General features: G+C 29.3%; 47 protein-coding genes, 2 tRNA genes and 3 riboswitches (1 of these 52 running past the window's edge). Of the genes, 33 read left to right on the forward strand and 16 right to left on the reverse strand.

Features of this window, described 5'->3' with window-relative positions:
• Window positions 1-161: 161 nt before the first annotated feature.
• From Q0V24_RS01460 to Q0V24_RS01475, 4 genes are all read left to right on the forward strand, one after another.
• A tRNA-Tyr gene (locus Q0V24_RS01460) sits at window positions 162-246 on the forward strand.
• Between the two features lie 90 nt (window positions 247-336).
• Window positions 337-445: riboswitch (SAM riboswitch) on the forward strand.
• Between the two features lie 138 nt (window positions 446-583).
• Window positions 584-1759 (forward strand): methionine adenosyltransferase, encoded by a 1176-nt coding sequence (gene metK / locus Q0V24_RS01465; RefSeq protein WP_297518193.1) that lies wholly within the window; start codon window positions 584-586, stop codon window positions 1757-1759.
• A 148-nt stretch (window positions 1760-1907) separates the two neighbouring features.
• Window positions 1908-2336, forward strand: a complete 429-nt coding sequence (locus Q0V24_RS01470) for a MarR family transcriptional regulator (protein ID WP_297517908.1) — start codon at window positions 1908-1910, stop codon at window positions 2334-2336.
• Window positions 2337-2358: 22 nt separating this feature from the next.
• A complete protein-coding gene (locus Q0V24_RS01475) occupies window positions 2359-3759 on the forward strand; it encodes an MATE family efflux transporter (protein ID WP_297517911.1) in 1401 nt (466 codons plus the stop codon).
• 41 nt (window positions 3760-3800) lie between these two features.
• Here the strand turns inward: Q0V24_RS01475 and nagA are convergent, their stop codons facing one another.
• Window positions 3801-4937 (reverse strand): N-acetylglucosamine-6-phosphate deacetylase, encoded by a 1137-nt coding sequence (gene nagA / locus Q0V24_RS01480; protein WP_297517914.1) that lies wholly within the window; start codon window positions 4935-4937, stop codon window positions 3801-3803.
• A gap of 141 nt (window positions 4938-5078) precedes the next feature.
• Between nagA and Q0V24_RS01485 the strand changes: the two genes are divergently transcribed.
• The 6 genes from Q0V24_RS01485 (at window position 5079) to secA (ending at window position 13487) form a co-directional block, all read left to right on the forward strand.
• The gene (locus tag Q0V24_RS01485; RefSeq protein WP_297517917.1) at window positions 5079-7340 is read left to right on the forward strand and encodes an ATP-dependent RecD-like DNA helicase; all 2262 of its coding nucleotides are present in this window, start codon (window positions 5079-5081) and stop codon (window positions 7338-7340) included.
• Window positions 7341-7355: 15 nt separating this feature from the next.
• The gene (locus tag Q0V24_RS01490; RefSeq protein WP_297517919.1) at window positions 7356-8267 is read left to right on the forward strand and encodes a hypothetical protein; all 912 of its coding nucleotides are present in this window, start codon (window positions 7356-7358) and stop codon (window positions 8265-8267) included.
• Window positions 8255-8920 (forward strand): hypothetical protein, encoded by a 666-nt coding sequence (locus tag Q0V24_RS01495; protein ID WP_297517922.1) that lies wholly within the window; start codon window positions 8255-8257, stop codon window positions 8918-8920. Before Q0V24_RS01490 ends, Q0V24_RS01495 begins: the two co-directional genes overlap by 13 nt.
• A 488-nt stretch (window positions 8921-9408) precedes the next feature.
• Window positions 9409-9942, forward strand: coding sequence for a ribosome-associated translation inhibitor RaiA (gene raiA / locus Q0V24_RS01500; protein ID WP_297517925.1), 534 nt, complete (start codon window positions 9409-9411; stop codon window positions 9940-9942).
• Window positions 9943-10059: 117 nt separating this feature from the next.
• Window positions 10060-10159, forward strand: a riboswitch (purine riboswitch).
• Between the two features lie 46 nt (window positions 10160-10205).
• Complete coding sequence (locus Q0V24_RS01505) at window positions 10206-10778, forward strand: xanthine phosphoribosyltransferase (RefSeq protein ID WP_297517929.1); 573 nt, start codon at window positions 10206-10208, stop codon at window positions 10776-10778.
• Between the two features lie 189 nt (window positions 10779-10967).
• The gene (secA, locus tag Q0V24_RS01510; RefSeq protein ID WP_297517932.1) at window positions 10968-13487 is read left to right on the forward strand and encodes a preprotein translocase subunit SecA; all 2520 of its coding nucleotides are present in this window, start codon (window positions 10968-10970) and stop codon (window positions 13485-13487) included.
• A gap of 47 nt (window positions 13488-13534) precedes the next feature.
• Here secA and Q0V24_RS01515 read toward each other — a convergent pair whose 3' ends face one another.
• Complete coding sequence (locus tag Q0V24_RS01515) at window positions 13535-14119, reverse strand: CDP-alcohol phosphatidyltransferase family protein (RefSeq protein WP_297517935.1); 585 nt, start codon at window positions 14117-14119, stop codon at window positions 13535-13537.
• Window positions 14120-14121: 2 nt separating this feature from the next.
• Entirely contained in the window at window positions 14122-14622 is a 501-nt protein-coding gene (locus Q0V24_RS01520; RefSeq protein WP_297517938.1) for a TVP38/TMEM64 family protein, read from the reverse strand.
• Window positions 14623-14883: 261 nt separating this feature from the next.
• Between Q0V24_RS01520 and Q0V24_RS01525 the strand changes: the two genes are divergently transcribed.
• Window positions 14884-16305, forward strand: coding sequence for an FAD-dependent oxidoreductase (locus Q0V24_RS01525; protein ID WP_297517941.1), 1422 nt, complete (start codon window positions 14884-14886; stop codon window positions 16303-16305).
• Here Q0V24_RS01525 and Q0V24_RS01530 read toward each other — a convergent pair.
• The gene (locus Q0V24_RS01530; protein WP_297517943.1) at window positions 16302-17576 is read right to left on the reverse strand and encodes a PTS transporter subunit IIC; all 1275 of its coding nucleotides are present in this window, start codon (window positions 17574-17576) and stop codon (window positions 16302-16304) included. The two genes, Q0V24_RS01525 and Q0V24_RS01530, sit on opposite strands and share 4 nt — an antisense overlap.
• Entirely contained in the window at window positions 17573-17866 is a 294-nt protein-coding gene (locus tag Q0V24_RS01535; RefSeq protein ID WP_297517945.1) for a PTS sugar transporter subunit IIB, read from the reverse strand. The genes Q0V24_RS01530 and Q0V24_RS01535 overlap by 4 nt, the downstream gene beginning before the upstream one ends.
• A 150-nt stretch (window positions 17867-18016) precedes the next feature.
• Between Q0V24_RS01535 and Q0V24_RS01540 the strand changes: the two genes are divergently transcribed.
• Window positions 18017-18517, forward strand: coding sequence for a GNAT family N-acetyltransferase (locus Q0V24_RS01540; protein ID WP_297517948.1), 501 nt, complete (start codon window positions 18017-18019; stop codon window positions 18515-18517).
• Between the two features lie 17 nt (window positions 18518-18534).
• On the opposite strand, the gene Q0V24_RS01545 is transcribed toward Q0V24_RS01540, so the two are convergent.
• A complete protein-coding gene (locus Q0V24_RS01545) occupies window positions 18535-18864 on the reverse strand; it encodes a helix-turn-helix domain-containing protein (RefSeq protein WP_297517951.1) in 330 nt (109 codons plus the stop codon).
• Window positions 18865-19059: 195 nt separating this feature from the next.
• On the opposite strand from Q0V24_RS01545, the gene Q0V24_RS01550 reads away from it, so the two are divergent.
• A complete protein-coding gene (locus Q0V24_RS01550) occupies window positions 19060-19713 on the forward strand; it encodes a type 1 glutamine amidotransferase domain-containing protein (RefSeq protein WP_297517954.1) in 654 nt (217 codons plus the stop codon).
• Window positions 19714-19775: 62 nt separating this feature from the next.
• Here Q0V24_RS01550 and aspD read toward each other — a convergent pair whose 3' ends face one another.
• Window positions 19776-21407, reverse strand: a complete 1632-nt coding sequence (aspD, locus tag Q0V24_RS01555; RefSeq protein ID WP_297517957.1) for an aspartate 4-decarboxylase — start codon at window positions 21405-21407, stop codon at window positions 19776-19778.
• A gap of 469 nt (window positions 21408-21876) precedes the next feature.
• On the opposite strand from aspD, the gene Q0V24_RS01560 reads away from it, so the two are divergent.
• Window positions 21877-23376, forward strand: a complete 1500-nt coding sequence (locus tag Q0V24_RS01560; RefSeq protein WP_297517961.1) for a carboxypeptidase M32 — start codon at window positions 21877-21879, stop codon at window positions 23374-23376.
• 43 nt (window positions 23377-23419) lie between these two features.
• On the opposite strand, the gene Q0V24_RS01565 is transcribed toward Q0V24_RS01560, so the two are convergent.
• A complete protein-coding gene (locus Q0V24_RS01565) occupies window positions 23420-24850 on the reverse strand; it encodes a cation:proton antiporter (protein ID WP_297517964.1) in 1431 nt (476 codons plus the stop codon).
• 504 nt (window positions 24851-25354) lie between these two features.
• Here Q0V24_RS01565 and Q0V24_RS01570 point away from each other — a divergent pair.
• Entirely contained in the window at window positions 25355-25924 is a 570-nt protein-coding gene (locus Q0V24_RS01570) for a hypothetical protein (RefSeq protein ID WP_297517967.1), read from the forward strand.
• Between the two features lie 62 nt (window positions 25925-25986).
• Complete coding sequence (locus Q0V24_RS01575) at window positions 25987-26124, forward strand: hypothetical protein (protein WP_297517969.1); 138 nt, start codon at window positions 25987-25989, stop codon at window positions 26122-26124.
• A gap of 69 nt (window positions 26125-26193) precedes the next feature.
• Here the strand turns inward: Q0V24_RS01575 and Q0V24_RS01580 are convergent, their stop codons facing one another.
• On the reverse strand, window positions 26194-27051 hold the full coding sequence (locus Q0V24_RS01580) for a hypothetical protein (RefSeq protein WP_297517972.1): 858 nt from the start codon (window positions 27049-27051) through the stop codon (window positions 26194-26196).
• A gap of 476 nt (window positions 27052-27527) precedes the next feature.
• Here Q0V24_RS01580 and Q0V24_RS01585 point away from each other — a divergent pair, with 476 nt between their 5' ends.
• The 5 genes from Q0V24_RS01585 to Q0V24_RS01605 all read left to right on the forward strand — a co-directional run bounded on the left by Q0V24_RS01585 (window position 27528) and on the right by Q0V24_RS01605 (window position 35476).
• Complete coding sequence (locus Q0V24_RS01585; RefSeq protein ID WP_297517974.1) at window positions 27528-28814, forward strand: conjugated bile salt MFS transporter; 1287 nt, start codon at window positions 27528-27530, stop codon at window positions 28812-28814.
• 126 nt (window positions 28815-28940) lie between these two features.
• Window positions 28941-30233, forward strand: coding sequence for an AAA family ATPase (locus Q0V24_RS01590; RefSeq protein WP_297517977.1), 1293 nt, complete (start codon window positions 28941-28943; stop codon window positions 30231-30233).
• A gap of 161 nt (window positions 30234-30394) precedes the next feature.
• A protein-coding gene (gene prfB, locus Q0V24_RS01595) for a peptide chain release factor 2 (protein WP_297517980.1) occupies window positions 30395-31493 on the forward strand; the annotation gives its coding sequence in 2 pieces (ribosomal slippage) (window positions 30395-30472 and window positions 30474-31493; 1098 coding nt in all).
• Window positions 31494-31543: 50 nt separating this feature from the next.
• The gene (locus Q0V24_RS01600; protein WP_297517983.1) at window positions 31544-33697 is read left to right on the forward strand and encodes a Tex family protein; all 2154 of its coding nucleotides are present in this window, start codon (window positions 31544-31546) and stop codon (window positions 33695-33697) included.
• Window positions 33698-34066: 369 nt separating this feature from the next.
• Window positions 34067-35476: a C69 family dipeptidase gene (locus tag Q0V24_RS01605; protein WP_297517986.1), complete on the forward strand. Its 1410-nt coding sequence runs from the start codon at window positions 34067-34069 to the stop codon at window positions 35474-35476.
• A 94-nt stretch (window positions 35477-35570) separates the two neighbouring features.
• Here Q0V24_RS01605 and Q0V24_RS01610 read toward each other — a convergent pair whose 3' ends face one another.
• Complete coding sequence (locus tag Q0V24_RS01610; RefSeq protein WP_297517989.1) at window positions 35571-36485, reverse strand: CPBP family intramembrane glutamic endopeptidase; 915 nt, start codon at window positions 36483-36485, stop codon at window positions 35571-35573.
• A gap of 218 nt (window positions 36486-36703) precedes the next feature.
• Window positions 36704-36821: riboswitch (FMN riboswitch) on the forward strand.
• 160 nt (window positions 36822-36981) lie between these two features.
• On the opposite strand from Q0V24_RS01610, the gene Q0V24_RS01615 reads away from it, so the two are divergent.
• The gene (locus Q0V24_RS01615) at window positions 36982-37596 is read left to right on the forward strand and encodes an ECF transporter S component (protein ID WP_297517992.1); all 615 of its coding nucleotides are present in this window, start codon (window positions 36982-36984) and stop codon (window positions 37594-37596) included.
• A 61-nt stretch (window positions 37597-37657) separates the two neighbouring features.
• Here Q0V24_RS01615 and Q0V24_RS01620 read toward each other — a convergent pair whose 3' ends face one another.
• Window positions 37658-39079 (reverse strand): FAD-dependent oxidoreductase, encoded by a 1422-nt coding sequence (locus Q0V24_RS01620; RefSeq protein ID WP_297518196.1) that lies wholly within the window; start codon window positions 39077-39079, stop codon window positions 37658-37660.
• A gap of 312 nt (window positions 39080-39391) precedes the next feature.
• Between Q0V24_RS01620 and Q0V24_RS01625 the strand changes: the two genes are divergently transcribed.
• The 4 genes from Q0V24_RS01625 to Q0V24_RS01640 all read left to right on the forward strand — a co-directional run bounded on the left by Q0V24_RS01625 (window position 39392) and on the right by Q0V24_RS01640 (window position 43820).
• Entirely contained in the window at window positions 39392-40042 is a 651-nt protein-coding gene (locus tag Q0V24_RS01625) for a TVP38/TMEM64 family protein (RefSeq protein WP_297517995.1), read from the forward strand.
• Window positions 40043-40053: 11 nt separating this feature from the next.
• Window positions 40054-40638, forward strand: a complete 585-nt coding sequence (locus Q0V24_RS01630) for a CDP-alcohol phosphatidyltransferase family protein (RefSeq protein WP_297517997.1) — start codon at window positions 40054-40056, stop codon at window positions 40636-40638.
• A gap of 204 nt (window positions 40639-40842) precedes the next feature.
• On the forward strand, window positions 40843-42918 hold the full coding sequence (locus tag Q0V24_RS01635; protein ID WP_297518000.1) for a hypothetical protein: 2076 nt from the start codon (window positions 40843-40845) through the stop codon (window positions 42916-42918).
• Window positions 42919-42950: 32 nt separating this feature from the next.
• Window positions 42951-43820, forward strand: coding sequence for a hypothetical protein (locus tag Q0V24_RS01640; RefSeq protein ID WP_297518002.1), 870 nt, complete (start codon window positions 42951-42953; stop codon window positions 43818-43820).
• A 105-nt stretch (window positions 43821-43925) separates the two neighbouring features.
• Here the strand turns inward: Q0V24_RS01640 and Q0V24_RS01645 are convergent, their stop codons facing one another.
• Window positions 43926-44627 (reverse strand): DUF3592 domain-containing protein, encoded by a 702-nt coding sequence (locus Q0V24_RS01645; protein ID WP_297518005.1) that lies wholly within the window; start codon window positions 44625-44627, stop codon window positions 43926-43928.
• A 369-nt stretch (window positions 44628-44996) separates the two neighbouring features.
• Between Q0V24_RS01645 and Q0V24_RS01650 the strand changes: the two genes are divergently transcribed.
• Window positions 44997-47231, forward strand: a complete 2235-nt coding sequence (locus Q0V24_RS01650) for a hypothetical protein (protein ID WP_297518006.1) — start codon at window positions 44997-44999, stop codon at window positions 47229-47231.
• Window positions 47232-47272: 41 nt separating this feature from the next.
• Here Q0V24_RS01650 and Q0V24_RS01655 read toward each other — a convergent pair whose 3' ends face one another.
• The 4 genes from Q0V24_RS01655 to tsaE all read right to left on the reverse strand — a co-directional run bounded on the left by Q0V24_RS01655 (window position 47273) and on the right by tsaE (window position 49864).
• Window positions 47273-48004 carry a DUF3592 domain-containing protein gene (locus Q0V24_RS01655; RefSeq protein ID WP_297518009.1) on the reverse strand — a complete coding sequence of 244 codons (732 nt, stop codon included), beginning with the start codon at window positions 48002-48004 and terminating at the stop codon, window positions 47273-47275.
• Window positions 48005-48245: 241 nt separating this feature from the next.
• The gene (rimI, locus tag Q0V24_RS01660) at window positions 48246-48704 is read right to left on the reverse strand and encodes a ribosomal protein S18-alanine N-acetyltransferase (protein ID WP_297518013.1); all 459 of its coding nucleotides are present in this window, start codon (window positions 48702-48704) and stop codon (window positions 48246-48248) included.
• Entirely contained in the window at window positions 48705-49406 is a 702-nt protein-coding gene (tsaB, locus tag Q0V24_RS01665) for a tRNA (adenosine(37)-N6)-threonylcarbamoyltransferase complex dimerization subunit type 1 TsaB (protein WP_297518016.1), read from the reverse strand.
• Complete coding sequence (gene tsaE / locus Q0V24_RS01670) at window positions 49400-49864, reverse strand: tRNA (adenosine(37)-N6)-threonylcarbamoyltransferase complex ATPase subunit type 1 TsaE (protein ID WP_297518019.1); 465 nt, start codon at window positions 49862-49864, stop codon at window positions 49400-49402. Before tsaE ends, tsaB begins: the two co-directional genes overlap by 7 nt.
• Window positions 49865-50083: 219 nt before the next feature.
• Between tsaE and Q0V24_RS01675 the strand changes: the two genes are divergently transcribed.
• The 6 genes from Q0V24_RS01675 to Q0V24_RS01700 form a co-directional block, all read left to right on the forward strand.
• A tRNA-Trp gene (locus tag Q0V24_RS01675) sits at window positions 50084-50159 on the forward strand.
• Between the two features lie 279 nt (window positions 50160-50438).
• Window positions 50439-51014, forward strand: a complete 576-nt coding sequence (locus Q0V24_RS01680; protein ID WP_297518021.1) for an STM3941 family protein — start codon at window positions 50439-50441, stop codon at window positions 51012-51014.
• A gap of 839 nt (window positions 51015-51853) precedes the next feature.
• Window positions 51854-52810, forward strand: coding sequence for a metal ABC transporter substrate-binding protein (locus Q0V24_RS01685; RefSeq protein ID WP_297518024.1), 957 nt, complete (start codon window positions 51854-51856; stop codon window positions 52808-52810).
• Between the two features lie 228 nt (window positions 52811-53038).
• Window positions 53039-54844: a DNA mismatch repair protein MutS gene (locus Q0V24_RS01690; protein ID WP_297518026.1), complete on the forward strand. Its 1806-nt coding sequence runs from the start codon at window positions 53039-53041 to the stop codon at window positions 54842-54844.
• Between the two features lie 150 nt (window positions 54845-54994).
• Window positions 54995-56737, forward strand: coding sequence for a DUF262 domain-containing HNH endonuclease family protein (locus Q0V24_RS01695; RefSeq protein WP_297518029.1), 1743 nt, complete (start codon window positions 54995-54997; stop codon window positions 56735-56737).
• Window positions 56738-56912: 175 nt separating this feature from the next.
• Window positions 56913-57671, forward strand: partial view of a 3'-5' exonuclease gene (locus Q0V24_RS01700; RefSeq protein WP_297518032.1) — the 5' portion only. 144 nt of this gene lie beyond the right edge of the window; 759 of the gene's 903 nt are visible here — the first part of the coding sequence; its start codon is at window positions 56913-56915; the stop codon falls past the right edge of the window.

Raw genomic sequence — 57671 nt, forward strand, 5'->3', positions numbered from 1 at the left:
AAATCTGTCGTCGTAGACTTCGAAGGTTCGAATCCTTCTCCCACTACCATTTTTTAAAAAATAAAGAATAGGTCCAAAATTAAACAATATGTTGATAGGCAGAACAGCTAATTTGCAATCAGCAGGTTATTGGTTCAAGTCCGATTATTAGCTCCATATAGGGTGGGGTTCCCGAGTGGCCAAAGGGAACAGACTGTAAATCTGTCGTCGTAGACTTCGAAGGTTCGAATCCTTCTCCCACTACCATGTGTAGATACTAAATTTTAGTATCTACACTTTTTTAAAGAAATATATTTAAACAAATTATGAACATAAATTAGAATTAAATAAATAAAACTCTTATCAAGAGAGGTGGAGGGATAGGGCCCGATGAAACCCGGCAACCAGTTAGTAATAACATGGTGCCAATTCCTGCAAAATATCTATATATTTTGCGAGATAAGAGGAGATTATTTTTGTGATACAGAAAGTCTCTTCTTGATTGAAGAGGCTTTATTTTTTTAATATAAATCAAACAAAATAAATAAAATGTAACAAAAGAGAGGAGGCAGTTATCTACAAAAGAGTGGATAACGCAAATATTATGAGAAGATTATTTACATCAGAATCAGTAACAGAAGGACACCCAGATAAAATGTGTGACCAAATTTCAGATGCAGTATTAGACGCAATTATGGCTCAAGATCCAGAGGCTAGAGTTGCTTGTGAAACTGCAGTAACAACAGGTCTTGTAGTAGTTATGGGAGAAATCACAACAAACTGTTATGTTGATATTCCTAAAGTTGTTAGAGCTAAAGTCAAAGAAATTGGATATGATAGAGCTAAATTTGGATTTGACTGCGAAACTTGTTCAGTAATGACAACTATCGATGAGCAATCAAGAGATATAGCTATGGGAGTTGACGAAGCTTTAGAATCAAGAGAAGGACAAAAAGATGATGTTGAAGCTGTAGGAGCTGGAGATCAAGGAATGATGTTCGGATTCGCTACAAACGAAACTGAAGAGTTCATGCCTGCACCAATAGCTATGGCTCACAGATTAGCAAGAAAATTATCAGAAGTTAGAAAAAATGGTACACTTGCATACTTAAGACCAGATGGTAAAACTCAGGTTACAGTTGAGTATGAAGATAACAAGCCAGTTAGAATAGATACAATAGTAATTTCAACACAACACGGAGAAGAAGTTACTTTAGAGCAAATACAAGCAGATATTAAAAAATATGTAATAGAAGCTGAAATGCCAGCTGAATTATTAGATGAAAACACAAGATACTTCATAAACCCAACAGGTAGATTTGTTATTGGAGGACCTCAAGGAGATTCAGGTCTTACAGGAAGAAAAATTATTGTTGACACATACGGCGGATACGGAAGACACGGTGGTGGAGCTTTCTCAGGAAAAGACTGCACTAAAGTTGATAGATCAGCTGCATATGCTGCTAGATGGGTAGCTAAAAACTTAGTTGCTGCTGGTGTTGCAGATAAACTTGAAATTCAAGTAGCTTACGCTATCGGTGTTGCTAAACCAGTTTCAATAGTAGTAGATACTTTTGGAACAGGAAAAATAGCAGATGCTAAAATAGTTGAAATAATCAACTCAGTATTCGATTTAAGACCTGGTGCTATCATCAGAGACTTAGACCTAAGAAGACCTATATATGCACAAACAGCTGCTTATGGTCACTTCGGTAGAACTGATATTGAACTTCCATGGGAAAACTTAAATAAAGTTGAAGAAATCAAAAAATTCCTTTAATTTTAATTGTATAAAAAGAGCAAACTAGAAATTCTAGTTTGCTCTTTTTTTATAAATAATAAAGCAATATTTGTAATTTGAGTTATTTATTTATATAATATAGTTAATAAATATTAATTAATTTTTATTAACTATATTGGAGGATGAAATGAGTATTAAGGAAAATTTAGAAAATATATTTTTAAATACTGCTCTTGTAGAGTATAAAGAGAGTAGAAATAGAAAATCGAAGATGGCAGATATAAATAATATTTCATATATATATTTATGTGTTATTTATAAAGAACTTCAGACTACAGTTTCAAAAATAGCAAGTGAATTACAAGTATCAAAACCATATGTAACTAATCAAATTAACATTTTAGTTAAAAAGGGTTTAGTACATAAGATTCAGTCTAAGCTAGATAAAAGAGTGTATTTTTTAGAAGTTGATACCGAAGTTAAAGATTATTTTGATGAGGGAGAAGTTGAATTAAATGATTTAATTCAAGGAATAGAAAAAGAATTTTCAAAAGAAAAAATAGAAGCCTTTGATGAAATATTAGAGTTTATAAATAACAATATTTCATTGAAATAAGGTGAATTTTTAAGGGGGGAAAATGAGTAAAATTGATTTAGGCAAAGATAAAATTAGTAAATTATTTTTAAATTATGCAATTCCGGGTGCGATAGGTATGATAGTCATGTCAATATATATGATTATTGATGGGATTTTTGTAGGGAACTTTGTAGGACCAGAAGCATTAGCGGCTATAAATTTAGCGTTTCCTATATTTATGATATTTATAGGTGTACTTGATATGATAGGAATTGGAGGCTCTATATTTACATCAATCAAACTTGGGGAAGGAAATTTAAAGAAGGCGAAAGAAACATTTAGTTTTACTCTTTTTATAAATTTAGCTATAGGGTGTATAATATTTTTCCTTATTTTTATATTAGCAGAACCAATGTTAAATTTGGTAGGTGCTAAAGGAGATTTGTTAACTTTAGCTGTTCAGTATATAAGAGTTTTTTGTTTATTTGGGCCACTTATGATGCTTTTTTATATGTTAGATAGTTTTGTTAGAATTGATGGAAGTCCGAGGTTAAGTATGATACTTGGAATTATTTCATCTATTTTAAATATTATTTTAGATTATATATTTATAGTAGTTTTAGGCTATGGATTAATAGGAGCAGCAGTTGCAACGGGTATAAGTGCATCACTTGCGGGAATTTTAGCTTTAGGATATTTCTTTACTAAGAAATCTAAATTAAAAGTAGTAAAACCGGTGGGGGATTTTAAGTTATTTAAAGAAATGGCTTACAATGGGTCATCTGAGTTTTTAGGACAAATATCAAATTCAATTGCAAATATTGCAATTAACTTTGTTATTCTAAGACAACTTGGAACTCTTGGAATTACAGCTATTAGTATTATTATGTATATAAATTCAATTGTAACGGGATTAACTTTTGGACTTGCAGATTCTATTTCTGGAATTGTAAGTTTCAATCTTGGAGCAAGACAAATTAAACGAGTGAAGGAAGTACTTAAATTTGCATATATAACAGCATTTGTTCTTGGAGTAAGTGCGTATATTTTAGTTGTATTAAATCAAGATTTTTTAATTTCTATATTTATAGATAATGCATCTATAGAGTTATATAATTTAACAGCTTCGGCTAGTAAGATAATGTTTATATCTTATTTTTTTCTATGGTTTAATATGGTTTCCACATCATATTTTACAGCAATAAAGAATGCAAAAGTTTCAATAATAATTGCAGTTAGTAGAAGTCTTATTTTTATTTTGATAGGACTTATAGTATTTCCATATATCATGCCTAATAGGGGCATATGGCTAGTAATTCCTTTTGCAGAATTTTGCACTTTATTTGTTTCATTATATCATTTGAAAAAATCTGATTTAGAAAAGATTAGTGAGAGGCTAGATAAAGAAAATGAATTAGAACACAAGTGTAAACAAGATATAATTGATGAAGGTATTATATAGAAAAAGGAGTATGAGATATGTCTCATACTCCTTTTTTAGTATTAGTTTTGGTGTACTAAGTTACCATTTACAAATACTTTTTTGATATTTATATTTTTATCAAATAGTAATAAATCAGCATCAAAGCCTTCTTTGATTTGACCTTTTCTATCTTCAACTTTACAAAGTTTAGCTGGGTTATATGCAGCCATTCTTACAACTTCGTTTAATGGATATTCTGTATTTTCAAATACATTTCTTACAGCATTATCAAGTGTTAATACTGAACCAGCAAGTGCACCATTTAAAAGTCTAGCAGCACCATCGGCAACTATAACATCTTGTCCACCAAGGCTATATTTTCCATCAGGCATACAACAAGCCATCATTGCATCTGTTACAAGTAACATTTTATCTGTACCTTTATTTTTATAAGCCACTCTAAGACTTGGATAAGCTATATGAATCCCATCTGAAATAGTTTCAGTAGTGATGTTTGAGTCAAATATAGCTCCTACAGCTCCTGGTGCTCTGTGTGTGAATCCTGACATAGCATTGAATAAGTGTGTAGCATGTGAGCATCCACATTTAATTCCTTCCATAGTTTGCTCATAAGTAGCTTTTGTATGACCTATTGATGCAACTATTCCTTTACTTGCAAGATATTTGATAAGCTCTGAAGCTCCCTCAATTTCTGGTGCTATAGTTAATGACACAACTGCATCTTCATAATCTCCAACAATTTTGTGGAAGTTTTCCACTGATGGTGTGATTAAGAAGTTTGGATTTTGAGCGCCTATAGCTGATAAGCTTAAGAAAGGTCCTTCAAGATGTGCTCCAAGAACATTAGCTCCATCAGTTCCATTTTCTTTAGCTTGTTTGATGACACTCATTGATTGAACAATAGAGTCAGCACCCATAGTCATTGTTGTAGGTGTGAATGAAGTAGTTCCTCTAGTAACGATAACTTTAGCAATTTCATTAATTGCCTCAAAAGTACCATCCATAGTATCATGACCACCAGCACCATGTATGTGAACATCTATAAATCCAGGTGAAAGGTATAAACCCTCTGCATCTATAATATTTTCTTCTGTTGAGTTAACAGGATTTATTTGTGCTATTTTTCCATCCTTAACAAGAACAGACCCTTTTTCTACTTTATCTAAATAAATAATATTACAATTTTTAATTAACATATCTAAAACGCCTCCTTACTATATAAATATATATTAAGGCATTTTGATAATAGAAGTCAATTATCAATGTTCATAGAAATGATTTAAAAAAATAAAATATGATATAATTATAGTAATAAAATTTATTTTTAGGAGTTAAAAATGGAAGAATTAAAAGGAATCGTTGAAAGTATAGTATTTAAGAGTGAAGATACAGGATATACAGTTTTAAAGTTTAGAGAAGGAACACAAGTACATACAGCAGTTGGCTCAGTACCACATATAAAAGAAGGGCAAAATTTGAACTTACAAGGAAACTGGGCTGCTCATGCTCAGTTTGGTAGACAATTTAAAATAGAAGAGTGTATGGAAATTCTGCCAACATCAAAAGAGGGAATAGAAAGATATTTAGCATCAGGGGTCATACATGGAATAGGACCTGTTACTGCAAAAAAAATAATATCAAAGTTTGGGGAGAAAACATTAGAGATTCTTGATAATGACATACAAAAACTTAAAATGGTTGAGGGTATAGGTAAAAAAAAGCTAGAAATAATTATTGAATCATATAATGAACAGAAAGAGCTTAAAAATATATCTATATTCTTCCAAGAACATGGCATTAGTATGAATCAGACTCTTAAAATTTATAAAAAGTACGGTAATATAGCTATTGATGTTGTTAAAGAGAATCCATATATACTTTGTGATGAGATTTCTGGAATTGGATTTAGGACAGCAGATAAAATAGCACAATCAATAGGAATAAAGGAAACATCAGCATTTAGAATTCAGAGTGGATTAAAATATTTGATTAATAATTTTTGTGGAGCTGGAAATACATATATGCCAAAAGAAGAACTTATTAAAGATGCAGTTGAAACATTAAATGTTGAGAAGAAAATTATAGAAGAGAATATAGTGAATGCAAGTTTGGATAATAAAATAAGAGTTGAAATGCTTGAAGAACATGAGGGTGTATTTACAATACCACATTATTATAGTGAACTTGGAATAACTAATAAAATATTAACACTTGCTATATCTAATTTTCAAAATATAAATGTTGATATTGAAGATTTAGTTTCAAGATTTGAGCAGTTTAATAAAATTACATTTGCACCATCACAAAGAGAAGCCATTTTAGGAGCTTTTAATAACGGGATAGAGATTATCACAGGAGGCCCAGGAACAGGTAAGACAACTATAATTAAAGCGATTATAGACATATTTGAGCAATGCAAGATGAAAGTTGTTCTTGCAGCTCCAACAGGTAGAGCAGCTAAAAGAATGTCAGAGTCAACAGGTAGAGAGGCAAAAACTATCCATAGACTTTTGGATATGGTAGTCGCTGATACTGAGGAAGAGAAAGTATTCCAAAAAATTGATTCAGAGCCCATAGATGCAGATGTTGTTATTGTTGATGAGGCATCTATGATTGATGTATCGCTTATGAATAATTTACTTAAATCTATTAAGGTTGGAACAAGACTTATAATAGTTGGAGATATAGACCAACTTCCATCAGTTGGGCCAGGAAATGTTTTAAGTGACCTTATAGAAAGTAACTTTACAAAAGTAGTAAGACTTGGTGAAATTTTTAGACAGGGCAAAGAAAGTATGATAGTTGTTAATGCCCATAAAATTAATAAGGGAGAGATGCCTTTATTAAATGAAAAGGGAAAAGATTTTTTCTTTGTTAGAGAAGAGATGCAAGATAGAATGGTTAATACTATTGTAGACCTTGTTAATAGAAGACTTCCTAAATTCAATGATACTTGGGATAAATATAAGGATATACAAATACTCTCACCTATGAAAAAAGGTAATCTTGGTGTCATGAATTTAAACCAAGAACTTCAAAAAGTTTTAAATGAAAAAAAACCATACAAGCAGGAAAAAACTTTTAGAGATATCACTTTTAGAGAAGGTGATAAAGTTATGCAAATTAAAAATAATTATAATTTAAAATGGACTAGAATTAATGGATTTGGTGATAATGAAGGTGAAGGTGTCTTTAATGGAGATATGGGATTTATTGATTCGATAGATAATGAGGGAAAGACTCTTGCTATTATATTTGATGATGAAAGAAGAGTTGTTTATGATTTTACATTTTTAGATGAGTTAGAACTTGCATATGCTATTACTATTCATAAAAGTCAGGGGAGTGAGTTCCCTGTGGTTATTATACCTGTTTATATGGGCGCACCGTTTCTTATGAATAGAAATTTACTCTATACAGGTATTACTAGGGCTAAGCAGATGGTTGTGGTTGTAGGGGTTCCTAGAGCTTTAAAATTCATGGTAGATAATACTAGAAGTATGGATAGACATTCATCACTTAAATGGAGAATTAAAGAAATTATTGGAAATGATGCATTTGAAAGTTTAGTAAAAGTTGAAGATGTAAAAGAAGAATAGATAGGAGGGGGAAAAGTGAATCAAAAAAAATATTATAAAAATATAGATCAAGGATGTATAGGAATTCAAGAAGAATTAGCTAATGATGGAAGATTTATAAATATAGTAATGGAACCTTATAAAGCACAGAAAGTAATAGAAAATATGATATCTTGGAATGATGATAAAAGAATATTATATTTAAGTTTTAAGGCTATAGAATTAAATACTAAAACTATTTATGAAAGATTATTCTTTGATAATTTTGAAAAGATTTCAAAATCGTATGATTTTATAATAATTGATGATATAAGCTTTTACTCTAACTATAATAAAGCAGCAATAACTGAAATTATTGATTTAGCATATAAAATGGCCGAAAAAATATTAATATTTTCAATTGATATAGTTATTGCAAAATCAGAAACATTATATATAACAACACAAGATAGAGAAACTCACTTTAAAGAACCAAGGATAATAGTATCAAGGTTTGATTTAAGAGAAAGAATACCATATGTATTTTATACTTATCTTGAGTGGTTTTATAGTAAGGGTGAGAATGTAATTATTTATGTTCAAAAAGAGAAAGCGGAAGATGTTTATAATAAGTTTTTAGAACTTGAGAAAGAGTTTAAGGATATTGAAATTATAAATTACAGTGGAAAAAGTTCTGAACTTTACAATAGCTTAAATGATAGAAAAAATTCAGTTATAATACACAGTAATATACAAGGGCTTATAGATAATATAAAAAATACTAATGTCATAATGTACAATGATAGTAGAAATTTTTATTCGTATAAGGAAGTTGTATTTTTATGCGGAAGATACTCTGTGCTTACAGAAAAGAAGGAACTTATATTATTAAGCAAAAAAGAAAGTGAAAATATAGATAAAGCAAAGAGAATAACTAGATTATATAATGAAATAGCTTGGAGGGATTAGGAATAGTTAAATATTTATTTAATTGTCTTTTAGAAATTGTATACCCAAGGGCATATAAATGTATTTCATGTAAGATGGATATTGATGAGGATGTTTTGTGCAGTAAATGTTTAAGTCAAAGTAGCGAGGCAAATGGAAGTTATAAAACTTTAGATATTGAAAAAATGTATAGTTGCAGGTATTATTCAGATTCTATGAGGAAGCTTATAGTTGCATATAAGTCTAAGAAAAATTTTGAGGTAGGAGAATACTTTATAAAGATTTTAATTGATAAGATAGAAAAGGAAAAAATAGAGTTTGATTTAATAACATTTGTTCCAAGTAGCAAAGTAACTATACGAAAAAGAGGGTTTGACCATGGTAGATATTTAGCAAAGGGGATAAGTAGCTATTTTAATAAAGAGATAATTGAAATTTTATATAAAACTGAAAATTCAAAAGAACAGAAAAAATTAAGTGCATATGAGAGAAGAAAAAATATGGAGAGTGCATTTAAGATAATAGAAAAAAAGAGCAGTGTGGATGGAAAGAGGATATTATTTATAGATGATATCCTAACAACTGGATATACTGTTAGCATTTGCAAGAGTATTATAGAAAAATCTTATAAAGTAGACATAATTCCCTTGACTGTTATAAAAAGTAGTATATAATAATATGTGGTGCTAGGTCTGTGGTTGAAAGTCGATGCCAGTTGCAGGCGAAACGATCCACGTAAGCTAATCAAAGTATTAGTGAGCATGGTGCAGCTTAGAAGTAAGCCCTACCGAGAAAATCGAGAGGGTTAGTAGTGAGAGGTTGAATCCGGGTAGCAAAAGCTCCAGTAGGCGAGTGTGGGGTCAAAGATCAGGTCAGCTAGCACCTTTATAAAACTGTTAGAATTTATTCTAATGGTTATTTTTTTATACTTTTTTGAAAAAACCCTACATTCTACTCTACTACGAAAATGTTTACATGTCAAACTTCAAAAAAATGTAAAAAACATAGAGAAGTGAAGATAAAGTAGATTTTCTTAGTGAATTTGATATAAGTACGTTCTTTTTTGGACTTTGAAATTAAACAATGAAAAGAGTAGAATAAAGACATAATAACAATTAAATTAATTACTTAGTTTAACTGTTCGTCGAAAGGGGCTGAGCATATGAAAGTGAAAATTCATGCAAGAAATATTAAATTAACAGAGGCTTTAAAAGAAACAGTAGAAAAGAAAGTGTTAAAACTTGAGAAATACTTTATTGAAGATGTAGAAGCAAAGGTAACTTTAAGTGTTCAGAAAAACAGACACATAGTGGAAGTTTTAATCCCGTTCAATGGTATATGCATAAGAGCAGAGGAATCTACTGATGATATGTACAAGGGAATAGACTTAGTTGAAGAGAAATTAGAAAGACAAATTGTTAAGCATAAAACTAAACTTAAAAGAGATGAGTATAGCTCAGTAAGATATCCAGTTATAGAACATGAGAAATTTGCAGTTCAAGAAGAGGAAGATAAAATCGTTAAAGTTAAAAGATTTGATTTAAAACCTATGAATGCGGAAGAGGCAGTACTTCAAATGGATCTTATAGGACACAACTTCTTTGTTTATAGAGATGGAGAAACAAATGAAACAAAGGTAGTTTATAAAAGAAAAGATGGACATTATGGTTTAATTGAACCAGATGACTATAATTAAAAAGAATAATTAAGTGTATATATAGATAGGAAGTAGTAGTAAAGAAATTTTACTACTACTTTTTTATGTTATGAATACTAACAAATGGACTTGTAAGTTTTTCAATAAAATGGTATATTGAATTAAAAAATTCAAGTTCGTATATGCTCAATTTGTAATGGTTTGAGTGTTTCTACAGGGAGCCAAAATCCCTACTACGAATGTATAGAGTTTCTATATATTCCTATTATATTGAATTTGATAAAGCATTTAGGGGGATACATATGAAATTATTAAAAGATAAAATAGTTAAAGATGGAATAGTAAGAGAAGGTAATATATTAAAAGTAGATAGTTTTTTAAATCATCAAATGGATATAAAACTTTTAAATGAATTTGGTAAAGAGTTTAAAAAGAGATTTGAAGGTGAAAAAATAGATAAAATACTTACTATTGAAGCATCAGGAATAGGAATTGCAGCTATAGTAGCTCAATATTTTGATTTTGTACCAGTTGTTTTTGCTAAAAAAACAGAAAGTCTAAATTTAGATAGAGAATTATATGAGGCAAAAGTTCATTCTTTTACTAAGCAAAAAACATATAGTGTTAGAGTTGGAAAAAGATTTTTAAGTGAAGGAGAGAATATTCTTGTGATAGATGATTTTTTAGCAAAAGGTTGTGCAGCAAAGGGTCTTATGGAAATAATTAAACAATCTAAAACTAATCTTGTTGGAATAGGAATTGTTATTGAAAAAGGATTCCAAGAGGGAAGAGATGTTTTAGAGGCACTTGGTGCAAGGGTTGAATCACTTGCAATTTTAGACGCTTTTGAAGACGGAGAAATAAAATTTAAATAGAATAATTGTTAAGGTCATGGTAACTACTAATAGTATGTATTATGACTTTTTTGCTTAATTTTAAATAAAAGTGAATTTATTAAGGAAATTTATTTAAAATTTACCTAAATAAAGAAGTTTAATTGAAAATGTACGTATAAAAGTGTTATAATTAACATTAAATAATCGAGAGAATTAAGGAGAATGAAGATGGGTTTCTTAGATAAAATTTTTGGAAGTTACAGTGAAAGACAAGTCAAAAAAATAATACCTGTAGTTGATCAGATAGATGCTCTTGTTTCTGAAATGGAAAAACTATCAGAAGATGAATTAAGAGGGAAAACGCAAGAATTTAGAGATAGACTTGAAAAAGGTGAAACTCTAAATGACCTTTTAGTAGAAGCTTTTGCAGTTGTAAGAGAAGCGGCAAGAAGACAGCTTGGGATGAGTCATTATAGAGAGCAAATGATTGGTGGTATAGTACTTCACCAAGGAAGAATTGCAGAGATGAAAACAGGGGAAGGTAAAACTTTAGTTGGAACACTTCCAGTTTATTTAAATGCTCTAAGTGGTAAAGGAGTACATGTTATTACAGTCAATGACTATCTTGCATCAAGAGATAGAGAGCAAATGGCAACTGTTTATGAGTATTTAGGACTTACAACAGGAGTTATAGTTCATGGTCTAAATAATGACCAAAGAAGAGAATCTTATAATGCGGACATAACATATGGAACAAATAATGAATTTGGATTTGACTACTTAAGAGACAACATGGTTATCTACAAAGAAGAAAGAGTTCAAAGAAAACTTAATTACTGTGTAGTTGATGAGGTTGACTCAATCCTTATAGATGAGGCTAGAACACCACTTATCATCTCAGGACAGGGAGAAAAATCAACTGATTTTTATAAAATAGCTGATTTCTTTGTTAAAAGACTTAAAGTTGAAACACACTTTACTGTAGATGAAAAAGGTCATGCTGTTATGTTAACAGATGAAGGTATTGTAGAGGCAGAAAAAGCATTTAATGTAGAAAACTATGCTGATGCTGATAATATGCAACTTCAACACTATATAACACAAGGTTTAAAAGCTAATCACTTAATGAAGCTTGATAAAGATTATATGGTTAAAGATGATGAAATTATCATAGTTGATGAATTTACAGGAAGACTTATGGAAGGAAGAAGATACTCAGATGGATTACACCAAGCTATAGAAGCTAAAGAGGGTGTTAAAATCAAAAGAGAATCTAAAACACTTGCGACTATCACATTCCAAAATTACTTTAGGATGTATGATAAATTATCAGGTATGACAGGTACTGCCTTAACAGAGGAAAATGAATTTAGAGATATATATAGCTTAGATGTTGTTGTTATCCCAACTCATAGACCAATACAAAGACTTGACCAAAAAGATTTAGTTTATAAAAATCAAAAAGGTAAGTATTTAGCTATTGTAGAAGATATTATTGAAACTAATAGAAAAGGTCAGCCAGTTCTTGTTGGTACAACAAGTATTGAAAAATCAGAGATAGTTTCAGGAATTCTTAAGCAAAGAGGAATAGGTCATAAGGTCTTAAATGCTAAGTATCACGAGCAAGAGGCTGAGATAGTTTCAAGAGCTGGTGAATATGGAAGAATTACAATTGCTACAAATATGGCTGGAAGAGGAACAGATATCAAGCTTGGTGAAGGTGTTATTGAAGCTGGTGGTTTAAAAATCATTGGTACTGAAAGACATGAATCAAGAAGAATAGATAATCAGCTTAGAGGGCGTGCTGGTAGACAGGGAGATCCAGGTGAGTCAAGATTCTATGTGTCACTTGAGGATGATCTTATGAGATTATTTGGTTCTGATAGAGTTATATCTATTGCTGATAAGCTTGGTCTTGCAGACGATGAAGCTATTGAAAATGGTATGGTTACTAAAACTATTGAGAATGCACAGAAAAAAGTAGAGGGTAATAACTTTGATATAAGAAAGAGCCTTCTTGGATATGATGATGTTATTAATAAGCAAAGAGAGATTATATATAAGCAAAGAACAGAAGTTCTTGAAGGTGAAGACCTTAAAGCTAGTGTAATTGGAATGATTAATAGCATAGTTGAAGATTCAGTTGCACTTCACCTTAATGAAGAGGATGATGAGTACGAGAATTCACTTAAATTATTCTTAACTTATTTAGAAGATGTATTCTTAGAGGTTGGTGTCTTTACCGTTGAAATGCTTAAAAATAAAGATGCAGATGAAGTTTTAGAGTTAATTAGAGATAAAGCTCATGAGTTATATGAAGCAAAAGAAGGTTCTATTGGTTCAGAACAAATGAGAGAGATTGAAAGAGTTATACTTCTTAAAATAGTTGATACTAAGTGGATGGATCATATAGATAATATGGATCATTTAAAGCAAGGAATAGGACTTATGGCTTATAAACAACAAGATCCAGTTCAAGCTTACCAACAACAAGGTAGTGATATGTTTATAGAGATGATTGATAGCATACAAAATGATACTGTTAAGTATCTTTATCATGTAAGAATTCAATCAGAAGCACCACAAAGAGAACAAGTTGCACAAGAAGTAGCAGCTACTCATGGGGGAGATAATACTCCAGCTAAAAAAGAGCCTGTAAGATCTGAAAAGATGACAGGAAGAAATGAAGCATGTCCATGTGGAAGTGGTAAAAAGTATAAAAATTGCTGTGGAAGAGAAGTAGTTTAGTATATGCAAAGAGGTTATTCATTTTTTATGAATAACCTCTTTTACTTTTATTTTAAAATCCTAAGACCTTCTGCAAATCTTTGATAAATAGTTATGAGCATCATAACTAAAAATAAAGAAATAATTAGTTTTAGGTGGCTTTGGAAAAGTATCATAGCAGAGAACATTATAAAACCTTCTGTCCTCTCAGCAAGACCTATTTGATATTTAAATGATTTAAATCCATTATTTTTAGCAAGTGCGCCAACTGTTAAAAATATAGTCATTGAAATTAATATGGTCACTGTGAGAAGTAATAAATAAAATGCTACATCAGGATGATTTAGTGCTGTAACAAGTATTATTCCAGTTTCAACAAGTCTATCAAAAGTTATATCCATTAAGGTTCCATATGGTGAAGTACTATTAGTAAGTCTAGCAATAGTACCATCAACAGAGTCTAAATAACCAGATACCCAAAGAAATATAAGTGATAAGATAGGCATGCTAAAATATAAAAATACAGCTGATAGAATACCTATGATAAGTGCGAGTGTAGTTACAACATTGGCACTTATTTTAATTTGAACAAATAATTTTGCGAGTTTTAAAATTATAGGATTTATATATTTTCTACCATAACTATCTAACAAGGTTAAGCCCTCCTTCTTTTATTTAAAGTAAATTTATAGATAGAAATTATTAGTATAATTACAACGATAATTGAAATTCCAATAAAGAGATGTTCTACATCATCAGTAAGGACTCCGCCAAGATATGAATATAAAATTGTAGCGGGAAGTTCCCCTAGTGCAGTTGCAATAAGAAACTCACCTATACTAAGTGCTGTTACACCAGCAAAATAACTAGTTAAGTCAAATGGAATAAAAGGAATTAGTCTAGCTATTAAAATAGAGTATCTTCCATATTTATTAAAGAAATTATCTATTTTTGAAATCATACTTTTATTACTAAGTTTTATAATAAAATCTCTTCCAAGTAATCTTCCTATGTAAAAACAAATTGTTGCACCAAGTAGTGAGCCTATCCATGCAATAAGTGCAGTATAGACCCAACCAAAAATAGCTGATGAAGCTATTATAGTAATAAAGTCAGGAATAACCATAATGACAGTTTGAACAGTAACCATAAGCATTGTGATTATAGGACCTCAAACTCCAAAGGATAAAATAAAGCTTCTTATAGTAGCTAGACTTACTAATGATGGATATTCTTTTTTTAATACAAAAAATAAAATTATTAAGATAGAAAGTATTATAAATAGAAATATAGAAATTATTTTTTTTAGTTTCAATAAATATCACCTCAATATTATTTAGTTTTCCAAAAATATATTTATATATTCTTTTTAAATTGGGAAAACCATAATTAGAGAGAAAGTTAAGGAGGGGTCATAATGAGTTATGATTATCATTTTATAGTTGTTGGAGCAGGAAGTGCAGGGCTTGTAGTAGCATCAGGAGTTGCAGGTCTTGGAGGTAAGGTAATGCTTATTGAAAAGGAAAAGATGGGTGGAGACTGCCTTAATACAGGTTGTGTTCCTAGTAAATCATTTTTGAAAATTGCACATGGTGTTAAGAGTGCTAGAGATCTTAATAAGTATGGAATAAATGTTGAGGTAGAAAAAGTTGATTTAAGAAATGTAATGGACTATGTAAGGAGTTCAATAAAAAAGATACATCCAAAAGATTCAAAGGAAAGATATGAAAGTCTTGGTGTGGATGTTGAGTTTGGTGAGGCTACTATAATTGATGCTAATTCAGTTAGAGTAAATGATAAGACTTTTACTAGTAAATTTATTGTTATAGCAACTGGTTCAGGGCCACTTATTCCTAAAGTAGAAGGGCTTGAAGAGGTTGGATATAGAACATCAGATACAATATTTGATTTAGATAAATTACCTGATGATTTACTTGTTTTAGGTGCAGGTCCTATAGGTTTAGAACTTGGGCAAGGCTTTTTAAATTTAGGTAGTAATGTTCATGTTGTTAATAGAGGTGAAGGATTATTTAGAAATGATGATGAAGAAGTTTCACAGTATATGCTTGATAAACTTGGAGCACAAGGCATGGAGTTTCATATGAATTCTGAGATTAAAAAGGTAGTGAAAAATAGTGAGGGTAGAATAGAGGTAACTTTAGAGGGGGAAACTAATAAAAAATTAATAGTAGATACTATACTTGTATCTATTGGTAGAAAACCTGATACTAAAAATTTAGGCCTTGAAAATGTAAATGTTGAGATGAGTACGAGAGGTCATGTAAATGTTGATTCTACTATGAGAACAAGTGTGAAAAGTATTTATGCTTGTGGTGATATAACAGGTAAGTTTGGATTTACACATATGGCAGGATATGAGGCTGGGATTGTTATAAGAAATTCAATTTTTAAAATGAAATATAGTGCTGATTATAATAAGGTAGCTTGGACTACATTTACATCACCAGAGGTTGCACATACAGGACTTACAGAGCAGATGGCAAAGGATAAAGGTGTGTTTGGTAGTGCAATTATTGTTGACTTTGATATGAATGATAGATATATAGTAGAAGATGAGAATGAAGGTTTTATAAAGGTTGTTTTAGATAGTGGGGATAAAATAATAGGAGCAACAGTGGCTGGAACAGATTCAAGTGAAATTATTCATGCGCTTACTGTTGCTATTTATAAAAAGATGAAGATTACTGATTTAAATAATATAATAGTTCCTTACCCTATGAGAGGTGATGTTATAAAAGAAGTTGCACTTAAAAAGGCTAAGGAAAAATTAACTAATTTTAATAAGAAAATAGTATCTAGATTCCTTGGAAATATTTAAGTGATAGCAGAGATTAAATTAGCTATAAAATCACTTATTACAACCCAAATAGAAAATTCATTACCACCGTATATTTGAATAAAGTTTCCAACTGTATTTTGAACTAAACAGATAGATACATTAAGTAATAAAACTAAGATGATAGATGAGACAATACTACTTATTATAGCTGCTTTAAGTCCACCACGTGCGTTTGCAAATATTGCACAAGGTGCTACATCAAAATAACAAGCTATAACCATAGGTAGAAGAGGAACGGCTAAAAGATTCATACTACTTAGAAGTGTGGTTAAACTTATAGTGGTTATAAGTGAAATTATAAAGCCTATCATAAGTGATGTTTTTCCATAAGGAAAAATCATTGGTATATCAAGGGCTGGAATTGAATTTGGGCATAATTTACTTGAGAGATTTGAAAATGATGGTATTATTTCAGAAAAAATCATTCTAACTCCAAGTAAAAGAATTACCATTCCGGCTGCAAATGTTATTCCTTGAGTTATTGAAAATATGATAGGTGAATTTCCAAATAATAAATTTGATGTTTTAGTATCAACAAAAAATGAAACTAAAATATAAATTATTGAAATTATTATAGAGGAAACTATATTTACATCTTTAAGAAAATCTAATGATTTTGGTAGGTTTAAATTTTCAGCACTATTTTCTTTATCACCAATAAATTTCCCTATATATGAACCTATTAGACAGAAAATAGAAGATGTATGTCCTATTGTAAAAGTAGTTTCACCACATACATATTTCATATGATTTTTTATGATATTTGGAAGTATTGTTATAACACACATATAAAGTATTAGTGCAAAGAAGAATAAAGTAAAACCATCAAGTTTATTCTCCATACCTACGGCTAAAAAAATCATAGGATACCAAAACAGTATATTTCCGGTGAGATATACTGTTTTTAATTTTGTATATCTAGCTAGAATAATATTTAGAATAAAACCAATAAACATTATAAGTCCTATAAAGCTACCGTGTTTATTTAAAAAAGTATTGAAATCAGCTAATGGAACTGTAGATGTATAGTTAAATAATGTTTTTAATGATTCGGATAGAGGTGTTACTGCTTTTATAATAGCTTCAACACCGAGCGAGAGTATAATCATTCCTATCATTGCTTTTATAGTAGAAGAAATCTTTTTAGTAAAATTAGAATCTGAGAATAAACATCCTATGAATGTTATAATACCTATAAAGAAAACTGGGTTTTTAAAGATTTCTAAAAAAGAATTTATAATTATATTCATAATAGGTTAGCTCCTTTAAGATTAAGTAAAAGATCATTTTTTAAAGCATTTTTGTCTATAAAATTTGTGACAGGCATTACTTTTAAATTAGTATTATCTTTTACATCTTCATAAAGATATTCAGATGTAACAATTAAATCACCGGTGATAGAAGATAGACTTGTTATATCAGAGGTTGTTACCTCTGCATCTATTTTTAGGTCTTTTAAAACATTTTCTAAATTGATTTTAAGTATAAGACTACTACCTATTCCAAATGCACATACAGAAACTATATTTAGTTTTTTCATAAAAATCTCCTAGTTTGATTATTTTATTAATTATATAGATATAGAATAGATTTTATGATTAATAAGATAATAGTGATTATTATGAGTAATAGAAATGGAAGTATTTATGGTATAATATAAGGAATTCTTAGTTGAAAGGGGTGCGAGGGTATGTTTAGAAAATCAGAATTAAAAGATGTAGATAAAATAATGCATATAATAAATCAGGCTCAGGAATATATTAAATCACAAGATATAGATCAGTGGCAAAATGGATATCCAAATTCAGAAACTATAAAAGATGATATAAAAAATGGAGTTAGTTATGTATTAGAAGAAGAGGGGAATATAGTAGCTACAACAGTTATCTCATTCGATGGAGAACCTACTTATGATAAGATTTATGATGGGGCATGGCTTAGTAATTATAATTTTGCAGTTATCCATAGAATAGCTGTAAATAATGATTATAAGGGTAGAGGTCTTGCAGGAAAACTTATAAAAGAAACAGAGAATTTCTGTAAAGAGAAGAATTTGAAAAGTATAAGAATAGATACACATACTAAAAATTTAGCAATGCAAAATTCAGTTAAGAAAAATGGGTTTGAGTATTGTGGAATTATTTATGTGCGTGATGGTAGCGAGAGAGTTGCTTTTGAAAAATTAATATAGAAATTAAAGGGTATCATTTAGTTGATACCCTTTAATTTTTGTCCAAGTTCATCTAGCATATGAAGAACAGGGCAAAGAGTTAAGCCAAGATGAGTAAGAGAGTATTCAACTCTTGGTGGTATTTCATTAAATTGTTCTCTATGAACTATTTTTAAATCTACAAGTTCTTTAAGTCTTCTTGTAAGCATTAGACTAGATATGCCTTCTAATCTTCTTTCAAGTTGATTAAATCTTATACATTCTTGATAGGATATTTCCCAAATTATTTTAAGTTTCCATTTTCCAGTTAGAGTTTTTAAGGCTAAATTTATAGTATCTTCATCTAAAGTTTCTTTTTTTGCATCCAATCTTTAAAACCTCCAATACTTAACTTTTTGTAAGTGACTTAATAAAAAGTGCGTTCTTGTTACTCATTTTCCTTTGAAGTATAATTAAGTTATAAATAGAACAGGATAACTAATGAGATAATTAAATAGTAGATTAAAAAGATGACATTTACAATAAAGAAATAAATAAGAGATAGAGAAGAGGCGAAATAACAAATGAAAAAGATATTATTAGTTTCAACAAGTCACAACGATATGAATGGTCACCCAACAGGACTTTGGTTAGAAGAATTAGCAGAGCCTTACAATATATTTAAAGAAGCAGGATTTGAAATTGAAATAGCATCAATAAAAGGTGGAGAGGTTCCAATTGATATTGTTTCAATTCCAGAGGGTGTTCCAGCACAGTATGAACATGTTATGCCATTATTAAAAACTACAAAGAAATTAGAAGATATGTTAAGTAAAGATTTTGATGCAGTAGTATTTGCTGGTGGACATGGTCCTTTAGAAGATTTTACTAATACGAAATCAGTAGCGGATATAATATTAAAATTAGATGAGAATGATAAAGTAGTAGCTGGAGTTTGTCATGGGCTTGCAGCATTCCTTAATGTTAAAACTAAAGAGGGAAAAGATTTTATAGCTGGTAGAAAACTTACAGGATTCACAAATACAGAGGAAGATTTAGCACAACTTTCAAGTCTTGTACCTTATGCACTTGAAACAGAGCTTGTAAAACAAGGTGCTAAGTTTGAGAGAGCTGGAGATTTTGTAGAGTGTGTAGTTATAGATAATAATCTTATAACAGGACAAAATCCGCAATCAAGTCACAAAATGGCGGTAGAAATAGTAAGCAAGTTAAAATAAGAATATATTAATAAAAGAAAAAGCAAATTGATAGCTTATGGCTATCAATTTGCTTTTTAATTTTAACATTCTATACTACGTCTAAATTCATCAAGGAAGCTTTGAGAAATTTTTCTAAGAGCGTGTCCTATTTCTCTATAAGCATCATCATTAAGGTTAGCAAGTGATATTCTAACTGACCATTGAGGTCCTTGGAATCCACTTCCACCAAGTAAAACTATTGATGATTCTTTTGCAAGTCTATATAAAACCTGAACAGGTTTATAATTCATTTCTAGGAAATCAGCAAAATCTTGTCCGTAGTTATTTTTTGCCCAATCAAGTAAATCAAATTCTGCATAATAGTTAGCATTAAGATTATTTACTGTAATTTCAAGACCAAGACCATCATATAGAAGTCTTTTTCTTTTAAGACAAATAGCCATTGTTAAGTTTTTATATGCATCATCTTTATCAAGAACAGCAAAGGCACAGAAAAATGCCATTTGAACTTGCTGTGGTGTTGAAAGACCAGCAGTATGATTTAAAGCAACTTGTCTACTATCTGCAACTATTCTATCAACAAATTTAATATCTTCTGGAGTAGTGCTTAGATGACCATATCTACTGCTTAATTCTTTATGATAACGAGGAGGAAGTTCTTTTATAAGCTTATCAAATATATTATTTTCATGTATTGCGATTGTTCCAAGTCTCCAACCTGTTACTCCAAAATATTTAGAGAATGAATAAACACCTATTGTATTGTAAGGTATTTCTGACATAAGAGATTTAAAATCAGGTACAAAAGTACCATAAACATCATCAGAGATAACCATAAGGTCCTTATTATGATTTTCAACTATATCAGCAATGTAACTTCTACCATCTGAGTTAAGTGCAATAGATGATGGATTACTTGGGTTAACTATAAATAAAGCTATTATTGATGGGTCTTTAAGTTTATCAAGTTCACTTTGAGAATACTGCCCAAAATCATCTCCACAAGAAGTATCTGAATTAGCTATTATAGGAACTATTTCAAGTCCGTATTGTGGAAGGATGGGTATCTCGAGGTAAGGTGTGAAAACAGGAACCATAATAGCAATTTTATCACCTTTAACAAGTAAGTTATTTGATCTTAAAGTATCAAATATATAGCACATAGCTGCAGTTGCCCCTTCAACAGCAAAGATATCAAATTTACCACCTTTTCCTGTATCATAAGCCATTTCTTTAGCTAGATAATCATGTACTAATCCTTCTATATGACGAAGCATTCTATCCGGAAATGGGTAGTTATCACCAATTATTGCATCTGCAAGTTCGTGAACAAAAGCATCTTTATTAAAACCTTTTTCATAGACACCATATTCTATTATTTTATCAAGAAGCTCTATTCCTGGAGCTTTTAAATTTTCTTCTACATATTTTTTGAATCTATCATATATTCCATTTTTATGAGGCATTCCACCAAGGTCTTGTGCCTGCCAAGTTCTTCTTGATTCAGTTATTGCAAACTGTCCAAAAGTAAAGAAAGCTTCTCTTGGAGTTGTTGAAATCCAGTTAGGATTTCCACGACCTGCATCAAGGAGTGACCTTGTACTTTTCTTTTCACATCTTGTAGCAAGGTCTATAAGTGCATCTTTGAATTCAAATGGACTAACTTTTCCATAAATTGATTCAATTTCTTCTTCTTGTATGTTCTTCTTCATAAATGAGTCCTCCTAAGTTAAAATTATCAAAAATATCTAATTTAAATAAATTTTTGATAATAATACTATTGATTGTATAAATATAATATCAGGTCTGTATTAAAATGTTATTTTGAGTTTTAAAAATATTATAGCATATATAAATGACAGACTATTTTCATAATATTATCTATTTGCATAATATCGTGCAAAAAAATAATCATTTTTAAATAAAACTACCTTAAAATCAAATTTGATAAGGGAAAGAATAGAAAAAATTATTAATAGCTAAAAGTTAGAGTAAATATATTATTATTTTGACTTAGATGATAAGACAATAGGGTTAGGAAATAGATATCAATCTAAAAAAATATGCATTGCTAAAAAGTTAAGATGTAAATTATTCTGAAAAAAATAGGAGTATAATAAATATTATAAATAGATTTTAAAAGAAAATTAATAGAAATATATATAAGAGGGGCGTTTAATAATGGAAGGTAAATTAAAAGAATTAAAATTAGAACTTAAAAAGATATCTAATATAAATAGAGCACTTGCAGTTTTAGGATGGGATATGCAAACTAAGATGCCTAAAAAGGGTATTATGCAGCGCTCTGAAGTTGTAGAGCAACTTTCAGCAGATGCTTTTAGACTTGGAACTTCAAAAAAAATGGGAAGACTTATAGATGAAGCAATGAAAGAGTTTGATAGCCTATCAGATACAGATAAGGGAATAGTTAAACTTGCTAAAAAATCATATGATGAAACTGTAAAAATTCCAGAGGAAAGATATAGAGAATTTGTTGGGGCAACAGCACTTTCATTTGATGCTTGGCAAGAGGCTAAGTCAAAAAATGATTTTGAAATATTTAAACCACATTTAAAGAAAATGATAGATTTTAAAAGAGAATTTGCAGAGTACATGGGATATGAGGGAAGCAAATATAATGCTCTTTTAGGTGAATTTGAAGAGGGACTTACAGTTGATGTTCTTGATAAAACTTTTGGGGAACTTAGAGATGGAGTTTTAGAGCTTTTCAAGAAAATTGAAGCAAGTGATAAGGTTATAGATAGAAGTTTCTTATGTGGTGAGTTTGGAAAAGAGCCTCAAAAGAAATTTGCAGAGTTTGTTTTAGCAAAAATGGGATATGATTTTGAAAGAGGTAGACTTGATGAGAGTATGCACCCATTCACAACAGGTTTTGGAAATGGAGATGTTAGAATAACAACTAGCTATGCTCATCCTGATTTAACATACTGCTTATTTAGCTGTATACATGAAGGTGGACATGGAATTTATGAGCAAGATATTCCAGATGAGCTTCAGCAAACAGGTTTAGATTCAGGTCTTGCAATGAGCATACATGAGTCACAATCAAGATTTTATGAGAATTTAATTGGTAGAAGTAAAGAGTTTTGGGATTATTTCTTAGAGTATGCTAAATATGAATTTCCTAGTCTTAAAAATGTATCAGAAGAAGATTTCTACAATGCTATAAATCGTGTAGAGCCTTCTCTTATTAGAACAGAAGCTGATGAATTAACTTATAATCTTCATATTATTATTAGATATGAGATAGAAAAAGGATTAATCACAGGTGAAATTGAAATTGATGATGTTAAAGATGCTTGGAATAATAAATATAAAGAATATCTTGGAATCGAGCCAGATTGTGATGCTAATGGGATACTTCAAGATATGCATTGGTCAGATGGAGCATTTGGTTACTTCCCAAGTTATGCACTTGGAAATCTTTATGGAGCACAGATGCTTGTTAAGATGAAAGAGGATTATAAAGGTATGGAAGCTGATATTAGAGCTGGAAATCTAAAAGGAGTTCATAACTGGCTTGAAGAGAATATTCATATTCATGGAGCAACTTATAACCCAGGTGAACTTATAAAACTTTGCACAGGTAAAGAATTATCAGTTAAACCATTTATTGATTATTTAAATGATAAGTATTCAAAAATATATAATTTAAAATAAGATGAGAAGAGGACTGTTTAAATTAAACAGCCCTCTTTTTTTGTTAATTATCTGTGGTGCCAGAGAGTATATCAATACTTTTATCAACACAATCAACAGTTCCAACTAAAACTAGCAAATCACCACTAATAAGCTGTGTTGTAGCATTAGGTAAAAATTCATCATCATCTCGAGTTACAGAAAATATTCTGCAAGAATTTGAGAAAATACAATCTTTAAGTGGTTTATTTTCATAATCGGGATTAGATAAAACAACTTCCCTTATAACAAGGTCTTTGTTTTTCACCTTATCAGTTACTAAAGTTTTAGGAAGAAGTTTTTCAAATAATATAGGGAAAATAACACATGAAAGAATAGTTGCTAGGATAAAAGCAGAGTAATCAGCATTGCCTATATAACCAAATTCTAATGCAGCTTGAGCTGCAACTATAACTAAGCTAAGCTGTGCAGATAAAATCATTCCAGCAGATAGTGAAGTTTTCAAACCAAACTTTTTCTTTAACAATAATGATGGAATTAATTTTACTAATAAGAAGATTACTAATAAAACTAAAACTTTAAGTAAAATTATTGGCTTAGATAGAATGATTCTTAAATCAACATTAGCACCAACCATTATAAAGAATATTGGAATTAAAAAGCCGTATCCAATCATATCTAGTTGATGAGATACTTCCTCTTTAGCTTTTCCGATAAGCATAGAGAAGATTAATCCTGCAAGAAATGACCCAAGAACTATTTCTGTATCAAGTTTTTCAGCAACAACAACTAATATCAAAATAAGAGCAAAAGCAGCTCGTATTATTACATGAATATTTTTCATTGATGGAGTCTTAAAATCATGTTTTTCTATAAAGAATTTAGCTAAGTAGTATAGAATGATTGCACAAACAAATACCAAAATAAATTCAAAACTTTTTATAGAAAAACCATTTTCAGAGATTGAAAATATAATTGTAAGTCCAATTATAGAAACAAACTCACAGATAATACTAAAACTTAGAATGATTTGCCCAAAAGAACTTTTTAAAATTCCTTTTTGTTTAAACATAGGTACTATTAAGCCTGGTGATGATGCTGTAAATATTAATGCAAATAATACGAAGCCATTACTTATACCAAGGTATGGAAGTAAGAATATTGAAAGGACAAAAGCTATTATTGCAGATATTATAAACATTTTGATAGATGTGGTTATATGAGATTTATCTGTTTTTTTAGACAAAAGAGCATTAACATCTATTTCTAATCCACTTAAGAACATTAAGTAGGCAAGCCCAAGATTTGAAAGTAATAGTATAGTCATGTCAGGAGTTATTATATTTAAAAAAGTTTTTCCAACAATAACTCCAATTATTATTTCACCTACTTGATATGGAATTTTTACTGATTTTAGTTTTGAAACTAAAAATGGTGTAAAAAAAGCAATTATTGAAATGATAAGTAACGAGTTATAGTTTAATGTATGTTCCATAGTATATTCACAATCCTTTATGTAAATTTAATTTAGTTAATGTGATAAATACAATCACTTTTGTAGCTTGAATTTTAAAAATAAATACAAATGCTAAAAATAACATTTGTAATAATTCCATTTTATTAAATGTATTTGTATAGAGTATGAAGAAAATATTTATTACTTAAAAAGTAGTGGGATTTTATTAATTTTATAACTGAGAAGTGATTTAAGTTAAGGGATATAGTTTTTTTAGTATAAATGGAATTGAAAATTTTAGAATCTCCAAAATCAATCTGATTTTCTTTAAGCATTATATTTGAAAGTTCTTTTTTTGAATCAGTGTATTCACTACCTATTGAAATATAGGTAGGATTTTTAGTAGTTTTTCTATTGTGAAATTTAGGGATTAAGTATGAATTTAGTGAGAATAGTTTTAATGTTAAAGTTTTTTGCTATATAGAAAGTGAGTGTAAGAATTGGTAGTATTTAATTTAGAAAGCTAAATTATGGGGGATAAGTATGAAAAATAAAGTTGGGAAAGTGGTAGCTATTCTAGGAATAATATTTGTAATATTGTTATTCATGGGGGGCATATTAGCAGATTATATAAGTAAAAATAATTTTGCTAGAGTTAGTTGTTCTATTGATAATTTGAGTGGAAAAGAACTGAAAAAAATATCAAAAAATCTAGGGGTAAATTTAATTGGAGATTTTGATGTTTTTGGTATAATGAGCTGTCCACTTTGTGATAAAACAAGAGTGATATTAAGTGATGTGAAAAATTATGAAAATGTTTTAAAAGATAATTTGAGAATGAATATAGAAAATATGAATGAAAAAATTAAAGAAGAAGTGACTTATAGTAACAAGAAATTAATTAGAACAGATGTATTTAATAAGATAGAACTTCAAAATATAGATGAAACAAATATTTTTATACTTGAAGGAACTCAGGAAGTTAAAGAGAATTATCTTATTTATGAAAAGCAACATATAGATGGAAAGAGTTTAACTAGGTTATTCGTTGGATTTGATAGAAAAGAAATTAAAGGTGGAATTCATAATGATTGCACAAGTGATAAAAAATAAAGAGCTATGTATGAGATGAGACAAAATGCATTACACGATGAAGCAAATGCACATTATATTCAGTGAAAGAACAAGGGATAGAAGAAGGTAAGATAGATGCTATAAAAGCATTTTTAGATGTTTTTGATAATGATGAAATAGCTAAAAGATTAAATTTAGATATTAGTATTGTTGGAAAAGTAAAAAGTGAAAGCAAATAATTTTATATAAAGTAGAAAAAAACCTCTCCTGTCAGAAACTTAAACAGGAGAGGTTTTTCATATTTGAAATTATCTTAATACAGGTAATCCTAAATCTAATATATTTGCAAATAGATTTGTGTTTTTAGTTGTAGGGATTACATTATTTTTTATATCTACAAGTTTAGCAAGTCCGTAACTTGTGTACATATTAACTATTGGGAAATCTATATCTGTTAAGTCACAGATTATATCTGTTTCTGCAAGGTTAACTGTTTTCCCTTCTGTTGGTTTAAGTATTTCATAAAGTCTGTCTGAGAATTGGTATCTTAGTACAGTAATTTTATCAGTAACTTCAATTTTATTTTTTTTATTTTTTATATCAAATTTAGATATTGAAGCAAGTGTATTATTTAATACAAAGAAATCAATGTTTCTTTTGTAGTCTACAACATCTTTAAAATCTGCAAGTCTTTCAAGGTTTATTTTTATATCTACAGTGATTATTTCTTTTTCAAGATTTTTAAATCCATAGTTGATGTAAGTAAGTTCTTCATCATCACCAAGGTTTTTAGCAAGAATTTCAAAACACCCATCATAAATATCTTCAAATTGTCCGTATGGAAGGGCATATTTAATTCCATCTATAATTGCAAAAACTTTAAGTTTTGCAGAACTAGGGCCAGTTCTTGATACATAGTTTACATCTACAAGTAAAGTATTATTAAGTGTAGCTGTATTGTAAGTTTGTTTTTCAATTCCTTTATTAACTTCTACTGTGTAGTTTTCATTTTTAAATAAGTTTTTTGTAGTTTGATCTATTATGTAAGTAGTTTTAAGTCCTTTTTCATCTATTGAACCTTTTCTTATAGCAGTTTCTGTTGATAATCTTTTTAGGTTGATATAAGGTCTATCTAAACATAAGATATTTTCTGTTATTACTCTCATAGGAATCTCCTTTTTATTTAAATATTGAAGTGAATTTCAATACTGATTATTTCTTTTAGTATGCTACATTATAACATAATCATAAGCTAAGTTCTGTAAAAATTTGATTTTCAAAGGATTCTAGGATGTATTGCAAGAATATAAATATGTGAAGAATTTCCTAAAGGTTTAAGGAGAAGAAAATGAGTGTATTAGTTATAATTTTGGGGTTAAGTATATATATTTAGAAACTTAAATAGCAAAAAAATTTGTAGAGAAACTTGAAAATGAAATAAATAAGAAATAGTTCTAGGTATGCTAGGATTATTTTTTTGTGAAATTATAAAATTGGAGATTATGTTAAGAATATTCAATAAATAGACATAAAAAGTTTGCTTTATTATGCTATAATTTGCTACAAATAAGAATTTTTTGGTGAATTAAAATTCATTTTAAAACTGAAATAATAAATTATATATTAAAAGGAGGAAAAGAGTTTGACAGTTTCAAGGTCAGGTTCAAAGAAATTTCTTACTGGGTGGCTTATAGTTATTGGATGTATGCTTATTCAAGCAGTACCATTTAGTGTAGCATCTAATATACAGCCGCAATTTATGGATTATGTTGTTAATGGGGAAGGGTTTACAGTAGCTGGGTTCTCATTATTATTTACATTATCAACAATTATTGGTGCAATAGCATCACCTATGATTGGGAAAATGTATTCAAAATACAATCCTAAAATACTATTTATTGTAGGGGCTATTTTATCAGGGCTTGGATTTATGAGTTTTGGTCTTGCAGATAGTCTTTGGCAGTTCTATATAATTGGGGGAATAACTCAAATTGGAACAGCAGTAATATCTTCCATAGGGGTACCACTTTTAATTAATAACTGGTTTGCAGAGGAATTAAAAGGTAAAGCGCTTGGATTAGCTTTTGCTGGTGGAGCTTTTGGTAATATGTTTTTACAACAAATGACTGCAATTTCATTAATGAATTTTGGTCATAGTAAATCTTACTTTATATTTGGAGGGCTTTCACTTGCTGTAAGTATTCCGGTAGTTTTATTTATACTAAGAATGCCAAAAGGTGATAGTGAGATAGTAAAGTCTAAAAAGCATGAAGATGTAAATAAAGAGAAAGCAGTAGATATAAGTTATACTTTTGCAGAGGTTAAGAACATGAAATATTACTGGATGTATGCTATAGGATTTATATTAATAGGTCTTTATGTATCAGCAGTAATGGTTCAATATCCAGGATATTTAAAAAGTGCTGGACTTGCACCAGCTTTAGTTGGATCTGTAGGGGCAACTATTGCAGCTTTCTCACTTATGGGGAACTTAATTGGAGGAACATTGTTTGATAAATTTGGAGTTACAAAATGTATTATAATGGCAGGCATAGCAGCGACTACAGGTGGAGTTTTACTTTTAGTATCATCATCTAATTTAATACTTGCTTTTGGTTTTGCAGCTTTCTTTGGAATAGCAATATTCTCATATATAATGGGTATTGCTTATATGACAGGAGTATTCTTTGGTAAAAAAGAATATGGGACAATCCTTGGTATAACAAATCTTATGTTTGCAGTAGGATTTGCATTTGGGTCAAGTTTATTTGGAGGAATAGTTCAAAAGTTTGGGTATAATGTAACATGGAGTATAGTAATTATACTTATAATTAGTGCCTATACATTAATAGTACTTACTTCAATAGGAATGAAAAAATTAAATGAGAAAAGAATAATAGAGTTTAGAGCAAAAAATGAAATTGTTTAATAATTTATAAAAATGGGATTATCAGAAATGGTAATCCTATTTATTTTATTTAATTGAATATAAATTGTGAAAAATGTAAGAATGTATATAATTAAGTTAGTAAAAGTGTAAGGGAGGCTACATTAAATGGAACGTAAGATGGTAAAATCGTTAATTGAGTGGAAAAATAGTAGAAATAGAAAGCCTTTAATTCTCCAAGGTGCAAGACAGGTTGGTAAAACATATTCAACACTTACATTTGGAAAAGAATATTATAAAAATATTGTTTATTTTAACTTTGAAAATAATAGAGATTTAGTTGAAATATTTGAAAGAGATTTAGATACAACGAGAATAGTAAAAAATCTTTCTATAATTTCAGGGCAAAGTATACATGAAGAGGAAACTCTTATATTCTTTGATGAAATACAAGCTTGTGAGAGAGCGCTTACAGCATTAAAATATTTTAATGAAAATGCTAATGGGTATCATATTATAGCAGCAGGTAATTTACTTGGGGTTGCTGTGAATAGGGAGAAATATTCATTTCCAGTAGGAAAAGTAGATTTAAAAACAATGTATCCATTAGATTTTGAAGAATATTTAATGGCAATTGGTGAGTTAGATATAATAGAACTAATTAAAGAAAGTTTTGAAAAGGATGAACCATTTAGTCTTCATAATAAGGCAATGGATTTATATAAAACATACCTAATTGTTGGTGGAATGCCTGCTGTTGTTAAGGAGTATGTAGAACAAAGAGATTTTGATTTTGTATTTGCAAATCAAAAAAACATAAATGATTCATATGTAGCTGATATGGCTAAATATGCAACTCCAGTAGAAACTACTAAGATAATGGCAACTTTTAATAGTATTCCAGCACAACTTGCGAAGGAAAATAAAAAGTTTCAGTATAAAGTAATTAAATCAGGAGCTAGAGCACATGAATATGAAACACCAATAGAGTGGCTTAAGTCATCAGGTGTAATATTAAAATGTTTTAAATGTAGTGAGGGGAAATTACCACTTACAGCATATACTGACTTTAATTCATTTAAAGTATATATGACAGATACAGGACTTCTTTGTTCTAAGTTTGGGATACCTGCAAATATAATACTTTCAGAAGTTAAATCATTCAATGAATTTAAGGGTGCTTTAACAGAAAATTATGTTTGCTTTGCATTGAATGCTAGTGGACATGAAACTTATTACTGGGAATCAAAAGGTCAAGCAGAGGTTGATTTTGTAATTCAAGATAAGATGGGGAGAATAATACCAATAGAAGTAAAAGCAGCAGATAATGTTAGGGCTAAGAGTTTAAATCAATTTATAAAGAAATATGATATAGATTTTGCAATAAGAGTGTCTGCAAAGAATTTTGGCTTTGAAAATGGAATTAAATCAGTTCCATTATATGCAACATTTTTAATTTAGAGTTATAATATAAAAATAGGGTTATCAGAAATGATAGCCCTATTTTTTATATTATAATTTCTATAAGTTTTTTATTTTTTCCATAAAATGATATACTAAATATATATTAAAAAATAAGTTTATAGCTAGATAATTAGCTATTAGGAAGATGGTGATTGTAGTTGAACGTAGAACTTGAAAGTAAATTAAGTAGGCTTCCAGATTTAAAATCAACTTTAGAAGAAATGGGGGCTTTACTTTGACTTTGCTGGTTTAGAAAAGCAGTATCAAGAACTAGAGCTTAAGATGCAGGAAAATGGTTTTTGGGATGATGTCAACAAAGCGCAAGAGGTTACACAAGAAAGTAAGCAAATTAAAGATAGAATAGATAATTTTAAAGATCTTATTGATAAAATTGATGATGTTGAAGTTTTAAAGGAACTTCTAGAAGATGGAGATGAGGACACAGAGCGTGAAATTATTTCTGAGATAAATTTTGTAGAGAAAGTATTAGCAGAACTTAAAGTTGAGACTATGCTCTCAGGAGAATATGATAAGAATAATGCAATTTTAACTCTTCATACAGGAGTTGGGGGTGCTGATGCTAATGACTGGACTTCTATGCTTCTTAGGATGTATACAAGATGGTGTGAGAAAAAAGGTTATGAAGTAGAAATTCTTGATTATCAAGCAGGTGATGAGGCTGGTGTTAAGAGTGTAAGTTTAAGTGTTAAGGGTGAGTTTGCTTATGGATATCTTAAAGCAGAAAAGGGAATCCACAGACTTGTTAGAATATCACCTTTTAACTCTAATGGTAAAAGACAGACATCTTTTGCATCTGTTGAGGCATTGCCAGAACTTACAAAGGATCAAGATATAGATTTAAATCCAGTTGATTTAAGAATAGATACATTTAGAGCAAGTGGTGCTGGTGGGCAACATATAAATAAGACTGATTCAGCTATAAGAATTACTCATATTCCAACAGGGATAGTTGTTCAGTGTCAAAATGAGAGAAGTCAGTTCTCTAATAAAGATACTGCTATGAAAATGTTAAAGGCTAAACTTATAGAGCTTAAAGAAAGAGCACATAAAGAGAAGATTGAAGATTTAACAGGCGATTTAAAAGATATGGGATGGGGAAGTCAGATAAGAAGTTATGTGTTCCACCCTTATTCACTTGTTAAAGACCATAGAACAAATGTAGAAAATTCTAATTTAAATGCAGTTATGGATGGGGAATTAGATAGTTTTATAACAGCTTATTTATCAGAAAACTAAGGTTACCATAATAAAGTAAAAGAAAATTTAGTATGATGGGAGAAAGTTTAATGAATAATATTAATTTAGCTATAAGCAAAGAACTTGGAATCAATCTAAGTCAGGTTGAGAGTGTTATAGATATGCTTGATGAGGGTAATACAGTTCCTTTTATTGCAAGATATAGAAAAGAGAGAACAGGTGGGCTTTCAGACGAGGTTTTAAGAAATCTTTTAGAAAGACTTACATATCTTAGAAATCTTACAGAGAGAAAAGCTGATGTTTTAAGAATTATAGAGGAGCAAGAAAAATTAACTCCAGAACTTAAAGCAAAAGTTGAGAAAGCTATTACTTTAACAGAGGTTGAAGATTTATATAGACCATTTAAGCAAAAGAAAAGAACTAGAGCGATAATGGCTACAGAGAGAGGACTTAAACCACTTGCAGAGTTAATTCTTTTAGGAACTTTTAAAGGAGATTTAGAAGTAGAGGCATCAAAGTATATTGATGATGAGAAAGGTGTTAAAACTTTTGAGGATTCTTTAAATGGTGCAATGGATATTATAAGTGAAACTATTTCTGATAATGCAGAGTATAGAAAATGGATTAGAAGACTTTTAGCTATACAAGGACTTCTTGTTACTAAGGGGAAGAGTGATGAAACTACTGCATATGAAATGTATTATGAGTATAGTGAGTCAGTTGCAAAAATTCCTTCTCATAGAATACTTGCTATTAATAGAGGAGAGAAAGAAAAAGTATTATCAGTTGGTGTTGAGGTTGATAATGATAAGATTATAGAATATCTTAAAAAGCATATTTTAACAGGAAATACTATTACAGATAAATACTTAGAACTTTCAATTAAAGACTCATTAAAAAGACTTATCTACCCATCAGTAGAGAGAGAGATTAGAGCAGAGCTTAATGATAGAGCTGAAATTGGCGCTATTGATATATTCAAAGCTAATCTTAAATCACTTCTTATGCAATCACCTATAAAAGGGAAGGTTGTTATGGGATTTGACCCAGGGTTTAGAACAGGTTGTAAAATTGCAGTTCTTGATGATACAGGGAAATTCCTTGAGAATATAACTGTTTATGTTACTCTTGGAAAAAATAGAATTGATGAATATGTAGATCAAATGAAAAAACTTATTAAAAAACATAATGTTGAAGTTATTTCAGTTGGAAATGGTACAGCTTCAAGAGAGTCAGAAGAAGTTATTGCAAAAATGATATCAGAGATTAAAGCAGAAGAGGGAAAAGAATTATTCTATGTTATAGTTTCAGAGGCTGGTGCTTCAGTTTACTCAGCATCAAAACTTGCTAATGATGAATATCCAGATTTAGATGTTACAGTTAGAGGGGCTATTTCAATAGGTAGAAGACTTCAAGACCCACTTGCAGAGCTTGTTAAAATAGAGCCAAAAGCGATTGGTGTAGGACAATATCAACATGATATAACACCTAAAAAACTTGATGAATCTTTAAAAGGAATAGTTGAGGATTGTGTTAATAATGTTGGGGTAGACCTTAATATAGCAACACCAGCACTTCTTAGTTATATTTCAGGAATTAATAGCACAATAGCTAAAAATATTGTTGAGTATAGAGAAGAGAATGGTAAGTTTAAGACTAGAAAAGAACTTTTAAAAGTTAAAAGACTAGGACAAAAAGCTTATGAGCAATGTGCAGGTTTCCTAAGAGTTGCAGAAAGTAAGGAAGCACTTGATAATACAGGAGTTCACCCAGAATCATATGCTACAACTAAGGCTTTGATAGAGGCTTTAGGATATGCAGTGAAAGATTTAAAAGCTGGAGAGCTTACTGATATAGATTCAAGAGTTAAACTTAAAGGTATTTCAGACCTTGCACAAAAGTTAGGAGTAGGAGAGCCAACTCTTAACGATATTGTAAAAGAAATTAAGAAACCAGGAAGAGACCCAAGAGAAGATCTTCCAAAGCCTATATTAAAATCAGGTGTTGTAAATATGGAAGATTTAAAACCAGGTATGAAACTTATGGGAACTGTAAGAAATGTATCTGACTTTGGAGCTTTTGTAGATATTGGAGTTCACCAAGATGGACTTGTACACAAAAGCCAAATGGCAGATAAATTTATAAAACACCCACTTGATGTTGTAAGTCTTGGGGACGTTGTAGAAGTTTCAATAATTGAAGTAGATATAAAAAGAAAAAGAATATCACTTACAATGAAATAAAATTTACAATTGATATTAAGCCTATAAACTAGAGCAATAAAATGCTAGTTTGTAGGCTTTTTTTTAGTTATAGGTAAAATTTATATACTAAAATACAGGTTTAGTTAAAATAAAAAGATTTTAGTATTAAAGGTTTTATCAAAAGGTGTAAAGTTTAATAGGATTTATATAAAAAAATAATAAAAGGGTGAAAATAGAATTATAAATTTAGAAAATAGGAGATAAAAAATCACAAAATCTAGAAAAATGTGATTAAAAGCATATTTATCCATATTTTACTTGAAAACAATTTGGGGGTAAATTGAATATATAAACAGGACAGGTTACATAGAGAAGTGAAATAAATTTAAAAAGTAGGAGGAATTTAATATGTGTACAACTATTTTAATTGGAAAAAATGCATCAAGAGATGGGTCAACTATTATTGGGAGAAACTGTGATACTTTTGCAGTAGATACACCAATGAGATTTTATGTTAGAGAACATAATGACAAGCAAGATGAGTATTTAAAAGGGATTTTGAATAAATTCAAGATGAAATTACCTACTAAGGCTTATAGATGTCAGTTAACACCACAAGTTAATATGGAGAAATTAGGTAGATTTAGTGAGTGTGGCTTTAATGAAAAGAATGTAGGGATGAGTGCTACAGAGAGTTTTTATGCTAATAAAAGAGTGTTAGCATGTGACCCATTAGTTGAAGATGGAATTTCAGAAGATTTTATCACTGATTTAGTTTTACCATATATAGATTCAGCTAGAAATGGTATTGAGTATTTAGGAAAGCTTGTTGCAAGATATGGTTCAAGAGAAGGTAATGGAGTTATTTTTAGTGATAAAAATGATGTTTGGTATATGGAAATACTAACAGGTCATCACTGGGTTGCAATGAGAATTCCAGATGATGCATGTGCTATTGTAGCTAACCAAGTATCAATTCAAGAAATTGATTTTAATGATACTGAAAACTTTATGTATTCAGATGGAATTAGAGAGTTTGTAGAAGACAATGGTTTAAATAGCAATTTAAAAGGTTGGAATTCTAGAAAAATCTTTGGAACAGATTCAGAAAAAGACCGTCATTATAATACTCCAAGAGTATGGTTTTCACATAAGTATCTAAATAAATCAGTAGATGAATCACCAGTTTCTAGTGAATTACCATTTATATTTTATGCAGATAGAAAACTTTCAGTTGATGATGCACAGTATGTTTTAAGATCACATTATAATGAAACAGAATATGACCCATGTACAGCAAGTGGAGATGTAATAAAAAAAGGATTATTTAGACCTATAGGACTTAATAGAACTCAAAATTCTCATATAATGCAAGTTAGAAATTCAGTACCAGAAGAGATTTCTACAATTATGTGGTTAAGTCTTGGTGGACATGTATTCTCACCATATGTTGCATTTTACGGAAATTCAAAAGATACAGATAAATCATTTAGTAATACAGGAATGGAATGGGATTTAAAAGATGCTTTTTGGATGTATAGAACAGCAGCAGCTCTTGTTAATGGGAATTATAGCAAAATGATAGAAAAAAATATTGATTATAGAGATGAATGTTATTTAGAACAACTTAAAATGATTAGAGAGAGTGATAAAGTAGTTGCAAACTTAAAACCAGAAGTGGTATTAGAGTATTTAACTAATAAAAACTATGAAATTGTTGAAACTATGAGAGTTAAAACAATGAAGTATATAGGAACTCTTGTAACTAAAAGTCTTGAGTATTCTAAATTAACTTTTAATATGGATGCAAATCTATAAAGCTTAATTTAAAATTATTTGATTAAAAGATTTATTAGCAAAAATTAAATTATAAAAGGAGAATGCAGTTACTTTGCACTCTCCTTTTTATATGTTAAGCTAATTGTTTTTCTTTCTTTGGGAAAAATTCTTTAACAGTTTTCATAAGGTTAAGGTCATTAAATCCTTTAACAAATAAGATAAGTCCAACAATTATATAAATTATAGAATAAATAATTTTTAGACCTGGTGTTTCTGGCATAACAAGGAAGAATACTAAAAAGTTATTTGTAGCATGAACAATCATACAAAGTTTAAGTGACCTTGTTTGATAATATAAAGTACCCCAAAGTATTCCTATAAGGGCAGCACCTATAAACTGAGGAATATTCATGTGTATTATTCCAAAGAATAGAGCTGATATTAGTATAGCAATTTTAGGAGAATATTTATTTAAAAGTCCATTAAGGATAAGGCTTCTACAAAGTATTTCTTCTACAAAAGCAGCTTCAATTACTATAGAAAATAAGATGAAAGCAAGATTTTGCTCTAATATTTTTTCAAAAGCAGCAGTGATTTCTGCAGAGATTTCTATTGTAGCAGTGAAATGACCAAGTGTTCCAACCTCAAAAAACAAGTATCCCATTGCAAGAAAAATACAGCCTCTAACAATTTTTACATTTAATTTAAGAGGTTCTTGTCTAGGTTTTGTTTCAACATCTTCTATATATTCATAGCCAAAGTTTGGGTCAGTTTGTTTTTTTCTCTTTTTTACCGAAAAAACTTTAATAGTTATAAGAAGTCCAATAAAAGCTGCTAAAGAGAAAAGTAGAGATTCTACAATATAATTTACTTCTATAGCAGAGCCGATAGGAGTAGTAGCGCCAAGATAAACACCATATCCAATAGTGAATACAAATAAGAACGGGATTGTAAATATATTTTGTGCTATATAGGCTAAAATAATTTTGAATATAGATAGTGGTTTAATTTCAATTTTATTATCAATTATATCTTTTAAAAATTTCATTTTATCCCCCTTGAAATTTAATATGAAATTATTATAATCTAAAAAACTCTTAATAAGTATAATTTTGGAAAATATTTAATTTATTTGTAATTTAAAAGGTGAGGAAATATATGAAGAAAGGATTAGTTAAAAGAATATATAAAATATACTTTTAAATTTTGGAAAATATATTGAGTTTTTAAAATAAAAATTATATAATATAAGTAAGTTCAATAATTTAATATCTTCAGGGCGGGGTGTAAGTCCCCACCGGTGGTTATAGTCCACGCGCTAGAAATAGCATGATTTGGTGTAATTCCAAAACCGACAGTATAGTCTGGATGAAAGAAGGTATAAGCAATCTTTTTATTGCTTTGTTCACGATACCCTGGCATAACTTTGTGCTAGGGGCTTTTTATTTATTTTATAAAAAATGGACATACTATATTTGATGATTCAAATATAAAGCAAAAACGATACTTATAGCCTAAGAAGTATAGTATTAGGAGGAAAGATAATGAACACAAACAAAAAACTAAACATTTATATCAAAATAGCGATACTTAGTGCAATTGCATTCATCTTAATGATGTTTGAATTTCCTGTAGTACCAGCGTTTCCTTGGCTTAAAATTGATATAAGCGATATGCCAGCACTTATGGGGGCATTTGCTTTTGGACCAGTTGCAGGAATTGTAATAGAGCTTCTTAAAAATATTATATTTATTATGTTTAGAGGTACATCAACAGGTGGAGTTGGAGAGCTTGCAAACTTTTTAATCGGAGTTTCATTTATAGTACCAGCATCATTGATTTACCACAAAACTAAAACAAGAAAATCAGCTATAATTGGTATGATAGTAGGAACTATTTCAATTATAATAGTAGGAATACTTGCTAATGTTTATATTTTATTACCTTTATTCGGTATGAAGATGAGTAGTAGTCAGCTTATGACTTATATATTTGTAGGACTTGTACCTATAAATGGACTAAAAGCTATTTTAAATTCAGGTATTACTTTAGTTTTATATAAGAAACTATCAACTACTATATTTAAGGTACAACCAATGCTTACAGCAAAGGATTTAGTAAGAAAGAAAATTGAAACAAGTGATAAAAAAGTAAGTTAATAAAGAAGAATATAAAAGCAGGGCAACATTTTATTAAAAAATAAAATGTTGCCCTTTTGAATTATAATTTTAAAAATACATTTTTTATAAGTGATTTATTAAATGGAGTTAACATCTCTCTTGATTTCATAAATGCAAGTTCCTTAAGAATGTCACCACGCATTGGATATGGAACTACAAGATTAAGTAATTCACTAACTTTAAGTTTTTTAGCAATTAAAATACTTAGAGTATGTATTAACTCAGATGAATTATCACTAACAATAGTTGCACCTACAACTACATTTTTCTGATCTAATATAACTTTTAAGAATCCTTCAGTTTCAGCCTCTATGATAAATCTATCAGAGTTATCAAATTTAACAAGTAATTTACTTCCAAATTTATTAGCACTTTTAGCCATTTGTTCAGTTAAACCTGTATGGGCAACTTCTGGTGAAGTGTAAGTAGTCCATGCAACTTTAGAATAATCAGCTTTATAAGGGAATTTGAAAATAGCATTTCTTAAAACAACACCAGCTTCATACCCAGCCATGTGTGTAAATCCAAAGTGTCCACTTATATCTCCACACGCATAGATATTTTTAACACTAGTTTTCATTTTAAGGTCTGTTTGAATATAACCTCTTTCATTTGTTTTAACACCTGCATTTTCTAGACCTAAACCTTCAATATTAGGTTTTCTTCCAGAAGATATAAGAATTTTATCAACGTATATACTAACATTTTCCCCTTTTTGTGATATTAGAACATCATAACCATCATTATTTTTAGTTACCTCTAAAATTTGTGAATCAAAGTAGAAGTTAATTCCATCTTTTTCTAAAGTATCTTTAAGTATAGCAGAAACTTCTGGGTCATCATTTTTAAATAAAGAAGAAGTTCTATCTACAACAGAGACTTCAGTTTTAAGTTTTGCAAAACCTTGTCCAAGTTCAAGACCGATAGGTCCACCACCTAAGATTAATAATTTTTTTGGTTGAACTTTTAATTCAAAAACATTTTCAGATGTTAGAACATCTTCTGCGTTTAAACCTGGGATTTCAGGTAAAAATGGTCTAGAACCTGTAGCTATAACAATGTTCTTACCTGTATAAGTTTTGTTATTAAGTTTAATAGTGTGCTTATCTTGAAGCACAGCACTACCACGAACAACATTTACACCTAGTGAAGTATATCTCTTTTCTGAGTCCTTAGGAGCAATTTGGTTTATTGAATTAGATACATGTTGCATTACAGCTTGAAAATTAATTTCATTTAACTCAAAATTCATTCCAAGTCTATTCATTTTCTCTAATTCTTTTATATTATGTGAAAATTTTAAAAATGCTTTACTAGGCACGCACCCAGTGTTTAAGCAATCTCCCCCCATTTTATTTTTTTCTATTAGTAGTACTTTAGCCCCCATACCAGCAGCTCCAGAAGCAACTGAAAGACCAGCACTACCAGCACCGATAACGATAAAATCATAATTATAGTTCATCAAAAATACACATCCTTTATATAAAATTTAGCAAAACAATAATAAATTACAAATAAACAAAGTAGAAGGAAAGACTTAATGAAAATTAAGAAGAAAGTAGGGTCCTAATAAATTTGCTTGGTATTTCAATTTTGTTTTTTTCTTAGACTATCAGAAGAATGTGAATTTAAAAAGTATTTTGAATATATTATGTATAATATAATTTTTTTTTGGAATAATAAAGAATTATTTAAAGCAAATGAATAAGCAAAAAAATTAGGCGGATTACTGAAAAATAAAAAATAAAAAATAAAAAACAAGTAAAGGAGTATTATGAAAAATAAAAAAAAGATAGTAATATCATTAATAATAGCAATAATTTTAATTTTAGTTTTTATAGGATATAAAGAAAATATAAATCTAGCAAAAGTTATTACGGCAGAAAATATGAAGAGGTATGTTTTATCCTTTGGAGTATTAGGACCACTTATTGTAATACTTATTTGTATACTTGCAGCAGTTACAATAGTTATACCAAGCTTTTTAGTTGTATTTGCAACGACAAGTATATATGGATGGGAATATTCAGCTATGATTACTTGGGTTGGATATACAATTGGGGCTGGAGTTTGCTTTTTAATAGCAAGATACTTAGGCCGTGATGTTATAAAAAAAATAAGCTCAAAAGGTAAGCTTAGTAAACTTGATAACTTTTTAGGTAATGAAGGATTTAAATCAATTCTTATAGCAAGATTACTACCATTTGTACCATATGAATGGACAAGTTATTTAGCAGGTGTTACATCTATGAGTTTTAAAGACTTTATTTTAGGAACAGCTATTGGACAGATTCCAGGAACTATAGCGTTTGCAGCACTTGGTGAGTTTTTTACAGGATCATTAAAGTATGCATTTATTGGTATGATGGTATTAATTTCAGTGATTTTAATAATTGGAATGGTTAAGAAAAAATATTACAAATAAGGCGGTGCAACATGTTAGATACAAGAGGAAGAAGAAATGTTGATTTTATAATAGACTTTATTGCTACTATATTTATTAAGCTCAAATTTACAGCGAATAATGTTACGGTATTTGCACTTATAGTTGGACTTTTATCAAGTGTTTTAATTTATTTTCAGTACTATATTTTAGCAGTCATTTTACTTTGGATATCAGGTGCTTTAGATGCAGTTGATGGTGCGGTGGCTAGAAAAACAAAGCATAGTTCCTTGTTTGGAACACTTATGGATATTACATTTGATAGGATAGTTGAAATAGGCATTATATTTGCACTTGGGCTTAAATTTACAGATAGTCTTTTAAGTTTACTGCTTTTAGCTTTTTCAATAATTCTTTCAATGACTATATTTTTAACAGTAGGTGCTTTATCACAAAATGATGGTATTAAAACTTTTAGGTACCAAGCAGGGTTAGTTGAAAGAACGGAAGCCTTTATATTATTCTCAGTTATGATATTATTTACTAGTCATTTAACTGTTATAGCTTTTGTTTTTGCAGGATTAATATTTATAACAGCTATGCAAAGATTTTATGAGGCTTACAAGTTATTAAGCTAAAAAAAGGTTAATGTCCTAAATTAGGATATTAACTTTTTTTTATGCCTTCAAACAAATAGTTGTAAACATTTTGTCATTTTAAATATTGCTTTTCTAATACTAGGGTAAGTTTACAAGTTTTTTGATAATCTTTTATGTTTGTTTTTAAATATATAGACTTTATAATGAGAGTTATATTTCAAAAAGATAATTAGGAGATTTTAAATGAATATAAGATATGTACCAAATCCAAGGTTTATAAAAAGAAATGCTAAAAAGTATTTTAAGGCTAGTGGGCAAAAATTTGGAATACTAAGAAGGTTTAAGTTTGCAATTAGCACTATAGGAGTTGCAAAAAAAATAGATGAAAAGTCTATTTCAATCAATGATAGAAAAGTAGTAGTAAGAGTTGGAAATGAAAAAGAAGTAATAATAAAGTATAGAAGTATTCAAAATATTATTATTGATGAGGATGATATTATCATAGTAAATGATATTAAACCATTACTTATTCCAAAGTATGCTTTTACAAGTTTGATGGATAGAAATGAGTTTATATCTGATTTAAATTATTACTATGAAACAGCAAAACTTGCTATGCAGTCAGATATTATGAATGCAAGTATAGATTTGTTTGTTGAGGGTGATGGAAGAGTAGAAAAAGATGCAGATTTTACTTCTATATATTCAATTGAGAAAAAAGAGTATGTAAATTTAAAAGTTTATGCAAAAAGAAAAACATATAAGGAAAAGGTAAAAAGATATATTGCAAAGATATTTGTGGCTCTTGGGCTTATTGGGCTTTTTGTGATTTTAGCTTTAAATTATATGGGAGCCTTTAGTGTAAAAGAGTTTATAAGTATTAGTACAGGGATAGGAATTGTATTAGGCTTATATTATATTTTTGTTGCTTATCTTTTATTCTTTAGTGGTAAGCATCAAATAGAGAAAGGCTTACAGGTAAATATAGTTAGATTAAAAATTGAAATATTTGAAGGTATGATTTTAATTGATGAGGGAAGAGAGCAGTTTAAGTATAAAGTAGGAGAGATAACAAGTTATCTTAAAACAGAAAAAGGGATAGTTTTTAGTACTAAAAATTCTGATGGTGAGTGTGAAACATTTATACTTCCAAAGAAAAGTGAGATGGACGTAGCAAAAAATAATGAATTTTTAAGTATTATTACTAATATGGTTACTTATTATGATAAGCAGTTTGATAAATATAAAAATAGAAAGGTTGAGACTAAAGGATTAAAAGTAATTTTTAGTTTAGCAATTGTTTGTATGGTAGTGGCTTATCCTATAACAATTTTATATGTATCAAGTTATATGCCAAGTTATTATCAAAAGATTAGCAAAGAGAATGTTATAAGGTCAAAAGAACAGGCTTTAGCAATTATAAATAGTGGAAAGTCGGTACCAAAAAATGATATGAGTAATCAAAATGATTCTAGTTCTGATAATAATCAGGGCAATGAAAATCAAAGTGATACAAACAATACAAATAATGAAGGTAATTCAAATAATTATCAAGGCGAGAATAGTGGAGGTGCATCAAAAATAAACTACTCTAATCCTATTGCAAATAATGATGGATATACATTGCCAGAAACAAGCAATGCAATTGTTAATCCAAATTTATTTAAAGAAAGTGATGATTACAGCACTATAAATAAATTAGCAAAAAAGGAATTTAGTGACTCAGTTAATAAATATCTAAATGGAGATATCACAATGCCAAGTGAGTATGTTTTTACTAAAGCGCAAGCTATGGCAAAAATAAAAAGTAGTGGTGGTGGTCAGCTTACAATTCCAAGTTCATTATGGGTTCTTATGAGTGGAAATATGGTTGAAAATAATTTGCTTTCTAGGAACATGCAAATAGCAAAAGACCAGTTAATAGGAGGGCTTGAGTATATACCAGTTATTCAAAATAGTTCTATTAAAACAGCACTTGAATCTTCAATGTTACAGTCAATTGTGGCAGAGTATCTAGTTTCTAATGCGCCTAATGGGTTTAATAATTTGGTTTTATTAAATCAAGAAATGCCAATAAGAAAAACTAGAGAGTATGTAATAAATAAAGTTCAATCTCAAAGCGAAAGACAAGCAAGTTATGAAGGAAAACAAAATATGAATGTAGGTGCAGTACAGGTTGGAGAGGCTAATATGTTATATAGATTAGTTGGTTTTAATAGTGGTGATACTTATAAGTATATGAAGGTATATGAGAATGGAGCAGTTGAGCCAATAGGTCAATTTACTCTACCAACTAGACAAGCGTATTTAGAAAATTAATTAACAAAAGATAAAATCTTAGGGGGATTTTGATGATAATAAAATATAGAACTGTTTGGTTAGATTGGATTAGAGAAGCCAAGCAATATAATAGAATTTGTGAGGAAAGAGTTGAAGTATATAAATCTATGAAAGTAGATTTAAGTGTGAATGGAAATACCACGCAAGTTTTAAATGAAAAAGAAATAGAGCTTATGGATGCGGGGATAAGAGTTAATATTATAAATGAAAAAGAAGTTTTTATACCGTATATAGAGATTGAAGGAATTGTAATTACAGCAAAAGATGAAGATATAATTATAATAAATAATATCGAGGGATTATCTATTCCAAGGTATGCGTTTCCAATTGCTAAAGAGCAAGAAAAAGAAGCTTTTATAGATAAACTTATATTGAAATTTGAAAGTTTTAATATAGGTGAGAAAGTAGAGTATATAAAGAGTCCAGAGCAGATAAAAAAAGAAAAAGAAGAGAATGAAGAGTGCAAAAAAGATGATATTAAGAGCAATATAAAATTTGATACTGAAACTTTAGAAAAACATAAGGCAAGCCCTGGGACTAAGTTTATTATTTTTAGTATAGTTGTCCTAGCTATTGGAGTTATTGGAATGTTTCTTGTTAAAGGAGTTCAAAATGCAGAAGCTAGCTTAAAAGCAGAACAAGCAAAAGCTGCAAAGGTTCAGAAAGATTTAAGTACACAAACAGGTAAAATAGATTATAATGAAAAACCTATAATTAATGATTATAAGATTGAAAAGAAATCTAAACCTTATAATACTAATACGGTGCCATCAGTAGTGAGTAATATAGATGGGAATAAAGAAGCTAATAGAAACTATGGAGATGGGAAAGTAGACTATCACAAGTTAAATTTACCAGTAAAAAAGCATTTAAACAATTAAATAAAGATTTTGAGAATGGTGATATACAAGAAGTGGGCGTTACAAATGAGCAAGGTTTGAATTCATAATATAAAACACGCAGAGAAAATTTCTCTGCGTGTTTTTTTAGAATATATAGTTTTCTGTAGTTTGATTTATATATGATTTTATTGTGCTAAGTATGAAACCAAAATAAACAATTAAAATAATTATTCCAATTCCTAAAAATATAAAATTAGGTGATTCTGAAAGTTTAATATTTAATGTTTGATCTATGATAATAGCTATTCCAATTATTGCAGCGCCAGTTAGTCCAAAGCAAGCTTTCATTTTATTTTTCCAAGGTATCTCTTTAGAAGTTTTTTTATCTGTTGCAAGTATATTTAATGCATAAAAAAATCCTAAAACAACTGGTACAAGAAAATCAAATAATGAACTTATAAAGATGCTAGATGTATAAGTACTAGTGTTTATAACAGCGTTAGCTGGGTTACTTTTATCAAATTTTATAGGTAGAGTTGCACCTATTTGATTAAGTTTTGAATCAGTTTCATTTAAATCAGATGCAACTGAAACTCTATGTCCGTAAGCATCAAATTCTAAAACAGGAATATATGTGTAAGAAGTATTCCCTTTGTTTGTATGAGCAACTGATTGAAATGAAGTTATAGTTGCAGTAGTTTCTTGTCCTGTAAAAAGAATTTCTGATCTATTAATAAATCCAAATATTCCTCCAAGTGTAGAAAATACAATAAATCCATAAAAAAGTATTAAAAAAATAGGCGAACCTTTTTTATCATTATTTTTATTATTTGTGTTAGTAGCCATATGTATTACTTCCTTTAAATTAAAAATATTTTATTAGTTGATAGTAATATAGACAGACAATATTTTCAAGGAAGGTAAAAAGTGAAAAGAGTATTAGAAAGCTATTATTTTTAGCAGAAGACTAAATTAATAGAGTTAAAATGAGTTTAAATTAATAAAATATGTAAAATTCAATTAAATATATAAAAATAACTCCTTTATATAGTTTTTGATAACTCTTTATGAGTTAGGAGATAGTTTGATGTGCTATTTTGAAAATACTAATAAGTAATTTTGCTAATCTGATAAAATCTAGAATTTGTTTTAAATAACAGACTACGTATAATGAGGATGAGATTAGAAATTATAGATGATATAGGAGAATTTGTTATGGTGGTAAAATACAAACCAAGTACAAGACTTGCTAAGGTCAATATTAAAAAGTATTTAAAGGTAAGTAAAACAAAAATGAGCTTAGTAAAAAAACTTGCTATTTTAAAAGGAATTGAAAGTACAGCAATTAAGGGGAAAGAAAGAGAGATAAAGCTTCGAGATAAGCATATTTTAGTTATAATAGATGGTCAGTATGAAAGACTTATAAAGTATAAGAGCATAAAAGATATAGCTATTGATGATGAGGATATTATTATAGTAAATCCTATTCAACCATTAGTAATACCAAGACTTGCTTTTGCTATGAATAGAGAAAGAAATGAATTTATAGCAGAAATTATGGATAAGTTTGAGGGTGCAAAGTTTAATATGCAATCAAGCGTTATGAATTCTAATATAGATTTTTTTGAGAGTGGAAATGATAAAAATACAAATACTGATAAAATTATTATAGAGGATACTATAAGCATGAAAAGGTATTGTGATTTTAAATCAACAGCAGATTTAAATATTGATAAAGCACAGATAAATAGAGGTTTAGGAAATCTGGTTTTTGGTATATTAATAGCTATTTTTATAAGCTTTTTAGGATTTAATCATATGGGTGCATTTGCAGATAAGGAATTTTATATAGGACTTGTAGGTATTATTGCTATTATTGTTATTTATGCATTTGTGGGAATAAAGCTTATTAATAGTGTTGGGAAAAAGTATAAGAAAAAAATTAGTGCACAGAAGATAAAAGTAAAGTATGAGATATTTGATAGTAGAGTATTTATTGAAGAGGGGATGGAGTTTAGAACTTTCAAGATAAATGAAATTGAACAACTTCTTAGAACTAAAAAAGGTGTATTTTTTACAACTAAGAATTCAGCGGGAGAAAAAGAAGCTTTTTATATTATACAAAGTGAAAATATTTCAAATGATGAGTTAGATGAATTTAATGGGATTCTTGTAAATATGATTGAATACTATGATGAGAATTTTGAACATAAAAGAAAGAAATCAAATTCAGGTTTCTTGACTGTAGTAAAAAGAGTGGTGCTTATTTTATGGATAATATCATTCCCACTTACAGTATTTTTAGTACCTCATATTGCACCTAATTATTATGCAAGGATTACTCATAATAAAGAGGTTAGAGAACAAGCAAAGGTTATACAGATTATAAAAGATAATTTATATAAGGGAAGTATTCAAAGTAATAAAAGGGTTGAGCAAAGTGGGACAAGTAATCAAACTAATAATGAAAGTAATAATAGTACAGAAAATATAGAACCTAATAATAACAATAATAATAGCAGTAAGCTAGAAAATATCTTCTCTGGTAATAGTGAGAAGAATGAGCAAAATAAAGTAGCTACACCTACAATTTCAGATAAAGATATAGCTCATAATTATGAAAAGTTAAATCTTACAAGTGCACAGCTTGAAGCACTTGGTAATAGCCAAACATCTGATTTTAATACAATAGAGGCACAAAAACAAAGTATAGGTGGAAATAATAATTATAAGACTATACTTCAAAGAAGTGAGTATCCAACAAATGCAACTTTTGGGAAGAATGGTTTAGCTTGTTTAAACTTTAATCCGTATATCAAAGAAAGAGTTTATGGACTTATCAAAAAGTATGATGATGGGACTTTAACTATTCCAAAGGAATATTCTTATACAAGTAAAAGTGCTATGGAGTACTTAAATAATAATTGGGGAACACACATTGAAATTCCAGCATCAGAAAAAGTTCTTCAAAATTTAAGTATGGATGAGGGGGAACTTACAGATTGGGGAGTAACAGGTGTTTCAGGAGTAAATGGATTCTTAGGTAGAGTAGCACCTTATGTATATACAATTAATGATCCAAATTTACAAAAAGCAGTTCAAAAAGCTTTTGAGCAAATTTTAGTAGATAAAGAATTAGTTAATTTAAAAGAAGGAGCTTATGATTTAAGAGTTTTAAATATGGAGATGCCATCATCAGTTGTACAAAATTATGCTGGTGAGGTAATACTACCTAAAATAGGAGCAGCTAGTAGTTCAACAATTACAGTAGGGCCAGTTCAAATTAAGGATGGAAACTTCCTTTATAGACTTGTATTTATTCATGATAAATTAGCAAAAAAATATTATGTTTTTGATGTGAATGAAGCAGGTGGTTATGGTAATATTGCACCAGTAACAGATTTAACTCAAGACCCATCAGTTGGAGCTAACATAAATGTAATATCATAGAAAAATGAGGAAATTACTTTGAATAGTAATTTCCTCATTTTTTATACTAAATAATTTCTTGAAGTATTTCTAATATAAAGTTTTACAAGTTTATTTAAAAGTTTAATATCAATACCTATAAATATTAGAATTAGGATACTTACAACAATATTACTAGCAGCAGTTAGTTGTCCTGTTATAGCTTCCCAAACTATAAATCCTATTAGGATTGCTAAAAGTAAAGCAGTTATAATACAAAGTCTAAGTAAGCCTTTAACTTTACTTGTTGTTTCATATTTTTTAGATTTCCTATCAATTATTTTTGATACTACAAAGAATCCTATAAATATTCCAAAGAAGAAATATTGATATAAAGCATTGTTATTAAAGTTTGAATTTGTAATAACACATTTAGTAGGATTACTTGCATCATATCTTATAGAAACTGTACTTCCTATAGGGCCAAGAGTTTCTGAAACTTCATTAAAATCTGATGAAGATGAAATAGTATAGCCATCTATATTAAATATTAATTTTGGGATGTAAGTATAAGTCACATTCCCACCTTTTCTAGTATGAGGAATCTTTTCGTATGACTCTATAGTTGCAGTGGCTATTTTACCTGTAGAGGAAATATAAGTTCTATTTATCAAACTTGAAGTCCCTGTGATAAGAGGTAAAACAAAAGCATAAAATACAAGTCCTAGCACTAGAAGTAATATCAATATACCAACATATTTATTTAGTACTTTGGGTTCTTTATCTGTTTGTTTATTTAAATTATTTTCTGACATAGTTTTAATTTCCTTTTTATATAAAATATTTGATAATTGATGATAGTCTACAAATCTTAGGTTTTCAAGTTTGCTTAAAAATGAAAAGAGAAAAAATAAAAACCTTTAGATTAAATAAAAGTAATGAAAATTACAAAAAAATGCTTGTTTATTCAAAAAATATTTAGAGTGCGAAAAAAATGATAAACTTGCAAGAGAACTTCAAAGTACCTAAAAAAAGAAAGCACCAAAATGGTACTTTCTAAAGTGATGCCTTAATATCTCTATTACTCATAAGTACAGCAGTTTCACCATTGCTAGAGTAGTAATTTTTTCTTTCTCCATCAACATTAAAACTATGCTTTTTATAAAGATTTTGAGCAGGGATATTTGATTCTCTAACTTCTAGAGTTATCTCATTCGTTCTATTTTCTACGCAGTATTCTAAAAGACCTTGCAAAAGAGCACTTCCAAGACCTTTTCCTCTAAGGTTTTCATCAATAGCAAAGCTATTAATATTTGCCTCACCTGCAACTATCCATACATTTGCAAAGCCACAGATTTTATTATCATCTAGTAGTACTAAGCAGTGTGCAAGGTGGTTTATAAGTTCAGTTTCAAAAGAGTCAGCATCCCAACCCTCATTACCTTTAAAACAAGAGTTAGTTATTGTAAGGACATCAGAAATATCTGCTTTTTTCATTAATCTAGTTTCTAACATCTATATACCCATTCTCTTTTCATATTCTGTTTCAGCTTGTGATTTTCTAAGATAAACAGGAGCAAACTCATTAAGTGGGCTTGTTATTCCCTTATTTAGTCTATCTATTGCAATTTCCCCAAGTGATGAGGCTTTAGGGTATAGGCAGTTAAGTGGAGCAAATATAGCTTTTGAAACTTCGCCTGTAATTCTTTCTCTGTGCTTTGCAACACCATCACCAACAAATATAACTTTTTCATCTCTTTTATTTAAATCTTCTATAAGCTCTGTAAGTGATAAACATTCAGCTTCTGATATAGCTGTAAGTTTTCCATCAATATTTTTATAAAGATTAGAATATACATTATCTCTTAATGCATCTATGATAGGACAGATTATCCCATCAAAGTTAACTACATTATAAGCAAGTGTATCAAGAGTAGAAATTGATATACAAGGTTTCTTTGTACTAAAAGCCATACCTTTTATTGTAGCCATTCCAATTCTAAGACCTGTGAATGAACCAGGACCTTCTGATACTGCAAAAGCATCAACATCATTTATATTAAGTTTGTATCTATTTAAAATTTCTTCTATAAGATCCATTATTATAACTGAATGTTCTCTTTTGCTATTTAAATTTATTTCACCAAGTATTTGATCATCTTTAACTAAAGCACAAGTTGCTGTTGCAGATGAAGAATCAACACTTAAAACTAACATACTGAGATCTCCTTTGCGTAATCATATTTAGAACCATAAGATTCAATAGTAATTTTTCTGAAGTTTTCACCTTTTTCAGGTATTTTCTTTATATTTATGTAAAGATACTCATTTGGGATAAGCTCCTCAATATAGTTAGCCCATTCTATAAGACTAACACCTTCACCAAATATATATTCATCAAAACCTATTGCATATATCTCATCTGGATCATTAACTCTATATACATCAAAGTGATACAAAGTTAATCTTCCACTGTGATATTCATTTACTATATTAAAAGTAGGACTTGTTATATGCTCTGCAATGCCAAGACCTTCTGCTATACCTTTACTCATATGAGTTTTACCAGTTCCAAGATCACCTGTTAAACAGATAATATCTCCTTTGCTAGCAAGTTTTCCAAGTTGTTTTCCAATACTCATTGTATCTTTTAGTGTGTTAACTATAAATTCCATAATGTTCATCTCCCTTCGTAAATTAATACTTCTGCTAATATTCTATACAATATTAGTAGAAATTAAAAGAGGAAAGGTGATGTTTTCTATGTTTTTAGGTTATCAAAATAAGTTTTTTTGAAAAAAAATAAAAAAACTTTGAAAAAGGACTTGCTTTTTGTTTATTATGTGTATATAATAACATATGTAGTCACCAAGCGGGTGGCAAGCAAAAACTATAGGGGCATGGCTCAATTGGTAGAGTAGTGGTCTCCAAAACCATTGGTTGTAGGTTCGAGTCCTACTGTCCCTGCCAACTAAGAAGATTTAGAATTTCTAAATCTTCTTTTTTTTATGCAATTTTTTAGACTATCAAGTATTAGGATATAAAAATAAAAGCAGCCCTAACGTACAGGCTGCTTTCAAAATGAAACATAAAATAACTTAATTAAGGTTTTACTACATATTTTTAATATACATATTGTATATTAAGTAGGTTTTAACAATATGTAAGTAAATTATAAATTTCCTTATCATTTTCCAATTAGAAAACGTTACAAATCCTATAAGTGAAAACTATCTTTGTTTGTAAAAAATGAAAAATATTGATAATATTTGTACAAAAGGTGGGATTGTAATGGCCGATATTAGGGTTTATAAAGAAGCAGATGAATTCAAAAAAATGTGTATGATATCAGTAGGTATAATAGTTTTATTTTCTTGGTTTATATATAAAGAATTTAGATTTATTACTGTTGATTATAGAAGTGCTGACTTATTGGTGAACATGGCAATAATATTTATTGCTGGGATAACAATAATGTTTTTATTTATATTTTTAATTAAGCTTACAAATAAAATTCTTAATAATGACCCCTTTTTAGTTTTTGAAGATGATGAGATTTTATCTAAAGGACTAGCAGGTAACACTATTGTTAAGTGGAACTGTATTAAATCATATAAAGAAAAAAAGTTTAGAGGAACATTAAGTATTGTTTTAGAGTTAAAAGATGATTGTGATTATAAAAGAAATTTATCTATAATGAGAAGTTTGCTTTATAAGTATAATCAGAAAAGAACTGGTGGAGAATTTATGTTTACTAAAACTTTTCTTGGAGATCAATACAATGAAATTTTAAATTTAGTAGAAGAAAAAGTAAAGAAGAATTAGACTATTAGAGCATTTATATAAAGGCTATATAGAGATATGTAGTAGATTATATAAGTGCTTTTTTTATTGGCTTAAATTACCATGAATTATATTTTCATATGCGGGTAAGATATTAGTGTAGGAGGGAGAGAAACAAAAACTTCTCACCGTCCTACAGAATTCAAACCAAAGCCCAAGGAGGGAATATATTATGTGAAATGCATATAATCCAGAACTCAAAAGAAAGACAATAATTTCAAGAAAAGAACTGGATAACAGTCTTGGAGTACCATTACGGGAATATAGTTCGATTTGAAACAACGAGTCAAGGATTCGAAGTGACAAACTGGAGTGAAGCGACGTGATTAAGTTTCGGCGAGAAAATTAGAGTTATGATTTAAAAAGATCACAAATGAAAATTCAATCAAAGACTAAGCGAAGATCGGAGTGAGAAGCTATGAACAGATCAAGACGGATGCAAAATAGTAGTTCCATTACAGGTGAAATGGCGAGAAACAGGATAGAAGAACTGATAAGTCACCTAGAATAAAAAGATTTGACGAAGCTACGTTAGAAGTATGAAAATACAATATTTAACGGAGAAAATAGTTAAGGAGTGTTTATTATGGATGGACCACCAAAAATTAATAGTAACTTAGAAAAGAAATTTATTAATTAAATTCTTCTATCAAAAAAGGAATAGACTATCTAATGAATAATGCAAATTAATCTTTAGATGGTCTTTTTCTTTTGTTTAATTGAGAAAAACAATTAGTTGACAAGGAGATTTAAAAAAAGTATCATAAAAGTAACAGATGCAAACAGTTTGCATTAAGAGAGATGAGATTGAGGAGATATAAATGAAAAAGAAATTGATTTTTGGGGCAATAATAAGTGTTTTAGTATTAGGATTTGCAGCTTGCACAACAACTGCTAGTGCTAAAGTTGGCAATAAAAAAGAAGATTCAGGAAAGATAAAAGTAATGACAAGTATTTATCCAGTAAAAGAATTTACAGAAATAATAGGTGGGGACAAAGTTTCAGTAACTTCAATGGTTCCTGATAATGCAGAGCCACATGATTTTGAGCCAAAAGCAAAAGATATGGTAGAGCTAAGTAAGGCAAACTTATTTATATATAATGGACTTGGAATGGAACATTGGGTAGATAAAGTCCTTGAAACAGTTAATTCTGATAAAATTACGGTTGTTAACACATCTAAAAATGCGAAGATAATTGCAGTTAGTGATGAAGAAGAAGCTATTGGGCATGACCATGAGCACACAGAGGGTGATGGGCATGACCATGGAAGAATAGACCCACATATATGGCTTAGTTTCACAGAGGCAAAAAGTCAGGCTAAACTTATAGAAGAAGGTCTTATAAAAGTAGACCCAACTAATAAAGATTACTATACAGCTAATTATAATAAACTTGCAGAGCAGCTTGATTCTATTTCAACAGAGTATGGAGAAAAATTCAAAACTTTATCTAATAAAAATTTTGTAACAGGTCACGCAGCATTTGCATATCTTTGCAGAGATTTAGGGTTAACACAAAAGAGTGTTGAAGATGCTTTTGGTGAGGGAGAAGTTACACCACAACACCTAAAAGAACTTTCAGAATATTGCAAAGCTAACAATGTAAAAGTAATATTTATGCCAGATTCAGCAAGTGAGAAGATATCACAAACTTTAGCTAATGAAGTTGGAGCTAAGGTTGTTAAAATATCAAGTCTTGAAACTAAAAATGGAGATAAATCTTATATAGAAACTATGAAAGAAAACCTAGAGACTATATATAATAATTTAAAATAGAGAGAAGCTAGTTCAAAAGTTAAATTTTGAACTAGCTTTTTATTTTATATCTACATTAATTAGGTATATTTTTAGGTGGTAGCTAATATAAATTATAGATAAAGACTTTACATAATAAATTAAATGGTGAGAAAGGTTTATAGTTTGTCTAAATTAAAAAAGGTCATTGCATGGTATAATTTAGTTAATAATTAAGTAAACTATAAACGATTAAAAGGGGGGAGTATTATGGTTGAAAAAATAGGATTTTATAAAAAAAGAATAGAAGAGAGAGAAGAAGAATTAAAAGGTTATAAGAGTAAATATAATTTAGTAAGTTTTTTAAGATTTATAGATTGCCTTGTATTAATTGTATTTGGAGCAAATTATTTCTTTGGAAGTAGTTTTAAGTTTATATCAGTTACATTTATAGTGGTGTCTGTTATAGTCTTTTTTGCTCTTATAAAATGGCATAATAGTATAGAGGAGGATATGAATGAAGCTCAAAATTCAGTGGATTTAAATTCGGATGATATAAAAAGAAGTAATGGTGAGTGGAAGTCATTTTCTGATACAGGAGAGGAATATCTTGAGGCAGGTCATGGTTTTTCAGGAGATTTAGATGTCTTTGGTAAAAAATCATTTTTCCAATGGATAAATGCTACAAGAACTATTTATGGAAGAGAAGCTTTAAAGGATAAACTTCTTTTTAAAGATGGACTTAGCAAAAATGAAATTTATAGAAGTCAAAAGGCTTTAAAAGAACTTTCAGAAAAGTATGTTTTAAGAGAGAAGTTTTTATCGGCTTTAAGAAAGTCATATTCTAAGGATGTAAAAAAGAAAGATATTACAAAGCATTATTTATTAGATTGGGTACAAATTGATAATAAACATCTTTTATCTACAGGGATTAGTGTTTTAAAGTTTGTTGCACCAGCAGTTACATGTATTGCAATAGTATTTATGGCTCTTGGAATGTTAGATTTTAAGGTTGTACTTATACTTCTTGCTATTAATTTATTTATAGTAAGTAATGTTGGGAAAGAAGCAGAAGAGGGAGTTAAACTTTTTGATGAATTAAAAGGTGAGCTTTCAGGGTATGTAACTGCTTTAGCACTTTTAGAAAAGGAAGATTTTAAGTCAGATAAATTAAATGAAGTGAAGAGTCTAGTTAAAAAGGAAGAGAATGCAAGTGAGGCACTTGGAGAACTTTATAAGGTGGGCTCATGGCTTAATGATAGGCAAAATGCTTTTTATAAATTATTTAATGCAGTATTTTACTGGGATTACCATCTTTTAGCTAGGGCAGAAAGATGGAAAGTAAAGCATAAAGATAATGTGGGGAATTGGATGAGAGCACTTGGAGAATTTGAAGCATTAGAAAGTCTTAGTGTTATTTCAGGAGAGGAGTATGTACTTCCTACAATTAATGATGACTTAGTGATTGAAGCTATGGAAGTTGTTCATCCTATGTTGCTTGAGGTTGGAGTATCAAATAGTTTCACTCTTGATACAAATAAAAGAGTAGCGCTTATAACAGGTTCAAATATGTCAGGTAAGAGTACTTTCCTTAGAACTGTTGGCTTTAGTATGTTTATGTCTTATCTAGGTCTTGGGGTTAAGGGAAAAGAATTTAGTACACCAATAGTAAATATCTACACTTGTATGAGAACTACTGATAATTTAAATGAGAGTATATCTTCATTTTATGCAGAGATTTTAAGAGTTAAAAATATAGTTGATGCTTCAAAAAGAGGTGAGAGAATAATTTTCCTTCTTGATGAAATATTTAAGGGTACAAATTCTGTTGATAGACATGAGGGTGCACAGGTTCTTATAAATCAACTTTTAGAGGGTGAGAGTATAGGGCTTGTATCAACTCATGATTTAGAACTTTGTGATATGGAAACAGATATTAATTATATTATAAATTACAACTTTAGAGAGTTTTATGAGGAGAATAAGTTAAGATTTGACTATAAACTTAGAAGAGGTGTTTCAAAGACAAGAAATGCTAGGTATCTTATGAGGATGGCAGGTATTGAAATAGAATAGTTAGACACACGTGGATGCTTAGACAAAATGGAGTAAATCTGATATACTGAAAGCATAGTTAACATAATATAGAGAATTAGGCCTTTTAATTTTATAAAAGGCTTTTTTTTTATGAGATTAAAAAATCTCTGATATTTAGGAGGAAACGCATTGTTTACGGAAAAAATTAAAGCAAAAGAATATTTTATAAAAGACCTTTTAAGCCCTAAGTTCTTATTTGAGATTCCAGATTATCAAAGAGCTTATTCATGGACAACAGAAAACTTAAAGCAATTAGTTGATGATATCAATGATTCTATAAGATTAAATGAGGGAAAAGATTTTGAAAACTATGAGCCATACTTTATAGGAAGTGTAGTTCTTTGTGGAAAAGAATATAGAGAAGATGGATTTGGGCGTTATGAAGTTATAGATGGACAGCAAAGACTTACTTCACTAATAATGCTTATAGCAACAATTAGAGACATAATAAATAATGATGAGTACAGAAAAGTATTAACATCATTAATATACCAAGAGCCAAATGAGCTTATGGGAATAGAAGAGAACATAAGAGTTAAAGTAAGAGGAAAAGAGAGTGATTTCTTTAAGAAGTATGTTCTTACAGAAATGGGAACTAGCCTTGTTACAGAGCTTGATAAAGCAGAACTTTCAGAAACTAAGTTAAACATGGTAAATGCTTTAGAGATATTTAGAACTAGCTTTATAGATGAAAAAGGAATTTTACTTGAAAGTAAGTTAAATGACTTTATAAAGTACTTATTACAAAAAGTTGTTTTAGTTGTTATAACTACTAACTCATTTGAGTCAGCATTTAGATTATTCAACGTTATCAACTCAAGAGGATTACCTCTTACAAATGCAGATCTTCTAAAAAGTGAAAATCTTAGAGTTATACCTTTAGAAGAAAGACAAAAGTATACAGAAATATGGGAAAATGATGAGATTGATTTAGGAAAAGATGCTCTTGAAATGCTTATAGGATTTATGAGAACAACAACTCTTAAAAAGAAAGCAGAAGCTTCATTATATGATGAGTATACAAAAGTTATTTATCCAAAAAAAGATGGATACAAGGGTGTAGAGTTTACAAATCACATGCATGCTATCAAAGAAATATATAGCAAGTATGTTGTAGATGCAGAGCTTGGTTCAGATGATAAAAATAAAAATATATATTACAAAAATTTACTTACAGCAATGAGAGAATTCTTACCATATGAAGATTGGGCAGCAGCTATAATCAGATTTGTAGAGAAATTTAACCCAAGTGCTGATGATATTTTAGCATTTGTTAAGCTTTTAGAGAAAAGAATTGTAATAGATTGGGTAAATGGTAACTCATTTGCAGATAGACTTACAAGAGTTTATGATATAATTAATGTTATAGATAGTGCAGCATCTCTTGATGCAATCAGACAAAGTGATGCTTTTATTGCAGACCTTGAGAAAACAACAGGATTCTTTAGAAATGCATTAAATGATATGGACTTCTATAGTAAGGGAAGAATGACAGTTCCAAAATATGTGTTCGTAAGAATGGATATGGAACTTAATGAAGGGGAAATAGTTGACTACTATACTAATAAAGTAATGGTAGAACATGTATTACCTAGAAATGCTAAAGATGCTTCATGGCTTGTAAACTTTAAAGCAGACCAAAGAAGAAACTTTGCTAATAAGCTTGGAAACTTAGTTCTTATAGCAGGAGCTAAAAACACAAGACTTAATAACAAACCATTTACTGAAAAAGTAGAAGAGTACTTAAGTAAAAAAGGTAAATTTAAAATTACAGAAGAAATATTTGCAAATGAAAACTGGAATATGGATATTTTAGAAAAAAGACAAAATGCTCTTGCTGCTAAAGCATTAGAGATGTGGACAAAATTCTAGAAAAAACTTAGCTAGTTTGAAATAGGCTCTAAGGGGAGTTACATAATATAATCTCTCTTTAGGGCCTTTTAAATTGATAGGGTAGTTTAGTAGATTAAAGAAAAAATAAATTGAAGTTAGCTATAGATAAAAAAGATGCTAACTTAGATATGGTAAAAATGAAGGGATGCTAGGAATGGGATATATAATACTAGATTTAGAATTTAACAATATGCAGAATATAACTAAATATTTTCCGCATTTATATGAAAGAAACAGACACCTTAGAACTTTAGAGGTTCAAAATGAAATAATTCAAATAGGTGCTGTAAAACTTGATGAAAATATGAAACAAATAGATGAATTCAAGGTTTATACAAAGTCTTGTGCATTTCCAGTTTTAAATCCTAAAATTACAGATATGACTGGGATAACAGAGCAGCACCTTAAAGGTGCAGTTACTCTTAAAGAGGGACTTATTGAACTTAAAAAGTTTGTTGGTGAAGATAATTTAGTTTGTTCATGGGCAACTGATGATATTGCGGAGATAGTTATTAATGCTAAATACCAAGGGCACAATGATGTATTTTGGATTAAAAAATACTTAGATTTACAAGAATATTGCACAAAGTTATTATCTTATAAAAAACCTATAGGACTTAAAGTTGCATTAGAGGAACTTAAAATAGAGGTTGATAATAGCAAGTTACATGATGCGTTAAATGATGCAGTTTATACAGCAGATGTGCTTAGAAAAATATATAAAAAAGATACTATAGAAAAACATATAGTTGATGATGTATATGCATTACCTACACTAAAGATAAAAGATTTAAGACGTCATAATCCACAGGAGCATATGATGGAGTTTAAATGTGAGAAGTGCTCAGAAAAGCTTAATGTAATTGAGCCACTTGCATATTTAGAAACTAAATTCTTATCACTTGGAATATGT

It is taken from the genome of uncultured Clostridium sp., assembly GCF_947039605.1.
Classification (GTDB): domain Bacteria; phylum Bacillota; class Clostridia; order Clostridiales; family Clostridiaceae; genus Sarcina.

Excerpts from the sequence above, each read along its gene's own strand:
- Q0V24_RS01590 (WP_297517977.1), top strand. The coding sequence starts at position 28,941 with ATGGAACGTAAGATGGTAAAATCGTTAATTGAGTGGAAAAATAGTAGA.
- Q0V24_RS01655 (WP_297518009.1), bottom strand. The coding sequence starts at position 48,004 with ATGTCAGAAAATAATTTAAATAAACAAACAGATAAAGAACCCAAAGTA.
- tsaE (WP_297518019.1), bottom strand. The coding sequence starts at position 49,864 with ATGGAATTTATAGTTAACACACTAAAAGATACAATGAGTATTGGAAAA.
- Q0V24_RS01620 (WP_297518196.1), bottom strand. The coding sequence starts at position 39,079 with ATGAACTATAATTATGATTTTATCGTTATCGGTGCTGGTAGTGCTGGT.
- rimI (WP_297518013.1), bottom strand. The coding sequence starts at position 48,704 with ATGTTAGAAACTAGATTAATGAAAAAAGCAGATATTTCTGATGTCCTT.
- Q0V24_RS01560 (WP_297517961.1), top strand. The coding sequence starts at position 21,877 with ATGGAAGGTAAATTAAAAGAATTAAAATTAGAACTTAAAAAGATATCT.
- Q0V24_RS01580 (WP_297517972.1), bottom strand. The coding sequence starts at position 27,051 with ATGAGAGTAATAACAGAAAATATCTTATGTTTAGATAGACCTTATATC.
- Q0V24_RS01630 (WP_297517997.1), top strand. The coding sequence starts at position 40,054 with ATGTTAGATACAAGAGGAAGAAGAAATGTTGATTTTATAATAGACTTT.
- Q0V24_RS01540 (WP_297517948.1), top strand. The coding sequence starts at position 18,017 with ATGTTTAGAAAATCAGAATTAAAAGATGTAGATAAAATAATGCATATA.
- nagA (WP_297517914.1), bottom strand. The coding sequence starts at position 4,937 with ATGTTAATTAAAAATTGTAATATTATTTATTTAGATAAAGTAGAAAAA.
- Q0V24_RS01625 (WP_297517995.1), top strand. The coding sequence starts at position 39,392 with ATGAAAAATAAAAAAAAGATAGTAATATCATTAATAATAGCAATAATT.
- aspD (WP_297517957.1), bottom strand. The coding sequence starts at position 21,407 with ATGAAGAAGAACATACAAGAAGAAGAAATTGAATCAATTTATGGAAAA.
- Q0V24_RS01685 (WP_297518024.1), top strand. The coding sequence starts at position 51,854 with ATGAAAAAGAAATTGATTTTTGGGGCAATAATAAGTGTTTTAGTATTA.
- Q0V24_RS01645 (WP_297518005.1), bottom strand. The coding sequence starts at position 44,627 with ATGGCTACTAACACAAATAATAAAAATAATGATAAAAAAGGTTCGCCT.
- Q0V24_RS01610 (WP_297517989.1), bottom strand. The coding sequence starts at position 36,485 with ATGAAATTTTTAAAAGATATAATTGATAATAAAATTGAAATTAAACCA.
- Q0V24_RS01640 (WP_297518002.1), top strand. The coding sequence starts at position 42,951 with ATGATAATAAAATATAGAACTGTTTGGTTAGATTGGATTAGAGAAGCC.
- Q0V24_RS01600 (WP_297517983.1), top strand. The coding sequence starts at position 31,544 with ATGAATAATATTAATTTAGCTATAAGCAAAGAACTTGGAATCAATCTA.
- secA (WP_297517932.1), top strand. The coding sequence starts at position 10,968 with ATGGGTTTCTTAGATAAAATTTTTGGAAGTTACAGTGAAAGACAAGTC.
- Q0V24_RS01680 (WP_297518021.1), top strand. The coding sequence starts at position 50,439 with ATGAAAAATATTGATAATATTTGTACAAAAGGTGGGATTGTAATGGCC.
- Q0V24_RS01525 (WP_297517941.1), top strand. The coding sequence starts at position 14,884 with ATGAGTTATGATTATCATTTTATAGTTGTTGGAGCAGGAAGTGCAGGG.
- raiA (WP_297517925.1), top strand. The coding sequence starts at position 9,409 with ATGAAAGTGAAAATTCATGCAAGAAATATTAAATTAACAGAGGCTTTA.
- tsaB (WP_297518016.1), bottom strand. The coding sequence starts at position 49,406 with ATGTTAGTTTTAAGTGTTGATTCTTCATCTGCAACAGCAACTTGTGCT.
- Q0V24_RS01505 (WP_297517929.1), top strand. The coding sequence starts at position 10,206 with ATGAAATTATTAAAAGATAAAATAGTTAAAGATGGAATAGTAAGAGAA.
- Q0V24_RS01690 (WP_297518026.1), top strand. The coding sequence starts at position 53,039 with ATGGTTGAAAAAATAGGATTTTATAAAAAAAGAATAGAAGAGAGAGAA.
- Q0V24_RS01535 (WP_297517945.1), bottom strand. The coding sequence starts at position 17,866 with ATGAAAAAACTAAATATAGTTTCTGTATGTGCATTTGGAATAGGTAGT.
- Q0V24_RS01650 (WP_297518006.1), top strand. The coding sequence starts at position 44,997 with ATGGTGGTAAAATACAAACCAAGTACAAGACTTGCTAAGGTCAATATT.
- Q0V24_RS01475 (WP_297517911.1), top strand. The coding sequence starts at position 2,359 with ATGAGTAAAATTGATTTAGGCAAAGATAAAATTAGTAAATTATTTTTA.
- Q0V24_RS01605 (WP_297517986.1), top strand. The coding sequence starts at position 34,067 with ATGTGTACAACTATTTTAATTGGAAAAAATGCATCAAGAGATGGGTCA.
- Q0V24_RS01565 (WP_297517964.1), bottom strand. The coding sequence starts at position 24,850 with ATGGAACATACATTAAACTATAACTCGTTACTTATCATTTCAATAATT.
- Q0V24_RS01570 (WP_297517967.1), top strand. The coding sequence starts at position 25,355 with ATGAAAAATAAAGTTGGGAAAGTGGTAGCTATTCTAGGAATAATATTT.
- Q0V24_RS01520 (WP_297517938.1), bottom strand. The coding sequence starts at position 14,622 with ATGCTTATGGTTACTGTTCAAACTGTCATTATGGTTATTCCTGACTTT.
- Q0V24_RS01615 (WP_297517992.1), top strand. The coding sequence starts at position 36,982 with ATGAACACAAACAAAAAACTAAACATTTATATCAAAATAGCGATACTT.
- Q0V24_RS01530 (WP_297517943.1), bottom strand. The coding sequence starts at position 17,576 with ATGAATATAATTATAAATTCTTTTTTAGAAATCTTTAAAAACCCAGTT.
- Q0V24_RS01635 (WP_297518000.1), top strand. The coding sequence starts at position 40,843 with ATGAATATAAGATATGTACCAAATCCAAGGTTTATAAAAAGAAATGCT.
- Q0V24_RS01470 (WP_297517908.1), top strand. The coding sequence starts at position 1,908 with ATGAGTATTAAGGAAAATTTAGAAAATATATTTTTAAATACTGCTCTT.
- Q0V24_RS01550 (WP_297517954.1), top strand. The coding sequence starts at position 19,060 with ATGAAAAAGATATTATTAGTTTCAACAAGTCACAACGATATGAATGGT.
- Q0V24_RS01485 (WP_297517917.1), top strand. The coding sequence starts at position 5,079 with ATGGAAGAATTAAAAGGAATCGTTGAAAGTATAGTATTTAAGAGTGAA.
- metK (WP_297518193.1), top strand. The coding sequence starts at position 584 with ATGAGAAGATTATTTACATCAGAATCAGTAACAGAAGGACACCCAGAT.